Here is a 55,329-nt window from a genome sequence, read left to right as displayed (position 1 = left end):
AAGACATGTACCTTTTCCAAAAGCAGGGGAGGGACTACAAGGTCGTGGATAAAGATTGGGAAGGCGTGCGCGACCAGCTAGTCGGCATGCGCGTCAACGGCGGCTTTCCTTATATAACGGTAAACGATGGGGATTACCTGAAAAATGGCGAGCTGTACTTGAAGCACTGGTTCGAAGGAATCGAGCTGGATGTGAAATATTTGGAGAAAGTACTGCCTTATGTGAACCAGCTGTGGGGCAGACCCGTGCATATCGAGACGAAAATTGAAGAGAAGCCTGTTTTGTTTACTTATGACGGGAAGAGTGTGCATCGGAAGTATCTATAAAAAAAATGGGCTGCCAGGGAGATGGCAGTCCATTTTTGGATGGTATAAGTTTTTTAAGTTATGTAATTAAAAAATAGAGATACATCGGCTCTTTTATTTCAGGTATGCTGGGCATAGGCGGAGCGAAGGTAATTATCCGATCCTATTGTACATTCCTTCCTTGTTGGGATCATTTCTATCATCCATCGGATCAGTCATCGGAAAAATGGCGACCGGGCAGATTCTGTACCATCCGGCTGTCGTCATGCTGATCGTTAGTTTAATTGCTGCTCCGTTTGGAGTTAAGGCAGGAAAGAAAATGAATTTAAAAGTCCTGCAGTATATTATTGCAGTGCTGATCATGTAACAGCATTAAAAATATGGATCGATATTTTAATGACATGATAGAAAACCGTCTTTTATTAAAAGGGCGGTTTTTTTGTTCAATACTTTTTAATACCTACTTACTTTTTATTTGTTGGTAGTATATAATACATAAGAACATTCCTTTAATTGGGATAGTCAGTCAGTCAGCTTTGCAAAATAAGAAAACAGAATGATAAAATTTAAAGCAAACATCTGTTTCATATAAAAGGGGATTAAACATAATGAAACAATCTAAACTTGAATATAAAGCTCTTTCCATACTTGAAGATAAAATTCAGCTGATCAAAACACCTGAAGGGGGCGGCATCTATTTGGTCGGACCGATTCGAATGCCTGTGAACCTCTACGGGGAAACAGTCGTCTTTCAATGGTATTGCTGGCTTCAAAGAGATGAAATTACGGATGATTACGAAAAAATTATTGAAAAATTGTCTTCTGACAACCTGGCCGAATACCAGCAGTCAAGCGTATTGGTGTACGGAGACTTTGAATACAATGAAGATGCCTTAATTCGCATGCATTCCATCTGCCATACAGGAGATATTTTCGGAAGCAAACGCTGCGACTGCGGATTTCAATTAAAGCAATCCATGCAGATGATTAAGGAACATGGAACTGGCGCACTCTTTTACCTTGCCAATCACGAAGGAAGGGGCATCGGTTTATTCTCAAAAGCGATGGCTTACGTTCTTCAGGAAAACGGCTACGATACAGTAGAAGCCAACCTGAACTTAGGATTCGTGGATGATTCAAGGAACTATGAGGACGCTATAGATGTATTAAAAGCGCTGCGTAAAAAACCCGTCACATTAATTACAAATAACCCTAAAAAGCTGGAGGCGTTAAAAAACTCAGGCATGCATCTGTCAGGTCGGACACCATTATGGGGAGATGTTTCAGAGTTTAATGAGACTTACCTGAATACAAAGATAGCCCGCTCCGGACACTTAAAAGAGGAAGAAGGCTGCCCAAATGGCTAATCATGAATTTTATATGAGACTGGCACTTGATAACGCACGAGCGATGAAGGGCCAAACGGATCCCAATCCCATGGTCGGAGCTGTCATTGTTAATGATAACCGAATCGTTGGAATTGGGTCACATTTAAAGCCGGGTGAACCACACGCTGAAATTCATGCGATCCGGATGGCGGGTGAGAAGACAATAGGAGGAACGATTTATGTTACCCTTGAACCTTGCTCACATCACGGAAGGACAGGGCCATGTGCCAAAGCCATTGTGAAAGCCGGTCTTAAAACGGTAGTGATCGCAAGTCTCGACCCTAATCCGCTCGTTTCAGGCAGAGGCGTCGCCATTTTAAAAGAAGCGGGTATTGAGGTCATAACTGGTGTTCTTGAGCGTGAATCGCAAACCATGAATGAAGTATTCAACAAATTTATCGTCCAGAAGAGACCGTTCGTAACGACTAAATCAGCGGTTACACTTGATGGCAAAATATCTACCTACACTTCAGACAGCAAGTGGATTACGTCGGAAGAAGCACGGACAGACGTTCATCACATCCGTAACGAAAACATGGCGATTCTTGTCGGTGTCAATACGGTGATCAAGGATGATCCTGAGTTATCAACAAGGATTCCAAACGGCCGCAATCCGATCAGGGTAATCCTCGATTCAACGTTAAGAATCCCGCTTGAATCAAAGGTTGTTCAGGACGGCAAAGCAGAATCGTGGATCTTTACGACCGAGCGCGCCAGTGCAGAGAAAAGAAAAGAGCTTGAAAATGCTGGGGTCTCTGTTTTTGTAACAAAAAGCCCCGGCGATCAGGTGAACCCTGTAGAAGTCGTTGACCTGCTCGGAGAAAAGCTCGTTTCATCACTTATGATTGAAGGGGGGGGAGCCGTTATCGCGTCTTTCCTTCAACATCAGCTCGTTGATAAAATGGTGGTTTATATGGCACCCAAACTGGTGGGCGGAAGCCTTGCGCCTACTTTTCTTGAAGGAACGGGCATCGAAAAGATGAGTGATGCGGTTGAACTGCAGGATTTGAGCGTCGAAAAAACAGGCAAAGATTTTAAATTCACCGGTTACCCGGTGTATCAGGGGAAGTAAGGAGAGTCACATGAAATTCGGCTTTGATATAGATGATACATTGATTAATTTAAGAGGCTACGCGTTTTCCATTTACAATAAGAAATTAAATCAAAAGATTGCACTGGATGTTTTTGGGGAATTGAAAACGGTGGAGATTCATCATCCGTTCGGCCTCAGTGATCAGGAGGGCAAAGAGATGTGGAACAGGTCGCTCGAAGAAATATATTTTACATCCTGTCCTCCATATCCAAAGGCAGTAGAAACGCTGCAGGAGCTTCATCAGCAGGGCCATGAAATCTATTACATTACTGCCCGTCCCGGAGAACATGGCGAGCGTACAATGGAATGGATGATTCAGCAAGGCTTTCCAGTAGAGGAAGAAAAGTTTTTCTGCGGGATGAAAGACCATGAAAAGGTAAAAATCATCGAAGAGTTAGGTTTGGATTATTATTTCGATGATAAACCAAGAGTCCTGGAGACACTGTCCAGCGATACACTGAAGATCTTTGTGAAGGACCAGTCGTATAACAGGCATTACAAAGCCGAACGCGTCACAGACTGGGGAGAATTGAAAGAGATTCTAATGGAGAAGAACAGCAGATAAATCTGCTGTTCTTTTTTGATTTAAGGGCATGTTGCAGTGTGGCTAGTTTACCGTAATCAAGTATTGGCTAGTAAAAGTTGAATTTGGGACAGTATTTTTAGAGTTTGGCCAGTAAATCAGTAAGTTCGGCCAGTAAATTCCATGTTCTGGTCAGGAACGGGATTGAAGGAGAGTTTGATATGCAGTGTAGCCCGCAAAGCCAGGGTGGAAACAACAGATTCAGCTTTATAAGAAGCAGAGAAAAGGGAGGGGCTGTCCAAGAAGTCTGTAAGCTGTTGATTTCCGTTCCAGGCTGCTCGCTTTTATCGGCGCGAGCTCCTACTTTCGCGGGGCGTGCGGTGAGCCTTTTTATCGCACGAAGAAAATGTGAAGTTCATTTTCGAGGAGTCTCGCATCTTCCACTTCAATTAACTTTTCATTGAAGATTTTTCAAGCCAAAAAAGGGCTGCCTGAAGGTCAATTTTCGACTTTCTGGACAGCCCCTTTATTTTTGGGAGTCGATAGATCATATTTGATCATGTATGAGAGGGTAAAAATGGATGCCGCCCGATTATTCTGTTCAGGCGCCAAATTTTTCCCTCAAGGCGCCTGAATAGTTGCTTCAGCCGCCAAATTATATACCCCAGGCGCCCGATTGCCCTATAAACTCCAACCAAACACACTCCGAAACGCATTAAACTCCCTGAAACCCACACATTCAGGCCCAAAAAGGAAAAAGAATAACTTATTTGCGAATTTTTACTTGGCTGTCCTAAAAAAGTCGTCGTTCTATACGTCTTTTGGGACACCCTTTTTTATTTTTTTAGAAACATTGACAAAGACAATGTATATACATATGATATAAGCAAATGTTGCTCCAGGGAAACAAATGAGAGCGGAGGAAAAATAAATGGATGGGACTAAATGTGGAAATTTGTTTGATGGCAAAAAAGGCGACTTCATTCGAATCACCTCCATGGAGATCGAAGGTGTGATGAGAAGAAGGCTGCTGGATCTTGGTTTTGTGCCGGGTGCTGTTGTGGAGGTTATAAGAAAAAGCCCCCTGGGGGATCCCATTGCTTTTCGGGTGAGCCAAACGACGATTGCTTTAAGGAAAGAAGAGAGCACAAGAATACAGGGGGAGCTGATACAGCATGACTGATACATTTCGTGTAGCCTTAGCCGGCAATCCGAACACTGGTAAAAGCACCTTATTTAACGCTTTAACAGGACTGAAGCAGCATACCGGCAATTGGGCAGGCAAGACGGTTTCGCTTGCTGAAGGTACCTTCAGGCATAAAGATAAGCAGTACAGGTTTATCGATCTGCCGGGCACTTATTCCATTTTTTCAAATTCAGCTGATGAAGAAGTGGCTAGAAATTATATCATTTTTGAAAAACCTCACATTACACTTGTTGTCGTTGATGCTACTTCTCTTGAACGGAACCTGAACCTCGCTCTTCAAATCCTGGAGATGACAAAGAATGTGGTCATCTGCATTAATCTGATCGATGAGGCAGATAAGAGAGGCATCACGATCAATGAACGTTTAATGGCGAGGCGCCTTGGGGTTCCTGTTATTAAACTATCCGCAAGAAACAGGGCTGGATTTCCTTTATTGCTTGATACGATTGATCGGATTGTATCCGGAAAGATCACGTGTGAACCTGCACAAGTCAAATATGATGGTGAAATTGAAGCCGGGATTGCTTCTTTGGAGCCTTTCGTAAAAGAAGTGGTGGATGACCGTATTTCATCCCGATGGGTAGCATTGCGTTTGCTGGACGGAGATGAATCCCTGCTGAACGAGTTGAATGAAAGATTAAAAGCGAAGGAGGAAACAGTATGCAATCAGAGCTAGCTGGCCATTCAGGTGATTTAAACCAGTTGTACCAAAGAGCAAAAGAGATGTCGTCACCTAACCTTCGCGACAAGATCGTACAAAATCTGTATCAGGAGAGCAAGCAGTTATGTGAAGATAGTGTTTCCTATGGAAAGACAAAACGTGATAAGCATACGGAGAAGCTTGATGCTATCTTCACGTCGCCGATCTGGGGTTTTCCCATCATGATCGTTATGCTGGGTATCGTGTTCTATCTGACGATTGCCGGAGCCAATATTCCATCTGACATGATTGCCAGTTTTTTTGGATGGCTGGAGAATTACATCACCTCACTTTTTCAGTTCATGAATGCTCCAGACTGGCTGCACGGACTGCTGGTTTTAGGACTGTACCGGGGAACGACCTGGGTGATCAGCGTGATGCTTCCTCCGATGGCGATTTTCTTCCCGACGTTTGCACTCTTGGAGAACTACGGATATCTCCCAAGAGTAGCGTTTAACATGGACCGAGTGTTTAAAAAAGTCGGGGCGCACGGAAAGCAGTCCTTAACGATGGCGATGGGATTCGGCTGTAATGCGGCCGCCATGCTGTCTTCAAGGATTATCGAGTCGCCAAGAGAGCGGATGCTCGCGATCTTAACCAACAACTTTGTTCCGTGCAATGGAAGATGGGGAACGCTGATTGTCCTTGCTTCGCTGTTTATGGCGGCCGGCTACACAGGAGGTGCAAAATCGTTCGTGACAACAGCGGTCATTGTTGGAATCGTTCTTTTTGGAATTCTAGTGACCTTTCTGGTTTCCTGGGTTCTTTCCAAAACCGCTCTAAAAGGGGTTCCAACTCACTATACATTGGAGCTTCCGCCTTACCGTAGGCCTAAGTTCTGGGAAACAGTGATCCGTTCTTCACTTCAGCGCTCTTTATCCGTATTGATGAGAGCAGTGAAAGTGGCGGCACCGGCTGGAATTTTGACGTGGGTCCTGGCCAACGTGAATGCTGGGGATCAGAGTATTTTAATGCATGTTGTCAATTTTTTAGATCCATTCGGGCAAATGCTCGGACTTGATGGCTACATCCTAATGGCGTTTCTTGTAGGGCTACCTGCAAATGAGATTGTCTTGCCGATTTTGATTATGGGCTATCTCTCTACAGGAGCCATGACAGAAGTTGATAATCTCGGTGATTTAAAACAGATTTTTGTTAGCCATGGGTGGACGTGGCTGACAGCGTTGAATATGATGCTGTTTTCCCTGCTTCATTTCCCGTGCGGTACGACACTGGTTAACATTTATAAAGAAACAAAGAGTGCCAAATGGACCTTCCTGTCATTTATTATTCCTACAGCGATCGCTATTCTCGTTACGTTTGCAATTGCTCAAACGGCTAGATGGATAGGATAGCAATAGAGGTCTTTGAACCCCTCATAAAAGGCTAAAGACAGGCATAAGTATAAACCATGAAAAGCTTCTGTATAATCAGAAGCTTTTTTCTATATAGCGTGATTGGATGATATGGAAAACGGTGAATTAAAATATAAACGATGAACAGGGATATCGTAGAAAGGATTGTTTTATGAGTGAATACTGGGCTGAGAAGGCATTGGTCAAATTCGAATCTCAGTTTGATCAAAACAACACATACAACATAAAAAACAACAGACGGCTATCAGAAAAATCAAAGGTATGGAAGTATATGGACTTTGCTAAGTTTGTCAGTATGCTATATCAAAAATCCTTGTTCTTTCCAAAACCCTCGCTGTTCGTGGATAATCATGAAGGCAGTTATTCGGCGCTGGATGTTAATAATATTTTGAATGATCCTCTATCTTATTTGACCATACCTGTGGATGAACGACTATCGAAAGAAGAGAAGCGAAGACAGCTTCACGAATACATCAAGCAGATGCATGATTATGTCGGAGTGAACTGCTGGCACTTGAACGAAGAGGAATCTGCGGCCATGTGGAATCTGTACTTGAAGTCCGATGAAGGCATCGCCATCTGCTCTACTGTGGAGAAATTATACAGCTGCATATCGGATAAGAGGTTTCATACGTATATCGGACAGGTTCAGTACATCAACTTTAATTCTGAAATGGCGAGCCTGAATCCCTATGAAACACTCTTTTACAAACGCCGTTCCTTCAGTCATGAGAACGAAATCCGACTGCTCGCATTTGATAATCCGAATAACCGTATTTTTGACCATAAAGACGGGGCATATGTACAGAGTAATTTGAACACATTAATTGATGAAGTGTATGTATCGCCAACAAGCCCTGAATGGCTGAGGGAGGTGGTACAGTCCGTTCTGGAAAAATACAGGCTTCCGTTTAAACCTGTGATTAAATCGTCGTTATATGAAGGACCATTTTATTGAAATTTCAGCAGCAGCCGTTTAAGGCTGCTTTTTCTATATCCATCCTAAAAAGGTTGCACATAACAGGATGCATTGCCATAATATATATATGAGCATATATTCATATATGAAAGGAATTATTGCTATGGGACATTCTCATGATCACCAGCACCACCATCATCACGGCAGCGGAAATAAGGATGCATTAAAGTGGGCTTTCATTATCATTACTCTGTTTATGGTGGTTGAAGTCATCGGTGGAATAATGACCAACAGCCTGGCGCTGTTATCAGATGCAGGGCATATGCTGAGCGATTCAGCAGCACTTGGATTAAGTTTTTTAGCCATGACGTATGGTAAGAGGGCCTCTTCTCATTCTAAAACATTTGGTTACAAACGTTTTGAGATTTTAGCAGCTTTTATTAATGGAATTGCTCTGATTGCGATTGCTATCTATATCTTTTGGGAAGCGTATCATCGTATTTTACAGCCTGTCAGTATTGTCAGCTCTGGCATGCTGATCGTGTCAGTCATCGGTTTTATTGTGAATATCATAGCTGCATTTATTCTGATGAGAGGCGATAAAGACGAAAACATAAATGTAAGAAGTGCTTTTCTGCATGTGCTTGGAGATCTGCTTGGATCTGTAGGTGCGATTATCGCAGCCCTCCTTATTATGTTCTTCGGTTGGGGATGGGCGGATCCGGCAGCAAGTGTTATAGTAGCTGTCCTTGTATTGATAAGTGGCTGGCGGGTAACGAAAGAAACCATCCACATCTTAATGGAAGGGACTCCAGCCAATATCAATATAGATAAGGTTAAACAAACACTATTATCCATTCAGGAAGTAAAAGAGGTGAATGATCTGCATGTCTGGTCAATCACTTCAGATTTTCCGGCCTTCAGCTGCCACCTGGTTACGGATACCGGGATTGATCAACAAGCGTTGTTAATACAAGCAAACAGCCTGCTGCATGATGAATACCATATTGAACACACGACGATACAGATTGATGCAGGCGGCCATCCTTGTAAAAAGGGGGATCACTGTAACTAATCCGAAAGGGCTGAGCTCAGTTAACCTCATGGTTGTGAGCTCGGCTTTTTTAGAGATGCGGCAAGTTTTTGTAAAATCACTTCCTCATTCGCTATAATAAATATCGACGTATCATGTTACATACAAAATTTTCATCCTGAGGAGGAACTATGTTAGCAGATATTTGGCAGCCGATCTCTTTGTCCATCAGTATTGCGGCAACAGCCTGGCTCATCGTGATAATCATCGGGGTTATACTGGGTAAGACTATGGCAGGCAGGCGTTTTAAAGGAAAAGTGATCATTGAAACGATGCTGATGCTGCCGCTCGTACTTCCTCCAACGGTTATTGGATTTTTACTTATTGTTGTGTTTGGGAAGAGGAGTCCGGCCGGACAGCTGATCGAAGCGGTGTTTCATCAGCCGATCATTTTTACATGGTGGGCGGCTGTTCTTGCTTCAAGTGTGGTGGCATTTCCTCTTATGTATCAATCGGCAAAAACAGGTTTTGAAGGTGTCAATCATGAGATCGAGGATGCAGCCAGGGTAGATGGAGGCGGGAGATGGAAGGTTTTTCTTCTTATTTCTGTTCCTCTCTCAATGACATCCATTATTTCTGGAGCAATCTTAAGCTTTGCAAGGGCGCTTGGCGAGTTCGGAGCAACTTTAATGTTTGCCGGAAATATCCCGGGTGAGACTCAAACGATTCCGACCGCTATCTATCTTGCCATTGATTCAGGGAACATGAGGGAGGCTTGGCTTCTCGTCCTCGCAAGCATCAGTATTTCTTTTGTAATGCTGACAGCAGCCTATCGGATAAAACGTTAAGCAGCAGGTAATGGCTCAGCCGTTGCCTGCTTTTTTGTGCAAAAATGAAACCTTAGAGAGTGTTGTCCGTATATAACGGTAAACACTCATTTCAACAGGAAGGTTGATTGTGATTAAATCGATTTTTTCAAAGATTGGTAAAGGCGGGGCCGCTGTGGATCTGCAGCTTACAGGCTCAACTTATGTGCTTGGAGGGACATTAGAAGGCCAGCTTGTGGTAAGGGGAGGAGGAGTTCCTCAGATGATCCACTCGCTGTCAGTGAATCTGCTCGTTGAGTATGAAATAAAGGGCCTCCCCTCTACCAAAGTGATGGGCTCTCTTTCGGCAGCTGAACAGTTTGTCATTGATGCAGATGAAGTTATTACTCTTCCATTTATTTACCCATTGCCAGAAGATTTGCCGATCTCTTGCCAGTCTGTTTCTTATTCACTCTGTCCGCGTCTCGAGTTGGAGGATGGGACGGATGTATGGGATACAGAAACTGTTACGCTTAAGGGCACGGATGCTTTCCTGCAGATTTTCTATGGACTTGGCGCTCTCGGATTCCGTGAAAGCGCAGAATCGGGAGAGTTCAACGGGTCACTTCAGACGTTTGTTTTTTTCCCTGCTGTACTGATGAAAGAGGAAATAAAAGAAGTGCATATCCAGGCGGGGAGTGAAAATAGCGGAATCCGAATTTTACTGGAAACCTATTGCCGTCAAGGCGTGATAAATAGGAAAGAACACTTTTTTTTGAATGAAAAACTAAGAAACCGACAAGACGTTGAAGACGAGCTTAAAGCTAAACTGGCTTATATGGCTAAGGCTCGAAACATCTCTTAATATACGGAGCACAAAAAAGGAGGATTTATAAAGATATGTTTTTTCACCCGATGGATTTTTTGATCATCATTGCATTTGCTGTCTCGTTGTGGGCGCAGTTTAAAGTTAAAGGGAATTTTAAGAAATGGTCACAAGTAGAGGCTCATTCCGGGAAAACTGGGGCTGAAATCGCAAGGTCGATCCTGGATGACAACGGGTTGCACAATATCCCGGTTGAACCGGTCCGCGGGACGCTAACCGACCATTATGACCCTGTTTCGAAAGTGGTGCGCCTCTCAGAACCGGTATATTACGGGGATTCCATCGCATCTGTTTCTGTTGCTGCTCATGAAGTCGGCCACGCCGTTCAGCATAAGCAATCCTATGGTGCATTAGCGCTGCGTCATCGTATGTTTCCATTGGTGAACCTGACCTCGGGAGTGGCGCCATTTTTATTGCTTGGAGGATTTCTGCTTAACCAGTTCTCATTGATCGGTATCGGAATTGTGCTTTTCTCATTCGCTGTCTTCTTTCAGCTCGTTACGCTTCCCGTGGAGTTTAATGCCAGCTCACGGGCAAAACGTTATCTTGTGACTGAAGGATTTATCCGCAATGAGGAAGAGCGGGGAGTGAACAAGGTACTGAACGCTGCGGCTCTTACGTATGTGGCTGCTGCATTGATCTCTCTCCTGGAACTTTTGAAATTCATCATCATTTTTTTCCAGGGTGAACGGGAGGAATAACATCAATATTGAAAAAAAGATGTTTCTCTTGATGAGAAACATCTTCTTTGATTTCTACTATACTTAACGGTAAAACATGAATTAATAGACTCCGCCGTAGCCAATTCCTCCTGCACCAAAACCGCCTCCGCCAAATCCGCCTCCGAAGCCCCCAAAGCCTCCGAAGCCGATACACGCGCATCCAACGATAATCAAAAGAATGAACAATACGACAATTAAAGCAAAAGTAGCTCCGCCGCCGCCAAAAAAACTCATAGTTTACACCTCCTCAACTTAGAATATGATGGCTTGACTTAATTGGTTTAGGCAAGCTGTGAAATGTGCCGGTGTCTTTGGAATGATAGTTAACGTATAGGTGAAACAACCATTTTGGTAACCAGCCTTGTCTCAGAGAATAAACTGGCTATATACCACACAAGGAGGATCTATACTTGTACGAACACATGAGTAATATTAAGCCAGGCGATCACATGCCGAAAGACAATAAAGCGTACCAGGTAAGCCCAAGCCACAAAGAGCACTGGATGCATCTCTGCAAGCAGTATGCAGGAGCCAACTGTGAGATTGAGATGGCAGACGGTAAGATTTATCATGGAAAGATTCATAGCCATGATAATGACAACATTTATCTCATCATGCCTATGCAGCACAGAGACGAAGCATCTGAACGCTTCTTCCCTGGTTTTGGTTTCGGAGGTTTTGGTTTCAACCCGTTTTTCGTAGGACCTTTTTTCCCGGGCTTCGGTTTGTTCGGTTTTCCTTTCTTCGGTTTCAGGGGTTTTAGACGTTTCTGGTGGTAATTAAAGTGTCAGTTTGTTCGTAAGTATAAAAGAGAACCACAGACAGCATGTCTGTGGTTCTTTTTTTGTTATTTATTTTCAGACATGAACGCTTCAATGTCTTCTACTGTACGAATAATGTCCTTTGAAAGATTCTCATAACCGTCTTCGGTTACGAGAATGTCGTCCTCAATCCGGATGCCGATTCTTTCATCTTCAATATACAAACCAGGTTCAATCGTAAGGACCATTCCTGGCTCAAGAACACGGTCTTTGTATGAACCGACATCATGAGTGTCGAGGCCGAGGAAATGGCTGACGCCGTGGTAATAATAATTAGACAGCTCAGCTTTTTCTTTAAATAAGCCGATTTTTATGCATTCTTCTGCGAGAACGGCTTTGGTGTGTTCATTTAATTCTGCGAACTTTAGGCCTGGTTTAATAAGGGCTGTTGTTTCTTTCAATGCTTTAAGAACAATGTTATAGATTTCCTTCTGACGGGAAGTGAATTTTCCATCAGCAGGGAACGTGAAGCTGATATCAGCATTGTAATAGTCTTTTTGAGCACCAAGATCCAGTAATATGAGATTACCATCATTGATCTTAGAATCATTGTCTTCATAATGCAGAACAGTAGCGTTTTTTTCCGCTTGCCAAGATGGTATGGAAGGCAAAATCCTTAACGCCTGATGATTTGAGGATAGAGTCAAAGTGCGCTTCGAGCTGGTTTTCCATCATACCGGCTTTTGCATGTTTTAGTACGTTATAGATGCCTTCTTTCGTAATGTTGATGGCTTCCTTAATCTTTTGAACTTCCTCTTCGGTTTTGAACACTCTTAATTCTGTAATGAGAGGATACGCATTTTGAATCGCAAGATGAGGATAATGCTCCTGTAAATGCTTTGCGAAGGAGAAAGCCTTGGTTTGTGCTTCAGACCATTCTCTGCGCTCCAAATCTAAGTATACATTCTTTACGGATTCTGCAAAAAATGTTCTTGCCATGGACGTTTCAAAGCTTTCCAGATATGAAATGCTTTTTATCCCGGAAAGATTCTGAGCTTCTTCTTTTGTCAGTGACGCGCCAATCCATTTTTCCATCACAGGATCTGCTTTCTCGATGAAAAGCGTCTCTTCCACGGAAGACTCCGTCTTTTTCATGACGAGGATGATGTTTTGACGGTTAATCCCCGTTAAATAATAAAAGTTGCGGTTCGGAGTAAAGGGATATCGTTCATCGGCAGATTTATAAGGGGCCTGGCCGGCAAAAAGAATAGCTGTTGATTCAGCAGGGAGCTGATCTGTTAGTTTTTTTCTGTTTTCAATAAAAAATGATGCTTCCATGGGATCCTCCTCAGTAGTTTTAAAATCAAACTGACTATGTGGTTTATTTTCATTGTATTTTTAATGGAATTTTTCGTCAATCAAATACGATTGTAAATTTTAACTATTTTGTGATCCAAATCAAGAATGGAAACGTTAGCTAGATGAAAACAAAGTATTTAGGATGAAAGGATGAAAACGATTGCACGAATATTTGTTAGAACTTTGGGTATTTTTTTTATCGTATTAGGAATTGTTGGTTTCATTATACCGATGGAGGGATTCTTTCATCTTACGCCGGTCCACAATATTGTTCATTTAGCTTCAGGAATTGTGGCAACCATTATACAGAAGCGAAGGCGAAATTGTATGCGAAAGTGTTCGGATTTGTGTATCTGCTTGTTGCAATCTTAGGTTTATTCACACATGAATTTGCGGGAATCCATTTTCTTGCGGCAGACAACGTGCTGCATTTCATCATTGCTTTTGTCTCAATCTTTACGGGATTCGCAACCCCGGCATCGAAATCAGCAAACAAGACAGTTTCAAATTAAAGCTCATGGAAAAAAGGGTATGTCAGCTGACATATCCTTTTTTTACGAGGAAAAAGGGAGCGGCGTGCCGAAATGAATAGGGAGGCAAAGGGGGAAGTATATGTCATTTTCGAGTGGGATTGACCATCAGCTGTACACGATGTGCATGATACAAAACGGCGATCAATGTTTGTTGATCAATCGGCCAGACAAGAAAGGTTTTCCGGGTTATATTGCCCCTGGGGGAAAAGTGGATTTTCCGGAAAGTCTGGTTGACGGTGCGATACGTGAAGTGAAGGAGGAAACGGGGCTTACCGTACGAAATCTTACGTTTAAAGGGTTGGATGAATATGTGAATCCCTCTGAGCACTTAAGGTACATGGTATTTAATTATTTGGCGACAGAATTTGAAGGGGAACTTCTGAACAATCCTCCTGAGGGGGAGGCGATATGGATTTCACTGGATGAGTTGGAGCATTTGCCGATGCAGCCATGGTTCAGAAGGCGGCTGCCCTACTTTTTCAAGCCAGGAACCTTTGAAATTCAAAGCTGCTGTGATGGTTCAACTGATAAAGAAAGAAAAGTGACCGTAAAGAGTACATAAGGACTATAGAGATGAATACAGGACTAAAACAGCAATTACGAGAATCCTATGATAAAGAATCGATGAGCAGAAACGGACAGGAGACGCAAACATGGAAGGTTGAAGAGAGACAAATATTTGCTGACCTGCTCTTGCGTGATAACAAAAAAAGCCTTTTGGACCTTGGTGCCGGGCCGGGGCGTGACAGTCTATTTTTTCATCAAGAAGGATTGTCCACCCTGTCTCTTGATTTATCAACTGAGATGGTTGGATTATGCCGGGAAAAAGGACTGGCTGCAGAAGTAATGAGTTTTGACAGTTTAGCATTTGCAGATGAGTCGTTTGATGCTGCATGGGCATTGAATTCTCTTTTGCACGTACCAAAAAGCGAGATTATAAATGTACTCGAAGGAATAAAGCGAGTGTTAAGGGCAGGCGGACTCTTCTTTATGGGAGTGTATGGCGGCGTTGATTCTGAAGGGGTATGGGAAGGCTTCTTTACGGATGAAGACATTCAAGTGAAAGGTTCCATGTGGTTCCCCCTGATGTGATTGGCGGTTCTTTTAGCTTTCAGTCATTGATTTTACGAAAATAAATAAACAAAAGACAGCGGCCATTTACGGCCACTGTCTTTTGTTTTATACGGCGCTTTTAGCATACGTTTCAAGCTTGCGATAGCTTGCTTCTTCTTGTTTAAATTCTTCTTCTTGTTCAAATACAAATTCTTCTGGAGAGTTGAAGTCAAATTCAACCGTTCCAGAAAAGACATAGGTTGCGTTTCCTTTAAGCAGTACAGAATAGCCGCTGCTTTCTTTCCGTTCATTCACTTTGCAGCGCACCATACCGCCGTTGTTTAACACTGTAATATCTTTTTCGGGATGATTGATGCCTAGCCGGCACGTAATCAGGCTTGCTGCGGACATCGCTGTTCCGCATGAGTTAGTGATTCCCACACCGCGTTCATACGTTTGGACAAAGATTTTTGAATCACCCAAATCTTTGACGAAACTGACATTCACGCCCTTGGGAAACACACTTTTTAATTCATTCGCTTTTTTCCCGATCTCGGCTACTTGATCTTGATCAATATCATCGACAAGTGTAATGATATGCGGATTCGGCATACTTACTGCAGTGAAGGCTATTTCTGGAGACAATTCAGGAATCACCGTATTTTCAAGTGTTTCTTGGCCATGGATTAAGGGCAAGGTGTGAACATCAAACGAGACAGGTCCGATCAGAACTTCAAAGGTTTGAATATCACCGTAAATATTTTCAGTTCTTTGTACATCGAGGTTTGCTTTTAGCGTTTCGACGATGGCATGATCTCTTCCTAATAACTCAGTAATGTATCTTCCTGCACAGCGGAGCCCGTTGCCGCACATTTCCGGCTCTGTGCCATCTGAATTGAAAATCCGGTATTTAGCATCCGCTTTCTCGCTTTTTTGGATAAACAAAATGCCGTCCGCCCCAATAGAGCCTTTGCGGTCACAGAGGACTTTCGTCAAAACGGTACGCTTTTCATCATCGAGTCCGTAATCATTGCTGTATTCATCAATTAAAATAAAGTCATTGCAGGAGCCATGTGTTTTTAAAACGTCAATTTTCAATGGTCTTCGTCCTTTCGTTCCGCCGAATTTCTTATTAGTATCATAACAAGAAACATAAAAAAATGTTAACATCAAATAATAGAAATTACAGAGCATTAAGCTTCATGATCAAGATTAGGCGTGGTATATATAATAGTGTAAGCTAAATAAGGGAGGGAATAAAATGAAAGAGATTCAAACTTTAGAAGAATTTAATGAAGTCATTTCAGCGGATAAAGAAACCATTATGATTTTTACAGCGGGCTGGTGTCCGGACTGCCGCAGACTGGAAGTATTCATTGGAGATATTATCGAAGAACACAACGACAAAGCCTGGTATGAGATCGACCGGGATAAGTTTCCGGAACTTGCTGAAAAGTACGAAGTCATGGGAATCCCAAGCTTGCTTTTGTTTAAAAATGGAGAGAAACTCGCCCATCTTCACAGTGCCAATGCAAAAACACCAGAAAACGTTCGTGCTTATCTGGAGAGCCTTCCAGTATAAAGGAATAAGAAAAGCCGCCTCATAAATTGTGAGGCGGCTTTTCTCTGTACATCCGTGACATCACATTGCATACCAACTACATCAAAAAGCGTCCTGTTGTTTTTTTGCTATAGCTATATTTTACACCTGTATGTATCATGGGTAAAATGAATGTTAATAATATAATTTATAACTTTTAGTTATAAGAGGATGCGATTATGGATTTAAGGCAATTAAAATATTTTGCAGAAGTCGGAAAACAGAGAAGCTTTACGAAAGCAGCAAACACCTTGTTCCTTTCACAGCCAAGCTTAAGCAAGATGGTCAAATCTCTGGAAGAAGAGCTTGAAGTTCAGCTCATTGACCGATCGGGAAGGAATATTGAGCTAACCGATGCGGGACATGCGGTTTACAGCCATGCGCAAGAGATCCTCCATTCTATGGAAGATCTATCTTCCTCTTTATATGATGTGATGCATTTGAAGAAAGGATCCGTATCGATCGGTCTGCCCCCGGTTATTGGAATATTGTATTTTCCAAAGATTATTGGTGATTTTCAAAAATCTTATCCTGAAATTGCCATCAAGCTGGTGGAGTACGGTGCGAAAAAAATGGAGGATGAAGTGCTTCATGGCAATCTTGAACTCGGGATATCGGTGCTGCCTGTAGATGACGAGCTGTTTGATGTGGTTCCATTCATGAAAGACGTAATGACGCTGATCGTCAGCAGCCAGCATCCGCTTGCCGAAAAGGAACAGGTGGAGCTGAAAGAATTAAGCAATGAGGATTTTATCTTTTTCACAGAAGAATTTGCGTTGTATGATTACATGCTTGCAAAATGCCGACAGGCCGGTTTTGAACCGCAGATCGCTTATAAAAGTTCACAGTGGGATTTTATCACAGGTCTTGTAGGAGAGAACCTTGGCGTTTCTTTTCTCCCGCAGTCCATCTATGAGAAAGTAAATGATCAAAAAGTGAAAAAGGTGGAGATCAAAGGCAATGAAATCCCATGGCACTTGGGGATTGTGATGAAAAAACATAAATATAAGACCTTTGCCATCAAAGAATTTATAAGCCATCTTTTACGGTACCATTAATATTACGAATAGGCATGAGAGGATGAACCATGCCTAAGCCGCCACACTTCCTGTCACGATTAATCTTGTGATAGATTAGGAAACATAACTAAGTACTTTAACACGAAGGGATTGTGGAGAATGAACGAAACGATAAAAAATATTCTTTCTCACCGGTCGATCCGCCGGTTTAAAGATGAACCGATTCCGCAAGAAACCATTGAAACGCTTGTCCAATGTGCTCAGTCTGCTTCCACTTCCAGCTATCAGCAAGTATATTCCATCATAGGAGTGGAGGAGCAGAGTTTAAAGGATAAGCTTGCTGAATTGGCAGGCAATCAAAGCTATGTGGCCCAGAATGGCTACTTCTTCGTCTTTTGCCTTGATTATCACCGCCATAAGCTTATGGCTGAAATGACAGGCGGAAATGTTGATGCGACCGTACAATCCAAGGAAGGATTCATGGTAGGGATGATCGATGTTGCTCTTGCCTCACAGAACCTTGCTATGGCTGCAGAATCGCTCGGCTTAGGCATCGTCTATATCGGGGGTATTAGAAACAATCTTCCGGAAGTCTCCGAGCTGCTTCGCTGCCCTGACCATGTAGTGCCGCTGTTCGGCATGGCTGTCGGCTTTCCTGATGCCTCCCCTGGTCTAAAACCGCGTTTGCCTCAAGAAGCCGTCTTCCATAAAAATCAGTACAAGGATGATGAAAAAGCGCTGCCGGTCTTAAAGGAATTCGAGATGAAAACGGCAGAGTACTATAAAGAGCGCACAGGCGGAGCCCGGGATGAAGGGTGGGCCACTCAAATGGCGAGAGTAATGGCGCAGCCAAAGCGGACCTATATGAAAGAATTTATTGAGTCGAAAGGGCTTGATAAACAATAGCAAGAAAAAGTTCTGAGATATGATGTTTGAAATGAAAATAAAACAACGTTATACTTGAATCATGCTTTACAATTAAATATGTTTCCTTCGGGGTCGGGTGAAATTCCCAACCGGCGGTGTTGAGGATTTATCCTCTTAGTCCGTGACCCGGCTGTGCAGTGTGCATAGACGGTGGATCTGGTGAAACTCCAGAGCCGACAGTATAGTCTGGATGGGAGAAGGAATGAAGAACGCTTATTTGGCATTGTTTAAAAATACAATCCTTGAAAGCTTATTTCGTCATAACTGTTTATTGATGCTACGAGTTTATTCAGAACAATAAATAGGAACCCCTGGGAGAATTGTGTCTTCCGGGGGTTTTTTGTTTCTGATGCTTCATCATCAAGTTCAGCCCATTCCTTAAATTAAGATATTTCAATAATAAACGACAGGGGGTGAATGAATGTTTACAGGAATCATAGAAGAATTAGGAACCATTGAAGGTATAAAAAAAGGCAATGAAACAATTGTACTCACCATTTCAGCTGCAAAAGTTCTCGTTGATGTACAGCTCGGGGACAGCATTTCTGTAAACGGAGTTTGTCTCACGGTCACAACCTTTTCTGAAAAGAGCTTCACTGTTGATGTGATGCCGGAAACGTACAGAAGTACAGGGCTAAAAGGATTGTCATTCCATTCCAAAGTCAACTTGGAGCGGGCCATGGCGTCCGGCGGGAGGTTTGGAGGACACTTTGTCAGCGGACATATCGACGGAACGGGAGAGATTGTCCAGAAGCGGCCAGAAAAAAATGCCATCTATTATGACATTAAAGTACCGCAGTACCTTGCGAAATACCTTTTGCTGAAAGGTTCAGTTGCTGTAGATGGAACGAGCCTGACGATCTTTGGACTGACAGATGATACGTTTACGATCTCCTTGATCCCCCATACGGTCTCACATACCGTACTGGGTGCAAAAGCAAAGGGAGATTCGGTAAACATCGAGTGCGACATGCTTGGAAAATATGTTGAAAAATTTATGTCCGGTAAGACTCAGCCGGAGAACAAGAAAACAGCCATCACGATGGACTATTTAACGGAGCACGGATTCTAGAGGCAAAGGAGGGTTTTACATGTTTCACAGTATAGAAGAGGCCGTACAGGATTTAGTTATGGGAAAACCAGTAATTGTGGTAGATGATGAGGATAGAGAGAATGAAGGTGACTTTGTTGCCATTGCAGAAAAAGTCACACCCGAAACCGTAAACTTTATGGCCAAGCATGGAAGAGGGCTGATCTGTGCGCCTATCGATGAGCAGCTTGCTGCTAAGCTTGAGCTCTCTCCAATGGTCAGCCATAGCACAGACCCTCATGGAACAGCCTTTACGATCAGTATTGATCATAAAAGTACCACAACCGGCATTTCTGCACTTGAGCGGGCAGTTACCATTCAAAAGATGGTGGAGGAAGAGTCGAAGGGAGCTGATTTTATACGCCCGGGACATATCTTTCCCCTGATCGCAAAAAAAGGCGGCGTCCTTCAGCGTGCGGGCCATACGGAAGCTGCTGTAGACCTGGCGATTCTGGCTGGTTGCAAACCGGCGGGGATGATCTGCGAGATCATGAATGAGGATGGAAGCATGGCAAGGGTGCCTGAACTGCAGGAAATCGCCCGAGAACATGACTTGAAGTTCATCACCATCAAGGATTTAATCCAATATAGAAACCAGAAGGAAAAGCTGGTGGCTAAAGAAGTTGAGATTAAGCTTCCGACGGAATACGGAGAGTTTACGGCAATTGCTTTTACCAACCTAATCGATGATAAAGAACATGTGGCCCTCGTTAAGGGTACCATTGACCCAGATCAGCCAGTGCTTGTGAGGGTTCACTCGGAATGTTTAACAGGGGATGTATTTGGTTCCCGCCGCTGTGACTGCGGACCTCAGCTTCACGCAGCGCTCCGCCAGATCCAGGAAGCTGATTCTGGTGTGCTTTTGTACATGAGGCAGGAGGGCAGAGGGATAGGACTTCTTAATAAAATGAAGGCCTATAAGCTCCAGGAAGAGGGCTACGATACGGTAGAAGCCAATGAAAAGCTTGGATTCGCACCAGATCTCAGAAATTATGGTATCGGAGCACAAATATTGAAAGAGCTCGGTATAAAGAAGATGCGCCTGCTGACGAATAATCCGCGAAAGATTACAGGATTAAAAGGCTATGACCTTGAAGTGGTGGAGCGCATAGCGATTCAAACGCCGTCAAATAAGGATAACGAAAAATATTTAAAAACAAAACAAACAAAACTAGGGCACTTGCTGCAGTTTTAATCAGAGGAGGAATTCTAATAATGGCAACGATTTATGAAGGGAATTTAGTTGGATCAGGATTAAAGGTTGGAATTGTAGTAGGTCGGTTTAATGAATTTATTACTGGAAAACTGTTAAGCGGGGCGCAGGATGCTTTAAAACGCCACGGTGTAGAAGAAGAGAACGTCGACATCGCTTGGGTGCCTGGAGCTTTTGAAATTCCATTGATCGCCAAGAAAATGGCAGACGCGGGCAAATATGATGCCGTTATCACCCTTGGAACAGTCATCCGTGGCTCTACACCTCATTTTGACTATGTCTGCAATGAAGCGGCAAAAGGCGTTTCCGCTGCTTCTCTTCAGTCTGGTGTACCTGTCATTTTTGGTGTCCTGACAACAGATTCCATTGAGCAGGCGATAGAGCGTGCTGGTACAAAAGCCGGAAACAAAGGATGGGAAGCAGCTGCTGCAGCCATCGAAATGGCTAATTTGAACCGACAATTTAATTTTTAATGATTAACCAGGGAAAAATCCGCACACCGCGGATTTTTTTCTTTTTTGGGAAGATGGGAGTAAAGAAAATACAGTGTTTTTCATATTGACATTATAGTTAGAATAGTGTTAATATTAGCAAAGTCGAAAACAATACCAAATTTTTGAAGGGATGGTTGGTCATGAAAAAGTCAGTGAAAATCTATGATGTTCGTCATATCGCTGTTTCTCAAATTCATAGTGCGGCCGGCCACCCAGAGATGAAAGAACACTAGTCATTCTTTTTCGTTTATTCACAGGCACCGGTCACATTTTCCTTTGTGAGGTGTCTTCTGTTTTTCTAAGCATATCGCCACAGGGGCGGTATGCTTTTTCTTTTGTCTAGCTCCAGCATCCAGGGCAGAAAACGTATTTCTTGTTTTCGGCATAATGATGAAATCCATAACATAATTTCATCCCTAGTCCTCGGAGGACGAAAATTACAAGCTTTTTTCGTCCTTAGCCGTTTCACTTTTACTCCTCAACATAAAAAGCGTGTTGCTGAGTAAAAGCTCCAGCGCTTGTCGGACTTTAACAGGGCGCTTGCGCTTTTCAAGTTGGTTTCACAAATTTTTTCACATAAAGGAGCAATGCACTATGTATGTATTTTCTATGGTCAGGTTGAATTCTGAAGCCCATCACGAATCGGGGTAGCACGTTTGTTTGCACTAACATGAAGGGGAAGGGGGAGAATTTATGTTTTCGGTACTGAGCAAATTAGGCTGGTTTTTTAAACAGCATTGGAAACGATATACGATTGCTGTTCTGTTATTAATTGTTGTCGGCATCTTGGAAGTCATTCCGCCGAAGATCGTCGGCAATGCGATTGATGCGATCAATCTCGGCAAGCTGACAAAAGAGTCGCTTGTACAAACGATCTTATTTTATTTAGGTTTGTTAACAGTAACCTATATTTTAACGTATTTCATGATGTATCAGTTGTTTGGAGGGGCGTTTGTTGTTGAGCGGATTCTTCGTTCGAAATTCATGCGACACCTGTTGAAAATGACACCGGCATTTTACGAAAAGAACCGGACAGGAGATTTAATGGCAAGAGCTACCAATGACTTGAAGGCGATTTCCGTTACTGCCGGTTTCGGGATATTAACACTTGTTGATTCCAGTGTATTTATGCTGGTTATCCTTTTTACGATGGGAATTTTCATCAGCTGGAATTTGACGCTGGCTGCTGTATTGCCGCTTCCTTTAATGGCCATTGCCATGAACAGGTATGGAAAGAAAGTTCATGAGCGGTTCATGAAAGCACAGGATGCCTTCGGGGACATGAATGACCAGGTGCTTGAAAGCATTTCAGGAGTAAGGGTTATTCGCGCCTACGTGAAAGAGCGGGAAGACATCGAACGGTTCAATGACCTTACCGACGATGTGTACGGTAAAAATATCGCCGTTGCTAAAATCGATGCGCTGTTTGAACCGACTATTAAAGTACTCGTCGGTATCAGCTACTTGATCGGTCTTGGGTACGGGGCGTATCTGGTGTTTCATAACAGTATCACATTAGGGCAGTTGGTTTCTTTTAACGTTTACCTTGGTATGCTCATTTGGCCCATGTTCGCTGTTGGAGAATTGATCAACATCATGCAGCGGGGAAATGCTTCACTCGACAGGGTGAACGAGACTCTCGCTTATGAACCGGACGTTAAAAATGAAGATGACCTCATCCCTCTCAAAGAACCTGGAGAGATTGCATTTCATGATGTGACCTTCCGCTATCCTTCTTCTGAGGCAGATAATCTTGTGTCCGTGAATGCAAGGGTGAAAAAAGGACAGACGCTTGGTATTGTAGGCCGCACAGGAAGCGGAAAAACGACGTTCCTGAAACAGCTGCTCAGAGAGTATCCTTTAGGTGAAGGAGAAATCCAAATTTCCGGCATTGATCTTCATCACTTGGCCATTGAAGATATCCAGGGATGGATTGGCTATGTACCTCAGGATGCCACTCTATTTTCTAAAACAATAAGAGAGAACATCTTATTTGGCAAAAGCAGCGGAACAGAAGAAGAGCTTCAGCACGTCCTTCGGATGGCCTCCTTTGACCGTGACGTGAAATATTTGCCGGAAGGGTTGAATACGCTTGTCGGAGAAAAAGGAGTAGCGTTATCGGGCGGACAGAAACAGCGTGTTTCTATCGCCAGGGCGTTATTTATTGATCCGGAAATCCTCATGCTTGATGATGCGCTATCGGCTGTTGATGCTAAGACGGAAGCAGCAATCATCGCAAACATCAGAAAAGAACGGGCAGGAAAGACTACTTTTATTACGACCCACAGGTTATCAGCAGTAGAACATGCTGATTGGATCATCGTAATGGATGAAGGAAGGATTATCGAAGAAGGTACACACGCAGAGCTCATCTCATCCGGAGGCTGGTATGGTGAGCAGTACGAACGGCAAAAAGTCGAAGAAACCTTCGATGAAAAGGCGGTGTAAGATTTGAACGTAGGGAAGAGGTTATTTCGTTACGCACTGATTTATAAAAAAAGTTTTATTATAGGTCTGCTATTGCTGGCTTTGGCCGTATCAGCAGAGTTAACCGGTCCGTTCATCGCCAAGCGCATGATTGATGTTCACATTCTAGGCATTGAAAAGTCTTGGTATGAAACGACTGCTCAAGATAAAGACACGGTTTCTTATAAGGGGAGCCGATATCAGCGCGAAGATCGTTTTCAGTCCGGTGAACCAAAAGGAAAACAGGCCAGGATTACACAGATTGGGAGAAAGTATTACTTCATTAATCAGCCCGCAAAATTAGAAGGGGAAAAGAGTTACAAAAACAAGGAAATTATGGTCACTTCTAAAGGTGTAACCACTAAATATCCGGCAGTACAGCTGAAGAACAGTGAGCTTTTTAAATTTTATAAGCCCGAGATCAGAGGGCTGTTTAAGCTGACGGGCATTTATTTTGTTCTTTTGTTGTTTGCTGGATTGTTTCAGTATGGACAGAGGTATATGCTGCAGAGCTCCTCCAATATGGTCATCAAGAAGCTGCGGCAGGATGTATTTTCACAGATCCAGAGAGTGCCGATTACGTATTTTGATAATCAGCCGGCAGGAAAAATAGTATCACGGGTGACGAATGATACAGAAGCAATTAAAGAGCTGTTCGTTAATGTACTTTCTAATTTCTTCACAGGCATTATTTATATGGCGGGAATCTTCACAGCGCTGTTCATTCTGGATATGCGTCTCGCCCTGATCACGATGATTCTCGTGCCGATTCTGGTTATTTGGATTAAACTCTATCGAAAACTGGCTTCTAAGTATAACCATATTATCCGTTCAACACTGAGCGACATCAATGGAATGGTCAACGAATCCATCCAAGGCATGCCAATTATACGGGCGTTTAAACGGCAGAAGGAAACGACAGAAGAGTTTGAAGAGATGAATGAGAAATATTTTTCTTTTCAAAATAGGTTATTGAGTTTAAATGGCCTTACTTCTCACAACCTTGTGAGTGTACTTAGGAATTTAGCGTTTGTTGCCTTGATCTGGTACTTCGGAGGGGCCTCACTTAAGACGGACACCCTGATTTCCGTTGGTGTCCTCTATGCTTTTGTTGATTACTTGAACCGGCTGTTCCAGCCCATCACCGGGATGGTTAACCAGCTCGCCCAGCTTGAGCAGGCGCTCGTATCTGCAGAGCGTGTATTTGTCCTGCTGAATGAACCGGGTATGGATGTGAAGGTACAGGAAGTTGAGCGTTATAAAGGAAATGTAACATTCAATGGAGTTACATTTGCTTATAAAGAAGGTGAGAATGTCTTGAATGATATTACCTTTGAAGCAAGGCAGGGCGAAACGGTAGCTCTTGTCGGTCATACGGGGTCAGGAAAAAGCTCTATTATGAACCTTCTTTTCCGGTTTTATGATATTAAGCAGGGGAGAATCCTTATTGATGGCAAGGATATTATGAAAATGCCAAAGCAGGTGCTCAGGGAGCATATGGGGATTGTTCTGCAGGATCCATTTCTATTTACGGGAACCATCGCTTCGAACATCAGCCTGGATGACCCCGCGATTTCACGAGAGATGGTAGAAAAGGCCATTAATGATGTAGGAGCGATGCCGTTTGTACAAAACCTTCCAAAAGGATTGGATGAACCCGTCATCGAAAAAGGAAGCACTCTTTCTTCCGGTCAAAGGCAGCTTCTTTCTTTTGCAAGAGCCCTGGCGTTCAATCCAGCAATCTTAATTTTGGATGAGGCAACGGCTAGTATCGATACTGAAACAGAGGCCATCATTCAAGAGGCGCTTGATGTGCTGAAGAGGGGACGAACGACCTTTATCATTGCCCACAGGCTGTCCACCATTAAAAATGCGGACCAGATTCTTGTCCTGGATCGCGGAAGAATTGTTGAAAAGGGCGATCATACTTCATTGATGGAAGCCCGAGGCCGCTATTTTCAAATGTATCAAATTCAACAAGGACAGAAAGAGAGTAAAGCAGTATAACATAAAAAAGGGGGCCAGCCGGCTCCCTTTTTTATTTGGAAAATCTATTGAACTTCCTCTTGTTCCCTTTCAGCACAGTCGGTATCGAGCTTTCCGTCTGTACAATTTTCATGTCCAGAGCCATCGCTTCCCTCGGATGCGGCAACGGTCCCTGTTACATTTAATATAGCAGCCATTCCTGTAATAACGATTTTCTTTTTCCAATCAGGATGCATGAATACCCTCCTACTTAATGTTAAGAAAATCCAGTTTATGGATAATTACCCTTATTAAAACATATTAAACCCTATCTATAACTAACCGATAATAACTAGGTAGAGAAATGTAATTCAATGTATGTAAAAACGGGATAATGTATACCCAAAATGCAGATTGGGAGAAGACAAAATGAAAACTAAAATGATTCGGTATTTTAAAAAGGAAGAAATGAAATCGAGCCTTCAGGAACAAGTGCTGCATGAATTGAACCATGTTGCGATGGAACGAAGCCCTGGATCCAGTCTGGAAAAGCAGTTAGCCATGATTTCAATGACCCCGGAAGATCTGGCGGTTCTCCGAGCACTACAGCCTTTTGTTTCCCAGCATATTGATCAAGTTGTCACTGGGTTCTACAGCACAATTGCCCACGTACCTCAGCTTTCTAAGATTATAGAGAAAAACAGTTCTATTGAACGGCTGAGACTGACACTGGAGCGCCATATTCGTGAAATGTTTAACGGTGAGATTAACCATGCCTTTATTGAACAAAGGAAAATGATCGCGCACATTCATTTTAAAATTGGATTACAGCCGAAATGGTATATTTCCGCTTTTCAGGATCTTCAGTTATCTCTTTTATCCATCATGGACGAACATCTGGAGGGGAAAGAGGATTTTTATCTTGCGGCAACAGCCATTACCAAAATGCTGAACCTTGAACAGCAGCTGGTTCTTGAGGCGTTTTCTCTTGAAGAAGAGAAAGCCAGGATGAAAATTGAAGAGCAGAAAGCATTGGTAAAACAAACGGTCAACTCTTCTTCTGACGAGCTGGCTGCCATTGCCCAGGAGGCGAGTGCAGCGATCGAACAGCTTGCCGCACAATCTGGAGATGTTGTAGAACATGCACAGAGCAGTGTAGAGTATGCCTCTCTCGTATCTGAAAAATCAAAAGAAGGCAAAGAAAAGATCGAGCTGCACTTATCATCGGTACAGCAGATCAAGCAGAAAATGAATCAAATATCAAAAGAGATTCTTTTATTAAAAGAAGACTCTGGCCATATTATTGAAATTGTTGATCTCGTGAAAGGAATCGCCGAACAGACCAATTTACTTGCCCTGAATGCAGCCATTGAAGCAGCAAGAGCAGGGGAAATGGGTAAAGGTTTTGCTGTAGTAGCGGGAGAAGTCAGAAAACTGGCAGAGCAAACCAAAGATTCAGTAGGAGGAGTCGCTGAATATATCTCCAACACGAATGGGCGGATGGATTTAATTACAGCTTCTTCGGCACAAATCAATAGCTGGATCAATGAGAATACAGCTGAAGTTGAGGAAATGAACGATTTTTTCAATGAAATTCTCACAAACATGGAAGAAAGCAGAAAACAGAGCAACAGCGTTGGAGGAAAGATACTGGATATAGCAAAAATTATTAAAGAGATGGAACATGCCATTGCCCAAATTGCTCAATCTGCAGAAAGCCTTTCAGACAGTACGTATCATCTATAAAAAAAGAGCCCCTTATCGGGCTCTTTTTTATGATTTTATGATGGCATATTGCCCTCTGTTTGTTATAAATGAAATGATGCTGCCATCAATATTGATTCCGTTAATTCCATCAAGGGGAACTTCATATAAAACAGATGGAAGTTCAGTCGACTCTCCATCTTCCGTACTGTAAGCTCTACCGTGCAGGAACATGACATTATCGGATAGATAGTCATCAATGGAATCCCGCTGTTCAAAAGTCGCCTCTTCCAGCTGAATGTTGATCTGATCCAAATCTCCATTTTCTTCTTTTCGGATGGAAATCTGATGTCCAGCCCAGTTATTTATATGGTCTTTTACGTCGATAATTTTTAATTCGCTCATTATGCTCACCTCTTTAACAATGTACCCTGAAACCACCAGAATAAACCCTGTTACCAGGAGAGTACACGTTATAAATCGTATGTGAGAGGGTTAATTTAAAGGCTGAACCCTCTGAATGACGCCTTTTCCCCAAGATGCGACCTTAACGGTTACTTTATATTCACGCTGAGGCCTTTCAAGCTGTTTTCCGGTGTTATCTTTTACATAATAACGTTCAAGCCCATATTCAAGGTGCAGGAATCCTTCCATAGAAGGTGTGGCTTTTCCTTTTAAATATACTTGCTTCCCCTTAACATCAGGACGATCACCAGCTACCTTGGTTACCCTATATGAGCCGTCGTTATCCGGAGACAGAACAGCATAAACAGGGGTTGGATCCACGATGGATTTACCATTCCAAAGTGAGGAAGAGACTTCGTTGATCTCATAGTTAAGCGTTACGTAATCTCCGTAGAAAACATCGGAAGGATCAACAGGCTTTGTTTTTAAAACAATTTCCTTGCCATAGTAATCTGCTGCATAATAACTGGCTGCAATTCCCAAAAGGACAAGTACTTGAAGAACGATCAGCCCTATCCACCATTTATTTTTTTTCATGAGAATCACCGCCTTCCTCCAAAACATCCTTTTTCTTTTTCTGCAAAAAGAAATAAAGAGCAAACAGGAGAATTCCGCCAATCAGGAAGAAGAGAGATTTTGGCATAAATGACCACGCCAGATTGATGTATGCGATGAACGTTACAATCAAGAACAGGATAATTCCCCAATTGATCTGGGACCGTTCTTCTTTCTGATATCCTTCCGTCAAAAGAAGCCCGGAGAATAGGAATGCCGTGATCAAATAAATGATGCCTGTTGTGAATTCCCCAATGAGGAATGTGGAATAAAACCAGGGGAAAAATAATAATCCTGTCTTCAAAAATGAGGGGAAAGTGCCTTTTTTCCTTTTTAGGGATACAACTGCAGCAAACAACAGAACATATATGATGCCAAACCATGACGGATCAGGATAATCCAACGAACTGGCAGTATTGGTTAAGAAGAAATAAAGCAGCAAACTGGTGATAAAGGCAGCACCCGTTGTAAAAAAACGCAACGGTGAAGCGAGATTTTGGTTCAATCCTTCAGCTGCGGCATATAAGCCGATCAAGATTACAATCAGCCAAAGCCAGTTATCCTCAAGTGTTAAGGCATAAAGGACAAGGTGCAAAACTAGACCGGCAGAAAAAAACCAAGTAAGCAGCTTGTCTTTTGAAGCTGAAACGAACCAGCCTAGACCAATCGCGAACAAAATAAGTATCACATAGCTGTAGCTGGAGAATTCGGATAATGCATAAAGCTGGCCTCCGGTCAGGATCGCGAAGGAAATAAAGAACAAAAGCTTCCCGCGAAATAAATAAAGATAAAGCAAAGCTGGAACGGACCAAATGATAAAAGAGCGTGCATCATAGGATACGAAATGAAACGTTTGGCCAAGCAGGATAAGTCCAGCTCCAAAAGCCGAGATTCCGAGGGCTATAAAAGCTCTTCCCAGAACAGGATTTCCTTTTTTTAGCCGAACATGGCCAGCTGTGTAGAACACACTGAGAACAGCAATCAGAAGCACCAGACGGAAGAGAGGTGATATTCCATCCCAGTTGGAAGCGATGAAGGATAAAATCCCAAGGCCAATGAGAATGCTTGCAAAGACGGGAATGAGTCCGATTCCTTGCTTTGAATGCCCGTCTGGATATTTTGAAAGAATCTGTTTGTATTGTTCTTCCGTAATAATTCCATCCTGTACCCACGTCTTCGCTTCTTTAATTAACCACTTGTCACTCAATGTTCCACCCCGATTCTTTAAATTTATAAAAATGCAGCTTGAATAAAACGTTGTATTTCTTCACCCCCACTTTAACAGAGCGCGTTAAAATTTTCACCCTCAACCCAAAGATATGTCACACGTGGAAAGAGGATGCTGTATTTTCAGCGTTTGGGGCCATTCCACATAAATTGGAAAAAAACAGGCGCATAACCTTTTTTAATTGATGCACAATATGTTTCAAGAGGAGGTGATATCAATGGCAAACAACAATAGCTCAAACCAATTAGCAGTACCTGGTGCTCAACAAGCTCTTGATCAAATGAAGTACGAAATCGCTTCTGAGTTTGGTGTTCAATTAGGAGCTGACACAACTGCTCGTGCTAACGGATCTGTAGGTGGAGAAATCACGAAACGTCTTGTAGCAATGGCTCAACAACAAATCAGCGGATCAGCTCGATAACTCTATAATCATGGCTGTAAAAGGGTGGAGCAATCCGCCCTTTTTGATAAGGAAAAGAGGAAGGCAAAATGAGTATGTGCCCGGTTTGCAATCAATTACATAATGTTGCCTTCCGCTGTCCGGAATGCGGTAATTTGAGTGAAGATCAAGGGAAGCTGAGCGATTATTTTGATGATTACAGCCCTTATGTGGATTCCGATGGATTAAAGCTTGAAAATGGTTATCCGGCTGATTTTAAAGAAGGACAGTGCCCGCATATGTATTATTGCCGGATCTGCCGGAATGAAATAATTATGTTCATTTCTGAATGGAACTCAGAGGAACTGAAATAGGCAAAAAAAAATCACCGTTCTCTTTAAAAAGAGCGGTGATTTTTATTTTACCAGGCGCAATCGCCGTTCCAGGCGTTCGCGGCCCCATTCAAGCAGGGTGGATATACCCCAATAGATAAGTGCGGCTTCCAAGAGTACCGGCAGGACGATGAGACTTGATGCACTGCGCTGGTCTGCAATGGAAGTAAGTTCTGGAACGGTAATCACCGAAGCCAGAGAAGAGGATTTAGCAACATCGATCAATGAATTCCAGATCGATGGGATAGCAATCCGCCAAGCTTGCGGAAAAATTACTTCCCTGAACGTCTGGAAGTAGTTCATGCCAAGGGAATAAGCGGCTTCCCATTGTCCGTTTGGAATGGATTGAATGGCTCCGCGGTATGATTCTGCAATATAAGCGCTGAAATGCAGGATCAATCCTACGAGAGCTGCTTGCCATCCTTCAGGGGTAATCGCAAATGTAAAACCATTATATAAGATCAATAATTGAATAAGGAGCGGTGTTCCGCGAAAAAAAGAGATATAAATCTTTGCAAAACGGACAAGCACACTGTTGCTCGACATCCGGCAAAGTGCAATGATCAGGCCGAAAATCAGCGAGCCAATTATGGAACCAAGGCTGAGGATAACGGTGATTTTGGCTCCCTCCAGTAAAAACGGGAGGGAGTCCACCATGTATTGGAGAGAACTACTCACTTACATCTGCTCCAAAGTATTTTTTGGAAAGCTTGGAAAGAGTGCCGTCCTTCTTCATGTCAGCGAGTGCTTTATCCACTTTTTTTGCTAAATCTTTATCATTTTTCTTAAAAGCAAATGCCATTTTATTTTCTGAGAAAGGCTCTCCAACCGGTTTCACATTGTATTTTGTATTTTTAAGCTCGGTTAAAATAAAGAGCTCATCATTTAAGGCAGCATCCACACGGTTAACATCCAGATCAGTCAGTACTTGAGCAATGCCTTTGTAATATTTTACTTTTGCTCCCGCTTTTTCAGCTTCAGCTGCATAGTTGCTTCCTTGTGTGGTTCCTACCACTTTTCCTTTAAGGTCTTTAATGCTTTTAATGTCTTTGTTGTTTTTATTAACAATTACTTTACCGCCAGACACGGTGTAAGGACTGGAGAAAGCAAATTGTTTTTTGCGTTCCGGAGTAATCGTTACCTGATTCGCTACCATGTCAAATCGCTTTCCTAGTGAACTAAACATGTTCTTCCATTCGGTTGGTACAACTTTTGGCTTCATATCAAGGCGTTTTGCGACTTCTTTTGCGACTTCAACATCATAGCCAGTGACTTCATTCGTCTTTTTGTCACGATAAGAGAATGGAGGATATGTAGCTTCCGTTCCGATCGTCAATTCTTCTTTCTTTTCCCCATTGTTGCCGCAAGCGGTTAACACACCCGCAAGCATGACAGAAACCATGAGTAATGTCCACAGCTTTTTCATGTAAAAACCTCCGTTATAAATCCGAATTTGGATTATTTTTTTAGTTTAAACCGATAAAACACATCAGAATTCTTTAGTCATTTTAATCAGTAAACTAAGATGTTGTCAATGATTAAACATTATTCCCTATTTCAGAACGATTTTCACATGAAATGAAGAAAAAATAAAAAAAACCCCTTTCTAAGGAAGAAAGAGGTTTTGAACTTGAAATTATCTAATGCGCTCTTCAGTGTCGTTATCGAAGAAATGCACTTTGTTCATGTCAAAGGCAAGATGAATGTTTTGCCCGTTCTGAACATCTGTACGGGAATCAACACGCGCGATGAAATCTTGGCCAGCGATTGTAGAGTATAGGAAAGTTTCGGCTCCCATCAGCTCTGCTACATCAATGCGGGCAGTGATCTTTGTATTTGTAGAAGACTCAAGGAACACAGGCTCATCATGGATGTCTTCTGGACGAATTCCGAGGGTTACTTCTTTATTAAGGTAACCGTTGTCCTTCAGCGTTTTCATTTTGCCTCCAGGAATGGCAACACGGATATCGTTGATGACGAAGAATCCGTCCTCTACTTTTCCTTGGAGGAAGTTCATCGCCGGGCTTCCGATAAATCCGCCGACAAACACATTTTCAGGAGAATCGTATACTTCTTTCGGTGATCCTACTTGCTGGATGTGTCCGTCTTTCATAACAACGATTCGAGTTGCCATCGTCATCGCTTCTGTCTGGTCATGCGTTACATAGATCGTCGTTGTTTGAAGACGTTGATGCAGCTTGGAAATTTCAGCACGCATCTGAACACGCAATTTTGCATCAAGGTTGGATAACGGCTCATCCATCAAGAATACTTGAGCATCACGAACGATGGCACGTCCGAGCGCAACCCTCTGGCGCTGACCGCCTGAAAGAGCTTTCGGTTTACGGTCAAGGTATTGTTCAAGTCCAAGGATGCGCGCAGCATCTTTTACACGGCGATCAATTTCTTCTTTGCTGAATTTGCGAAGCTTCAGCCCGAATGCCATATTGTCATATACGTTCATGTGCGGATAAAGGGCATAGTTCTGAAAAACCATGGCGATATCACGGTCTTTGGGAGCGACATCGTTTACAACACGGTCGCCGATCACAAGATCTCCTTCAGAAATATCTTCAAGTCCTGCAATCATACGAAGAGTAGTGGACTTACCACAGCCGGACGGCCCAACGAATACAATAAATTCTTTATCTTTAATGTCAAGGTTAAAGTCATGTACTGCAGTGACTTTATTGTCATAGCGTTTCACAATATTTTGAAGTTTAATTTCTGCCATTGTTACTGCCTCCTTAAGTTCGCAAAAGAAAAGCATTTGCTGGTTGCCTTCATTGTATCGAATGTAAGGGCTTTCGTATATTGGAGGCTTGTCCGAAATGAAAGCGCTATTTTTGTGCATAGTGCACAAAGGGTTTTTTATGCAAAGCATAAAAAACAACCTTAAATATGCAAAGCCTAAAAAACAACCTTAAATATGCAAAGCCTAAAAAACCACCTTAAAACTTTACCTGTTTGCTCGTTCACGGCTGATTAACGCATGATACACTGCAACGGCTGGTTTGAATTGTTTAACGTCAATTCCAGTTCTCTCGATAAATTTATCAACCCGGTACTGAAGGCTGTTTCGGTGGATGTAAAGTTTCTTTGCCGCCATCGACAGGTTCATGTTGCATTCAAGGAACACTTTGATGCTTTGGATGAGGTCCCTGTCGTCAAATAGCTCATCAGGGATCAGTTGGGAAATATAGTGATGGGCAGGCTTGTCCGTCTGGGTGAGCAGCAGATAAGGGACAAGGTCTTCACGGCTGTACACCTCTTGTGGCGGAAGAAACGGCCGCACTGAAGAGAACAGTTCCCTTTCAAGTTTGAATTGTTCAGCTGCGGGTTCATAATCCTGAAGCCACATCCCGAGGAACAAGTCCAGATCGGTGTAAAAATCACCCGTCAGGACAGATTTTACCTGATCGTAGGGCAATTCTTTCGCTTCATCTGTTTTCGGTTCGATCAGAACGCCATAATGAGCGTTTATAAACAAAACGGTTACTTCAGAAGGGAAAATACCAGATACAGCTTCCATAAATGCTTCTGCTTCCTGATCGGAAAGGGGGCTTTTTAAAAAGAAATGAATGAACCTGAAGCTGGTACCGGCCTCTTTTTCGGATGGATTTCCTTCGAGCACGTTCTTCCATAAGATTTGCTGCTGAGAGAGAGGTACTTCAGCTTCTTGTGAGAACAGCGAGTTTAATAAGCACAGTTCATCTGAAGTAACCGCTGATTTGGCAATCCCGAATCTTTTTCCCTCTGGATCTGCAAACCAATAATAGTGTTCCGGGCGGCTGGCAGATATAGTGAAATGGTCTCCATAATAATCTTTAAGTTTGGATAGCATGCCGAAAACCCCTTTGTTTAATCTACTGTTAGTATACCAGTGGAGATCAGGATGTAACAAAAAAAGAGGGGACCTGCACTTAGGTTACGTTCAGCCCTTTGGAAACAAAGGCCTGTTTGGCGAGATGAACAGCATATTGCAAAGGAAGCATTCTCGTCGAGTAATCTTCTGCTCTAAAGGAAGAATGGGAGAAAATTCCTCTCCCTGGACGGGAATTGGCTTCAATCAGCCACACCTTTCCGTGCCGGTCCAAGCCAAGATCAAATCCAATTTCTCCGATTAGGCCTGATATGTTCTCATCAATTTTATGGCTGAGCTGTAACGCGGCTTTTGTAAGTTTCAAAGCTGATTTTGAAGGCAGGCCGGCATGCTGGATTACCTCTTCGGCCCGCTTTACTTCACCTCCGTAAGCCAGATGTGTGGTATGGGCCTGTGTACCGGCAATCTTTGAGGCCATCGCACTGGCCACCCACTTTCCGTCCCGGTTTTTATTCGTATGCACTCTAAAGTCAACCGGCCGCTGTTTCCAAGTGATCAAGTCTATCCCTTGCTGTACTAGCGTATCTTGAAGCCGGCCATAGAGTTTGCGTGTTTGCAGAAGAGAGATCAAACTTTGGAAATGCCCGATTTTAGGATGGTGATCTTCAAGGAATCTGCAGCTGTAACCTCCAGCCGGTTCTTTGTGCACGGAAAGAATTCCTCGGCCATGGCTGCCCCCGATCGGCTTGAAGAAAACAGCAGAATACGTGTTTAACATATTTTCAATTAGCTGAACTCCTGGATTGATCACCGTATAGGGCAGGTAGTCCCTCATCTCCTTATCTTTTTGCAGAAACTGAAAAATCTCCCATTTGCTGAAAAAAGAAGGGTTAAAGAATGGAATCTCCCATTCAAGGTCAAGCAGATGAACAGCTTTCTGATATTTCAAGCTGCTTTCTGTTCGCCGATTGGGAATCTGGTTGTAGATGATGGAGGGAAGGGGAACGAGGTGCTGTGACCATCCTTTCTCCGAGTAAAAGAATCCCTGAATCATCCGATTTTTCTGCTGTATTTGCTCAGGACCAAATACAAAATAATAAGCCCCGACTTGTCGGTCTGCAGAGAGAAGCTTACTGAAAAAAGAAGATCTCTCTCCTACCGGACGGGATGGAAAAAGGCCCACCCCTGATGTAAAAATACCCACAAGCGGCCCGATTAGGATGCGTGAATCTTCAATATGTACGTGGATTTTTGCTTCAAAAGGTATGGACAGCAAATCCCAAAGGGACTTCGATAATTGAATTTCCCTTTTGGCATGAGGAACAGCTTCACATAAAACGGTTCTTGAACCAAAGGACAAGGATACGCGGTGCCTGCCGTGTTGTAAGAGATATTCCGGCACATAGACTCTGCTTCCATCATCCTTGCCTTTGCAGATTGGAAGTACATGCTGCATTTCTTTCCCTCCCCACGAGAAGTGCACTTTGCGATGGCATTCTCGATTGATTAGGCTTATGCCGATATCGTATACTATGAAAGCAGTAAGAAAATCGTGTTTAACAATTAGGAGACCAATGCGAGAAAAGAACTAAAAATGATTACCTGGCTTGGCGTATTGCTGGGAGGAGCCATCGGATTCGTCCAGGCTTTAATTGTGATGTTCTTGCAAGGTCTGTTATAGTGGTAGAGATTCAGAGATTTGAGGAGGAATACAATCATGTCTAATATTTATGACTTGGCATACAGCCTTGAAAAAGCTTTGCGCGACAGCGAGGATTTCCAAACATTAAAACAATGCTATGCAGAAGTTAATGCCGATGCAGAAGCACAAAAAATGTTTGAAGAATTCCGCAACCTGCAAATGGGCCTTCAGCAAAAACAAATGACCGGCGAACAAGTAACACAAGAGGAAGTGGAAAAAGCTCAAGCCATGTTCCAAGCCGTTCAGCAAAATGAAATCATCAGCAAACTCATGGCAACTGAACAGCGCATGAGCCTAACCATTTCTGATCTCAATAAAATAATCACTAAGCCGCTCGAAGAGATCTACGGACCAATGGTAGATAACGAGCAGTAAATATATCATGTGAAAAGCCGTCCCCGGTGTGCATTTTGTGCAGGGAGACGGCTTTTTTTTGTTGCACGGGGGGCGGATTGAGCCAAACCATTGCATAATTGCGTCTAATTCAGATTAATTGCGCCGAACTCAAAATAATTGAGCGAAAATGAAGTACAATTGATCTTTTTAGAAAATTCGGATAACTTCTTCGGTGCATTCTCATAAAACGCTTTTTTGGGCGTCCCCGTTACAGGTTCTTCAGCATTTTCGATGGGCATAAGTGCAATATCAGCCTGCACAATACGGAAGCTGTGTTTTCATTATCTGTTCTACCTTCTTCGATAGGGGAATACATTTTGACAGAGAGAGTCTTTATTCGATACAGAGGGGGGATTGCCATGGTATACCGGATGCTGATTCTTGACATCGATGGGACCCTGTTGAGAAGCAATTTTCGTATGGATAAGGAAACGAGGGAAGCGATAGATTATGTGAAGAAGAAGGGTGTTTATATCACACTGGCCTCAGGGAGGAATTTTCCATCTACAAAAAAGATCGCTAAGGCATTGAAACTTGATGGTTATTTAATCAGCCAAAACGGCGGGTTTATCGCTTCTAGTGTGGATGAACCGTTTTTTGAATCACATATTTCAAAAGAAGACACGTATCGGATCGTCAATATTTTAGAGAATTACAATTGCCATATCCGGCTCGTGCATGAACGTTTCTCAGTCGGAAACCAGGTTCAGCAGAAAAACCAGCTCGTTGCGAAGGTAACATTGGGTGCGGGGGATCCGCTTTTCTATCCGGTAACGTTTCAGGAGAGCCTGAGCAGTAATGTACTGGAAAAAGATATTACCCCGTCTAAGATTGATGTTCAGTTCTTTGAAGAAAGAGAACGGCGGTCAGCGGAACAGCATTTGAGGACGCATTTTGCCAATTTTGAGTATACCTCCTCGACGAAGTGCAATTTCGAAATTACTTCCCCCAATGTCACTAAAGCCAATGCATTAAGACTGCTCGGCTTGAAGCTTGATGTGACCCCTGAGGAGATGGTGGCTGTCGGTGATTCTCATAATGACAGGGAAATGATTGAGATGGCGGGGCTTGGAGTGGCCATGGGCAATGCTCCTGAAGATGTGAAACAGGCTGCTAATTGGATCACCAGGACGAACGATCAGCTTGGAGTGCCATATATGATAAAAGAAGTTTTCCGAAAGCAGCTGAGAGTGGGACTATATTAACGAAAAAGCTCCGAAACGGGGCTTTTTTTCTTTGGGTTTCAATGTAAAATATATTTCATTTTTATTACAAATTGAAAAAACGACAAATTTTGAAAGGGTTTTCATAAAGTGCTGTCGAATCATTTTGATGTAAGGAACAAGTATATGAGGAGGATTGTAATGGAAAAAACAGTTAACCTGAATTTGAAGCCAAAGGTGGCAGAATTTCTAAACGGCACGAAGAAACTTTTTATCAATGGTGAATGGGTAACCTCTAAATCAGGAAAAACGTTTGAAACACTTAATCCTTCAACAGGAGAGGTTTTGGCGCTTGTTGCAGAAGGTGGAAAAGAAGATATCGATCTTGCGGTTGATGCGGCGCGAAAAGCTTTTGATTCTGGATATTGGACTAAAATGAGCGCAGCGAAGCGCAGTTATTTAATCTATAAGCTTGCAGACTTGATGGAACAGAACAAAGAAGAGCTTGCACAGCTTGATACGCTGGATAACGGGAAACCGATCCGCGAAACGATGAATGCAGATGTTCCCCTAGCAATTGAGCATTTCCGCTACTATGCTGGCTGGGCAACTAAAATCGTCGGACAAACCATCCCGGTTGCAGGGAGTTTCTTTAACTATACCCGCCACGAGCCAGTTGGGGTTGTAGGACAAATCATCCCTTGGAACTTCCCGCTCTTAATGGCTGCATGGAAGCTTGGTGCAGCACTTGCAACAGGCTGTACAGTTGTGCTGAAGCCAGCAGAGCAAACTCCGCTGTCTGCACTTTATCTTGCACAGCTTGCTCAAGAAGCAGGATTCCCAGAGGGCGTTCTGAATGTAGTAACAGGTGCGGGTGAAACAGGAGCAGCTCTTGTTGATCATCCGGAAGTGAACAAAATCGCCTTTACCGGATCAACTGAAGTCGGTAAGATGATCATGAGAAATGCAGCAGATTCACTAAAACGTGTAACGCTTGAGCTTGGCGGTAAATCACCGAATATCATTCTTCCGGATGCAGACATGACACGTGCTATTCCTGGTGCATTGGGCGGAATCATGTTCAACCAAGGACAAGTTTGCTGCGCAGGTTCCCGTTTGTTCATTCAAAAGAAAGCTTTTGACAATGTAATGGCGGACATGGTTTCCCATGCAAAGAACATTAAGCAGGGTCCTGGCCTTGATCCGGACACTACGATGGGGCCGCTTGTATCAGAAGAGCAGCATAACCGTGTCATGAGCTACATTGAAAAAGGGAAAGATGAAGGAGCCGAACTGTTAACGGGAGGAACGAGGCCGTTTGAGCAAGGTTACTTTGTAGAGCCTACTATTTTTGCGGATGTAGACGATAAGATGACGATCGCTAAAGAAGAGATCTTCGGACCGGTTGTAGCGGCGATGCCGTTTGAAGACCTGGACGAAGTTATCGAGCGTGCGAACCGTTCTGAGTATGGTCTTGCTGCAGGATTGTGGACTGAAAACTTAAAAACGGCTCACTATGTATCCAATAATTTAAAAGCCGGTACAGTCTGGATTAACTGCTACAATGCGTTTGATGCAGCTTCTCCATTCGGCGGATACAAGCAATCCGGAATGGGCCGTGAGATGGGCTCTTATGCGCTAAATAACTACACAGAAGTAAAAAGTGTGTGGGTTAACCTAAAATAAAGAGACAAGCAAAAGCATGTGTGATCCAGGGAATCGACTCGGCACAGGCAAATAGATATACATGATTAAGGGGTCAATAACTGAACGGTAACGAAAAGCCCGGCTGCTAGATCCAGCAGCCGGGCTCTTTTATGTTGTTTTTAAATCATAACTTTTATAAAGCGAAGTCCGGTATCGTCATAGTCAAGGTTACGGTAGAATTCATGGGTATCTGTACGGTGTTTTCCGCTGTGGAGAACGATGGATGTGCACCCTTGTTCCTCTGCCCACTCTTCCGCATGGCGCACTAACGATTTGCCGAATCCATTTCCTTGATACTCCTCACAGACCACGAGGGCAATAATCCTCAAATATGTCCCATTCTTCTCGAAATAATAGCCCTTAACGAGACCGATCATGCCAATGACAAGATCATTATAGCAAGCGACAAAGCAGATGTAGGAAGGATCCTGAAGAATATACGTTAATCGGTCTCTCATTTCTTCTTCGGTGGTAGGATAGCCGAGATCGCCCATTAAATAAGAGAGAGACAGGCTATCCTCAATCGTCCCCCTCCGAATGAAAATTTCACTCATCTTCGCACCTCTTTTTAGTAAGATAAGAAAATTAGGAAATGAACATACAGAGATGTCTGGCTTATATGCAGCCAGATCGACCTGCGGAAACTATGATCAGCGATGAAAGAGAAGCAGGGCACCAGCTGGAGAAGTGAGGCGATGAGTGCGCTCGCTGTACTCTTTCTCCTTCAATCGCTTTTCTCCAAGTGTTTTGGCTTGCTGGTCGTCTTGGGCCTGAATGGTTTCGTCGAGCAGTTTTTCGCCGCTCTTATCGTATACGGTAAGAAAATACTTATTCATGGTGTGAAAACTCCCTTCAAGATTCTTAAATTATATTTCTTGTTTTTCGCCAAATTTCCTGCTTTTTTTTATGTTTTCCTTCAGTTATCAAAACAGCTTCCACAATTATGGGTATTTTCCCAAATACGAGAACGTGCTTTCGTATATATGGTAAAATAAAGGTTAGAATGTGTAAGAAAAAGGAGAGATGGGTGTTGAAGTTTTTGCATTGTGCTGACCTTCATCTGGACAGCCCTTTCAAAGGATTGAAATATTTGCCCAAACCTATTTTTAAACGGATACAAAACAGCACCTTCCGATCCTTTACTGCAACAGTAAACCTTGCAATAAAGGAGAAGGTGGACTTTGTTGTGATTGCAGGTGATATATATGATGGGGATTCCAGAAGTATACGAGCGCAGACTTATTTTCGGAAAGAGCTTGAGAGACTGGAAAAACACGAAATTTACACCTTTATGGTTCATGGAAATCATGATCATCTCGAAGGTTCATGGATAGATATTGAATGGCCGATAACTGTTCATATTTTTCAGGGAGGGCTTCCAAGCTCGGTGCCCTTTTATAAAAACGGAAAGCTGGCAGCCATGCTGCATGGATTCAGTTATGAGAAACGGTCTGTAGCCGAGAACCGTGTGCCTCATTTTCCGGAGAAAAAGGATGAAGCTTATCATATCGGTATTCTGCACGGAAACGCAGATGGACAAAGCGAACATGAATCCTATGCGCCGTTTAAAGTGACGGAGCTTTTAGTGAAGGGATATGACTATTGGGCTCTCGGGCATATTCATAAGAGAATGGAGCTTAGCCAGGATCCTTCTGTTATCTATCCTGGAAACATTCAAGGCAGAAATCAAAAGGAAACGGGTGAGAAAGGCTGTTATATCGTCGACACTAATAAAGGAATACGGGACTTCCACGCAATTGCAGACATCATATGGAAGGAAGAATTCATTGATCTTACGGGATGTTCGGCCATGTCGGAAGTGATTGAAACGTGTATCGAAGTGAAAGAGAATGCCAGAACAGAAGGAAAGGGTATACTTCTTAAACTGATCTTAGAGGGCGATTCTTCTTTATTTCATGAGCTGAGTGATGAACTGTTCCTGGATGACTTAATGGAGACCCTTCAGGACGGTGAAGAGGAGAACTCATCTTTTGTTTACCCGTTCGCTGTTGTAAATAGTTTAAGAAGAAGCTGGAATCGTGATCAGCTATTGAACGATGGAGGGTTCGTCGGAGCCCTTTTGCACAACAGCAGTGAATACGAAGAGATGCTGAAAACCACGAGAGAGCTGTTTTTGCACAAAAGAGCCAGACGATATTTAAAGCCTCTTGAATCAGAAGAGGAAGAAGGAATCATCAAGGAGGCAGAAACATTTCTATTACGGTTTTTGCTGAAAGAATAGGAGGTATGAAGCTATGTGGATTAAACAACTGCACATCTATCATTTTGGCAAGTTTCAAAACCTCAAAATAAAGGATTTGTCCAAGGGAGCGGGCTTTATTTCTGGAGAAAATGAAGCGGGTAAATCTACCTTGATGAGTTTTATTAAATGTATGCTTTTTGGTTTTCCTTCTAAGCTTACCAGCGAAAGAAGATATGAGCCAAAAGATGGGAACCGGATGGGCGGATCTCTTACATTAATGACAGAATCACACGGAGAACTGGTCATTGAGCGCGTAGCAGGAAAAGCGGCAGGTGATGTTACAGTCTATTTGGAGAATGGTGAACAGGCCGGTGAAGATTTTCTGCAAAGCGTGCTGAAAGGGCTCGACCGTTCGCTTTTTCAAGGGATCTATTGTTTTGACATCGATGGACTCCAGGAAATTGAAAAGATCAGCCGGGATCAGCTGGGGAGCTATCTGCTCGGTGCGGGTATGACAGGCAGTAAGGAGCTGCAGGAGCTTGAAGCTCTGCTGGAAAAAAAGCAGGCGGCGCTTTTTAAACCTGGCGGCAGGAAGCCGGTGATCAACGAAATGCTTCAGGAGCTCCAAAGGGCAGAAGAAGATCTGCTGAAGTGGAAAAGGAAAAACGAAGAATTTCAGCCCGCCGCTTTGGAATTAAAAGAAGTGAAGGACTCTATACAAAGAGCGGAGAAAGAAAAGGCTCATCATCAGGAACAATGGTATCAGGCTCAAAAGTGGAAATCGGTGCTTCCGCCTCTGCAGAAGTGGAAAGAAAATAAACTGGCGCTCGATCAGCTGCAAGAGGGTGAGTTTCCTGAAAATGGACTGCAGCGGCTGGAGTATTTGCAGGAAAAGCTGTTTGATCTTGAAGGAGACTTGGCAGTTTGCAAGAATAAGAACGATGAAATTGAAAAGCAGCTTGCAATTCTGGGAATCGATGAACAAGTACTGAAAGAAGAGGCGCGTATTGAAGCCGTTGGACAGAAAATCCATTATCTTGAGAGTCTCTTGAACGACAAAGCGGGCTTGCTCCAAAAGGCTGAATTGCTAAGCAAAGAAATTCATCGTCTTATTCATGAAACAGGCTATGAAGGAGAAGACAATAACCTTTATGAATTGAACAATGGACTTGCAGCAAAAAACGGCCTTGTTCTCATGACAAAAAACTATGAATTGCTGCAGCAGAAGAAAGAATGGATGAATCAGGAGCTGACATCCTCCCGCAGCCGTCTGGAATCAGCAGAGGAGCGGCTGAAGCTTGCAAAAGGAAAGCTGCTCCATGAAGCGGATTTTCAGAAACTGAAGGAACATGCTGATCAGCATAGAACCTATCGAAGGCTCATGCTCGAAAAAGAACAGCTTCAGATGCAGATCAAAAATGCAGAGGGGAATAGTTCGTCACGCTCAGTTCCCCGGAAAAAGAACTGGATTCCGGCAGGGGCCTTATTTGTTTTTATTGCCGTCATTATCATCTATCTTGTAAGTAAAGGCGAAATGGCTGGAGCTTTGCTTTCAGCTTTGGCGCTGGGTGCCGGTTTCCTGTATTGGATGAAAAGCAGAACGAAAGAAAGAGGCAGCCATACGGGGAAGGAAAATCTTCCGGCGCTCTTGGTGCAGCTGCAAAAGCTTGAAGAACAGCTTGCGGGCATTTCAAATTTTGAAGAGCTTGACCGCCTACAGCAGCAATGGATCGAGGAGCAAGCGCAGCGCAATGAGTACAATAGGCTTCAGGAAGAAACAAAGCGGCTGGAACAGTCCTACCAGCAAACCGCAGCCGGCTATGACAAGCTTGAGCTGGAGGAGTTTAACAACGAGGCCAGCATCCAGAAGTGGAGCAGGGACAATGGATTTAATGGACCTTGGCAGCACCTGCTTCTGCCTGGCTATTTTGAAAAGATTGAAAGACTGAAGGAACTATTGATCGGAAAATATCAATTGGAAGAAAGGCTTTCGCAGCTTCAAGTTAATATTGCCGTTATTTTAGAAGATGTGAACCAGCTTTCAAAACAGCTCGGCCTTTCAGAGCATGCCTCTTATCATGAGAGAATAATGCAAGCGCGTATGCTGCTTCAGCAGGAAAAGGAAAAGCAGCGGAAGCTTGAATTGCTTCAGGAAGCAAAACGGGCAGCTGTTGAGAATGAACAGGAATTACTGACGAAGCGTTTAAGTTACACAGCAGAAAGAACCCGGCTCTTTCAACAAGCCGGTGCTGATAACGAAGAGAGTTACAGAAAAAAGGGAGAAGCGGCAGATTCAAGGAAAAAGATACAGGAGCAACTGTCACAGGCTTCGCTGCAGCTTTATGCTTTTGGATACAGCGATGAAGAAATTTTCAATCTTTCGGACAGGCTGCTCGACAAATCTTTTAATCTGGAAAAGGAGATTGCTGCGGCAGAAGCCTATCTTAAAGAAAGTGAGCAGGAGTTAGAAAGCTTCAAGGGCAAAAGTGCTGAACTGTCCCTTCGCCTGCAGCATCTGCAGGAAGAGGGCAGCTACTCGGAATGCCTGCAGCGATATGAAACGTTAAAGGATATTCTGCAGGATCAAGCAAGAAAGTGGGCCGTTTACAGGACAGCTGCGGATCTGCTGAAACGAACGAAAGAACAGTTTCATGCGGAGCGGCTGCCTGCCATTATAAAAAAGGCAGGAGTATATTTCTCCCGCATCACCGCTGGAAAATACGTGGATTTATTCCTGGCAGGGGAAAAGGAAAGTTTAATCATTGAGCGGATTGACGGTGTCCGTTTCAATCCCGTGGAGTTAAGCCGCGGGACAGCCGAACAGCTATACTTATGTGTGCGGCTTTCCCTAGCTTCTTTATACCAGAGAGAAGGAATGCCTCTGATTTTGGATGATGTGACCGTTAATTTTGATCCTGTCCGTACAAAACAGACCTTGGACCTGCTCATGGAGATCGGTGAAAAGCATCAGATCATCTTCTTTACGTGCCATGAAACGCTATTCAGTGACAGGCCTTCTGTACCGGTCATCCATTTAAAGGAACCGCAGACTGTCAGACCGGGCGACGGTGCGTTTTTATAAATTGACGTGTTTATGATATAAAAAGAGTAGCAGAAGTGCTTTCAGAGCTGAACCTGCACACAGGAGGGGAACGACCAATGAGTGACTATAATGTTTACCTGGTGGAAGATGAAGAGAATCTTTCACAGGTTTTAAAAGCGTATATGGAACAGGAAGGCTGGAACGTGACCGTTTTTGACAATGGCGAAGAGGCCGCGAAAAACGTAGAAGATACCCCTCATCTTTGGATATTAGACATTATGCTGCCTGGAATTGACGGATATGAAGTATTACGAAAGATTAAACAGCATTCCGATACTCCGGTTATTTTTATTTCAGCCAGGGATCAGGACCTCGACCGGATCGTCGGTCTGGAATTAGGCAGTGATGATTATCTTGCAAAGCCATTTATGCCAAGGGAGCTTGTCATACGTGCTAAAAAACTTCTGATTCGGGTATATGAAAGCGGAGCAATGGTTCCTAAAAAAATAGAAGTCACGGGTTATATCATTGATCCGGTCACGAGAAAGATTACCTTTGACGAGGAACTGATCAATCTGACGTCAAAAGAAATGGACGTTTTGCTGTATTTGATTGAAAATCTTGGTACCTCAAAAGCCAGGGAAGAGATCCTGGCTCACGTGTGGGGCTCTGATTACTTCGGATCTGAACGTGCGGTTGATGATGTCATCCGGCGGGTAAGAAAGAAGATGCCGCGCTTAAATCTTGAAACGGTCTATGGTAACGGGTATAGGATCGTTACCTCATGATCCGTTTAAACCTGACACAGAGAATCTGGATATCGTTCGCCCTTTTAATTCTTCTCATAGGGCTTATTCTTGCTATTATCTTTCCGCTATCTATTAAAAAAACGATGACAGATGAAACCTATAAGATTATCAAAATCGAACAGGATAAACTTATGGATCAGGATAAAGAGATTCCTCAGCCTGATACATCGATTGATTTTATTGAGCGCAGAAAATTAGGCCGTTCTGTCGGACATGTGGTCATTAAAAATGATTATCTTGGCACAAAAGGAGACTATATTCCCGATCGCGTATTGGCTGAAATGGGTTCACATGCCTATAAGCAGAAGTCTGACCAGCAGAAGTATGAACTGACGTATGGCGATGCCACGCTGTTTTACATCATTAAAAGACTGGAAACTGATTCACATGGCGACTTTTATTTAATTTCTTATATGTGGGATACGTACCGTGACCAGATGGTGGACCGGCTATGGACACGGCTTCTCTGGATCTTATTCTTCACAGGGATGATTGCCGTTATCCCGGCCCTTTGGATGGCCCGCTATCTTCGCGCTCCATTGACGATATTGGGCAGACGGTTTGAACAGATCGCCAAGCGAAACTGGAAAGAGCCCTTCATCTGGCATGAAGATGATGAATTCCAGAAGCTTTCGCAGCAGTTTGAATCCATGCGCCAGAATCTGATCCGATACGATACTGCTCAAAAGACGTTTATCCAGCATGCTTCACATGAACTGAAAACACCGGTCATGACCATTAAGAGTTATGCCCAGTCGGTCAAGGACGGCATCATGCCGAAAAATAACATTGAAGATATGATGGATGTAATCTTAAGTGAAGCCGACCGGATGGAAAACCGGGTAAAAAACATGCTGTATTATACAAAGCTTGATACACTGAAACAACAGACCCTTCAGTGGGAAATGATCTATTTTGGAGTCCTTGCGGAAGAAATTATCAGCCGTTTCCGTTTTCAGCGGGATGATATTGAGCTTTCCATCATTGGTGATGAAGTTTTATTCTGGGGTGACCGTGAGCAGATCACAATCGTTTTTGAGAACTTTATCCAAAATGCGATGAGGTATGCACGATCCGAGATCATATTATCGGCAAAAGAAGAAGGAAACAACATCACCCTTGGCGTATGGAATGATGGAGAGCAGCTTTCAGACCGGGACCGTGAAAATCTTTTCCTGCCTTTCCGTAAAGGCAATAAAGGGCAGTTCGGTCTTGGATTAGCGATCGTGAATCGAATTGCCGAGCTGCATGGCGGAATACCCAAAGTGACCAATATTGAAGATGGTATTCTATTCGAAGTCATTCTTCCAAAGGACAGGCAGACATAAGTTTAAACAATATAAATAAAATATGAGGTGGCATAATGAAAAAAGGTCTTGCTCAATATAAAGTGGGAGAAGTGGTAGACTCCTATTTAATGATAAAATCATCCACAAAATCTACAGCAAGCAACGGTAAACCCTTTTTAAACCTAATCCTGCAGGACCAGACAGGGGATATCGATGCAAAACTATGGGACTGCTCCCCGGAGGACGAACAGCAATATGTTCCACAGGCTTTGATCAAAGTTACCGGTGATATGAGCAACTACAGAGGAAAGATGCAGCTCAAGCTCAAACATATCCGTCCGGCATCTGAGATTGACGGCGTGAAGATTAGTGATTTCGTAGAAACAGCACCGCTTACACAAGATGTGATGATGGAGAAAATCACACAGTACATTTTTGAGATGCAAAATCCTAACATCCAGAGAATTACAAGGAACCTTTTAAAGAAATATCAGGATGATTTCCTAAAGTTCCCTGCAGCCGTGAAAAATCACCATGAATTCGTTTCTGGTCTTGCCTACCATGTCGTGTCCATGCTTGATCTGGCCAGGGGAATATCAACCCTGTATCCTTCGCTTAATACTGATCTGCTTTATTCCGGCATCATCCTTCATGACCTGGGCAAGGTGATTGAACTGTCCGGTCCTGTGGCTGCCAACTATACGCTGGAAGGAAAGCTCCTCGGCCACATTTCCATTATGGTGAATGAGATCGGGATTATCGCAAAAGAACTGGAAATTGAAGGAGAGGAAGTAACGGTCCTTCAGCATCTCGTGTTAAGCCATCATAGCAAACCAGAATGGGGAAGCCCGAAAGCACCGATGATCCGTGAAGCGGAGATCCTTCATATGATTGATAATTTCGATGCGAAAATCAACATGATGGACAGAGCGCTGGTCAAGGTGGAACCAGGGGAATTCACGGAAAAAATCTTCCCTCTGGAAAACCGCAGCCTCTACAAACCGCTTTTTGAAAAAGAATTAGCAAAAAAGTAATTGTCGTAACAATTTGAATATGGTAAATTTAGAGAGAGAGATAAATGAGATGGAGGCAATGACAAATGAAACCCATTGTTCAAGAAAAGGTGTCTGCTAAATAACTAACTAAATCAAATGTTGTACCGGACGGCTGAAGGAGCTCTGTTTCCTTACGTTATAGCGTACAAGTGTGATTTATTTAGTTATGACCTTTTCTCTTGAGCGATGGACCCATTTGTCATGCTATAGCCTTCAGCACGTAATAGAAGCCTATAGTTGACGTGGAATGCGCAGCTATAGGCTTTTTTATGCCCAATTTCAGCACTTTCCAATAATAAGCGCTCAAGAGATCGGTTGATTGTTATTTGATTGAAACATATGAAAAGAGAGTGATAGGGATGAAGTGGAAAGATTGGGACAGAAATATTAAAGTTCGGCTTTTGGGAGAGTTTGTAATTAATCTGCTGTTTTGGATGTTTTTCCCGTATATGGCGATTTATTTTTCCGATGAACTTGGAAAAGAACAAGCCGGTATGCTGCTGGTCGCTTCCCAGTTGGTGGGAGTCGTAACCAACCTGGTCGGCGGTTATTGTGCCGATACATTCGGAAGAAAGAAAATGATGGTGGTTGCCGGTGCAGGGCAGGCACTTTCCTTTGCTCTGTTCGCACTGGCCAATTCTCCTTGGCTGAATTCGCCTGTGCTGACTTTTTTGGCGTTTACGGCATTAGGTTTGTTCGGATCTTTGTATTGGCCGGCAAGCCATGCAATGATCGCGGATGTAGTGCCTGAGAAGAACCGCAGTGAAGTGTTTGCTGTCTTTTATACGAGCATTAACATTTCAGTTGTGTTCGGACCGGCATTGGGAAGCATCTTCTTTTTCGATTACCGGTTTGAATTGCTGCTGGCCTGTACGATTGTTGGCATTATCCTGACTTTTGTCCTGCAGAGGTTTATCAGGGAAACCGTGCCGGAGAAGAAGCCGATTGTTGAAGACAAGAACGGCGAGCCGAAAAAATGGTCCGAGGTCGTCTGGGATCAGTTGAGAGATTACCGGGTAATTGCAAAAGATAAACTTTTCCTATTGTTTATTCTGGCAGGTGTGCTCGTCGCACAGACCTTTATGCAGCTTGATTTATTGATTGCGGTGTATACGACAGAAAAGGTTCCTGTACAGACGCTGCTTCATCTCGGTGACTGGTCACTATCGCTTTCAGGTGAAAAAGCGTTCGGTTACATCGTATCAACAAATGGTTTATTGGTCGCGCTGTTTACCGTTTTTATGTCAAAGTGGATGAATAAATACAAAGAAGGAAACATCTTTGTCATTTCCTCTCTTTTATATGGAGTAGGTATGCTGCTTTATGGCAACACGACCGTCATCTGGTTCCTTTTCCTGGCTATTACCGTCTTTACAGCTGCTGAGCTGATGGTCGTCGGCATTCAGGAGAGCTTTATCTCCAAGTTGGCTCCGGAACATATGCGCGGACAATATTTTGCCGCAGCAGGACTGCGTTTCTCCATCGGGCGAAGCTTAGCACCGTTAGCAATTCCGCTTACCATGTGGATTGGTTTTCAATGGACGTTCTTTATGCTGTTCGTTCTAACCGTAATCAGTGCAGGCTTATATCACGTGATGTTCCGTCTGCATGATAGAAAAATGGCAGGGACAGAAAAACAAAAGTCAGTTGCTCCCAACGCGGCAGGTTAAAAAAACAATAATCAAATGACATATCTTTTTTCCATGCTTCATAAGATGGGAATACGAAGCTTGTCTTTAGGAGGAATAGGAATGAAAGGATATGTAGCCCTGGGACTTGGAGTCTTACTCATTGTTGCTTTTGTTTTAAAAGAATTTGTTGCTCCTCTTCAATATTTCTTTGATTTAACGCCATTTTGGGTATACTTTGTGGTCGCAGGCATCATCTTCAGCGGATACCGGAGCTACAATTTAGGTTCTGAACAAAAGCTTCTCGACCTGAAGGTGATTGAACAAGAAGGGGAAGTATTCATGAAACGAATCGCTGAAGAACGTGAACGCAGAAGTAAATAGGGTAAATGTTTAACAAGCCGGCCGGCAAGGTACTGTGTATGAAACCTTGTTGGGCGGTTTTTTGTTATTGCGGGCGGTAAAGGTTGGTAAACAGTAGTGGAGATGTGGAAAAGCACTTAACCAGGCTGAAAAACGAGTAAATCGGTGTATAAAGCGTTAAAAATCTGCCAGTTCTATGTGTTTTTTCTCTTCTTAGTTGAAATATAGCTGGTCAGAGCAGACATTTAGAGATTATTCAACTTGGAAATTATCATTTATCATTTATTTAGGAGTGCTAAAAGAATATATTATCGATATTAGAAGTTTATTATCGAAACAGGTAATTTTATTATCGAACAATTTATATTAACACAATTCGACCATTCAATTATTCCAACCAATATAAAAAAAGAGGGGCTGTCCTGAAAGTCGAAAATTGACCTTCAGCAGCTCCTTTTTGGCGTGAAAAATCTTCAATGAAAAGTTGATTGGAGTGCAAGGTGCGAGACTCCTCGAAAATGAATTTCACATTTTCTTCGTGCGATATAACGCTGCCGAAGCCTTCCTTGTCCTGCGGGACTAGCGTGACAGATGAGACTCCCGCCGGTGCTTGCACCAAAAAGTAGGCATTCACGCCGGTAAGGCTCATCGCACGCCCCGCGAAAGTAGGAGCTCGCGCCGGTAAAAGCGAGCAGCCTGGAGCGGAAATCAACAGCTTCCAGACTTCTTGACAAGCCCTCTTTGTGTTGCTGTGTAAAAGTTCCACCGTCTATCGGCTTTGAACGGGTACTTCAGCTTTTCATCGATCCAACTTCAACGCTTAGAGCCCCGCCAACTTCACTCCCTCAACCCAACACAAAAATCGTGTTGAATTTCAGGAGCTCCAGTTCAACGGGGCTCTGAGCAAAGCGTTTCAGCCATTCATTATTGCTGTGGCTGTGCCGGCATTTGAGTGTCTTGTTTTTTAAGTGCGTCTTTTAGGTCTTTATCTTTGATCTTGATGTCAGCTTTTTTCTGAAGCTTAGTGATGACCTGGTCTGTTGGTTTCGCTTTTTGCTGTTTCAGTTCTTCGCTGATTTGTTTCTTCTTGTCTTCAAACTTGTTGGTTTTCTTGTCTACGACTTTAATGATGTGGTAGCCGAATTGAGATTTTACAGGGTCGCTGACTTGTCCAGGTTTAAGCTTGAATGCCACTTTATCAAATTCAGGAACCATTTGGCCTTTACCGAAGTAGCCGAGGTCTCCGCCTTTTGATTTAGAACCAGGGTCTTTGGAATACTTTTCAGCAAGTTTGGCAAAGTCTTCACCTTTATCAAGTTTCGCTTTTACTTCTTTTGCTGTTTTAGCATCATCCACCAGGATGTGGCTTGCTTTTACTTCTTCTTTATATTTTTCGTTAAATACTTTTTTCATTTCGGCATCGGTAACTTTGACACCATCAGTTGCTGCCTTTTTATTTAGAAGCTGTGTCTTAACGAGTTTTCGTAAATCTTTTTCGTTTTTAATGCCGTTTTGTTGAAGGGCTTGCTTGAACTGGTCTTCACTGCCAAGCTGTTTTTTGATTTTAGCGATCTCGTTGTCAATCTCTTTATCGGTAACCTTGTACTCTTTTTCGAGAAGTTTATTATCTACCATTTGCTTAAGAACTTGATCTCCGTACTGTGCCTTAAGCTCATTGTAGAATTCATCCTTGGTGATGTCTCCAGCTTTGGATTCCACAACCTTCTCTGATCCTGCACCGGAGTTGCACGCTGACAGCGACAACACTCCCGCAGCAAGTCCAAGGGATAATAACCATTTTTTCATCTGACACACTCCCACTGTTCGAGTAATATTTTCACAGTATCTACTATAGCATAAACATTGGATAAAATCCTATTCATACTCGGAATTATGAGAAAAATTACACGAATTTACTGTTTCATTGAGCAAGGAAATTTTTATAAACCGGGACATTCGTCTAATCAAACCAAGACATATCACTATATGATGTGGAGAAGAAAAAAGGAGGAGATAGATGATGGGATGCGGTGCTGGATTCGGACATAGCTTTTTAATTCTGATCATTCTTTTCATTTTATTAATAATAATTGGCTGTACTTGCTTCACGTGGTAAGGACAAGGACGTAGGCAAAAGTTTAAAATTTATTTCGATTTACAGGCATTCGCCTATGCGAGCAATAGGTGGGCTGCATAGGATAGCGTAAGAAATAAAGGAGGTGGCATCATGGGTTCTACACATGGAAGAGGCTTTGCGTTAATCGTTGTGTTGTTTATTCTGTTGATCATCGTCGGATGTGTATGTTGGGGAGGATGGTGTTAATCACTCCTTATAATCGGTAGTAAACCGGCTTTTTCTGCCGGAGGAGGTATTTCAATGAACGGTTTTTCTGGCGGCTTTGAGCTGATTGTTGTATTGATAATCCTACTCATTATTATCGGATGCATTTGTTTTTGTTGACGAAAACTAGAGAGGGGTGGCATCTGCCATCCCTTTTGTTTTCGTAGAAGCATAGGGGATGCCTTATTAGTATGTAAAGATGTTTTCTACATAAGCACTGATTAAAAGAATGGTAATCAGAACATTTATGGTACGGAACACATTGGGCTGTGTTTCAGCAGGAATGGATTTACGTGAACAGAGTTCATTGGTGAGGGTATTAAAAACAAATAAAAAAACAGGGGCAAGAATTACAAATATCACATCTGGCATGTTACAATACCTCCATAAAAAGCTACCATTCTTACTTTAACAAAAGTTGGGGAATAAGAATAGAAAAATGCAACTATTGGAGGACGAAAATGAAAAACAAATGGAAATGGAGCTTCTTTGCTCTGGCTGCCGTTATCGTCATCGTTATCATTGTCATTGCTTCGTTGATTTTTTCAGGAGGAGAAAAGGACTTTGATAAAGCTGAACAAACCGGTGGATCACTGGCGGGGAAGAAACTATTCACTATACATACGGGGAAAGAACAGGCTGCGTTTCTAATGAACAAACAAATTGAGGAACAAAAAAACCTGGACCTAAAGGTAAAGCTTACGAATCAGATGAAACTGTTCGGGCGGGTAGACGTTTTTGGAAGAGAAGTAATATACCAGATGTCGCTGGCGCCAGAAGTTCTTCCGAATGGAGATCTGGCTCTGCATGAAAAAAATGTACAGGTCGGACGTTTGAACCTGCCGGGCGAGCAAGTGCTTAATCTTGTTTCAAACAGTGTAGACCTCCCCAAATGGGTGAAGGTTTACCCGCAGGAAGAAATGATTCACGTGCAGCTGACCAAGATGAACATAAAGAAGCACATTAAGGTAAAGGCCAAAGAGGTCGATCTGCCGCATAATAATATTTCGATAGACGTGTTTGGAAAATAAACAGATGGAGAATTTTAGAAGATAAGAAGAAAGCCGCCTTACAAAAAAGGCGGCTTTACTATACAATAGAAACTAAAGATCGACTATAAGAAAGCAGGATGAAGATGGAAACGATTGAAGAACGTGTTGAACGGCTGGAATATTATAACCGGCTTACTGTACAATCGATTAATTTAAGGACATATCCCTTCTATACGCTGGTGATGGAAAAACACCTGAGCGAAGACGAGGTGGGAGATGTCCTTTCATTGTGCGATGAACTCCAAAGACGTTTTGAGGTCCAGACGGAGAGTGGTTATGTGCAATACCTTCCTCTTCTTCTCCATTTTGCAGGAATGCTGAATCCAAAGCTGAAGCCAAGAGAAACCGTTCAAGCTCTTCGTACCCAAGGCGTCTATCCTGAACTTATGGATAAGCTGTATGATTTGGCACGGCGTTACGAGTGAATGCCTGCCAGCTCAGGAGTCATTGGTATGACATTGCTTGGGGGCTTTTCCTCCAAGCTTTCTTCAACTTTCAACTCAAGTTTGTTAAAGATCGTCATGAAGTCCTCACCGTAGAGGTTTCGGATCATGCACATGATCTCAGGGAAGTCAGGGAACTTTCCGAAGAGTTCCTTGATCGGTAAAGCGGATGAAAAGACACCGAAGCTTGACGGATCATAGGTTTCCATTGTTTTTAGGAGAAGCTCTTCACCCTTATCCGTCAATTGAATGTATGTATTGCGCTTGTCATTTTCTTTTTTGGAAAATGAAAGGTAGCCTTGTTCCTCCAGCTTTTTCGAAAAGTTAAAAGCAGTCGACACATGCATGACTCCGAATTTTGCAATATCGGAAATGCTGGCTCCTTCCAATTGATGTGCAATCCATAAAATGTGATGTTCGTTGATGTTTAATCCGTAATCCTTAATCCAATTCTGCCAGTCTTTTTCCACACTCTTCCATAATGCTTTGCTGATCTGCGCGAATTTATGACTGAAAATCATCGCTTCCTTTACACTGTACAAATTGTCCTTTTCCATACTAAATGCCCTCCATTACTACATATAAGAACATCAATCTATCCCTCATTATGCCAGTATTTTCTATAATAAGAAAGTAAAATTTTTCAAAACTAAAAGAAAAATTGGTAATAAAGGCATGAAACTTAAGTATGATAAGATATGGAAGATCATAATAGTTAAATAATAAAAGAAATCTCCCAGTTCTAGGGAGATCCCCAATTGTACAGTGATTATTTAGCCAGGGTAGCTTTGCTTTCCTCAAGCGTGTCCTGGATCTCTTTTACGTTCTCCTGGATACTTTCCATGTTGGGCTGAACATCTTCCTTCCAATGATCAATATCCTTCTTTAAGTCAGCAGAAGCCTGTTTGAACGCGTCCTTTCCTTCTTTGGAAACAAACATAATTTTTTCTTTAAGAGTAATACTCTCACGTTTCATTTGGGAGACAGAGTTCTTTAACTTATTCGCACTGTCTTTAATGTCCTGTCTGACATCCTTGCCTGACTTAGGCGTAGACAGCAGGGTAGTTGCACCTGTAACGATTGTTCCGATGGCGAAGCCGTAAAGTAAAGATTTTGCTTTAGACATAAATAATTCCTCCTCTTTTATAGTTAGTATTACATTCTTGGTGGATCAGAAGAATTCCTATTGAGAAATTTCACGAAAACATAAATATTTAACGATGATTTTCGGCATGATTGGACAGGCACCTGCATATTTATAAAATGGGGGGGATGGACAATGAATTGGAAAACCATAATATTGCTGATTGCAGGACTGCTTTTAATTATGCGCATGATGTACTCCTTAAACACTACCCGCCAGTATTCCTTTCGTAACACTTCCATCAAAAAAAAGAGAAAAACCGCTGTCGTTTTCGGCTTGATCGGGATTACGGGGCTAGTTGTCTGTTTGCTCACTTTTGTCACAAAATAACGAAAAATAGGGAAAGCTGATTCTTTTTGAATCTGCTTTTTTATGTTAGAAATATAATAGATAAAGGTATAATAACAACAAGTCAGGAGGAGGGTATTATGGAGCGTCACACCATCGGTAATTATTTTAACAGAATGAAAAGCAAGGCCTCTGTTATTCTGGATGATGATCATCAAACAGGTGAACTGATCACCAATGCCGAGAAAAAAACAGAATCTGCACAAAACAACAGCAGCTTGCGGGAACTGACTTCTCAGGTGAAAGCGTTAATCAGGCTGGTGAAGCATTATCGCGATGGCTCATACCGGCATGTATCAAAAAAATCGATGATGCTTATTGTTGCGGCCCTGCTTTATTTTGTCAGTCCAATCGATGCTGTTCCAGACTTTTTGGTAGGCATTGGCCTATTGGATGATGCTGCTGTTTTGGCTTTTTTATATAAAACGATTAAAAAAGAAATCGATCATTACATGGAATGGGAAGAAGAAGAGCAAACCATAAAGCCGGCACCTTAAATCAGGTACCGGCTTTTTTTATGGCTTATTAAAATGAATTATACTTGTGCCTCTTTCGATTGCGGAGGCATTGAACGCTTTCTGATGCTGTGTGCTACCGGATACAAGACGAACATGACGACACAGTTTACGGCAGCTGTTGGCAATACGACCGCCAGGAAG

General features: G+C 42.9%; 66 protein-coding genes, 1 pseudogene and 1 riboswitch (2 of these 68 running past the window's edge). Of the genes and pseudogenes, 47 read left to right on the top strand and 20 right to left on the bottom strand.

From position 1 onward, the window contains the following. The 14 genes from OKX00_RS19225 to OKX00_RS19160 all read left to right on the top strand — a co-directional run. Window positions 1–326 carry the final stretch of a SpoVR family protein gene (locus tag OKX00_RS19225; RefSeq protein WP_265410588.1) on the top strand. The gene continues 1,060 nt to the left of window position 1, outside the view, so 326 of the gene's 1,386 nt are visible here — the last part of the coding sequence; its start codon lies off the left edge, out of view; its stop codon occupies window positions 324–326. 145 nt (window positions 327–471) lie between these two features. After that, window positions 472–672 carry a hypothetical protein gene (locus OKX00_RS19220; RefSeq protein ID WP_265408477.1) on the top strand — a complete coding sequence of 67 codons (201 nt, stop codon included), beginning with the start codon at window positions 472–474 and terminating at the stop codon, window positions 670–672. Between the two features lie 241 nt (window positions 673–913). After that, a complete protein-coding gene (locus OKX00_RS19215) occupies window positions 914–1,672 on the top strand; it encodes a GTP cyclohydrolase II (RefSeq protein WP_265408476.1) in 759 nt (252 codons plus the stop codon). Continuing rightward, window positions 1,665–2,765, top strand: coding sequence for a bifunctional diaminohydroxyphosphoribosylaminopyrimidine deaminase/5-amino-6-(5-phosphoribosylamino)uracil reductase RibD (gene ribD, locus OKX00_RS19210; RefSeq protein WP_265408475.1), 1,101 nt, complete (start codon window positions 1,665–1,667; stop codon window positions 2,763–2,765). Before OKX00_RS19215 ends, ribD begins: the two co-directional genes overlap by 8 nt. A 10-nt stretch (window positions 2,766–2,775) precedes the next feature. Next, on the top strand, window positions 2,776–3,351 hold the full coding sequence (locus tag OKX00_RS19205; protein ID WP_265408474.1) for a 5' nucleotidase, NT5C type: 576 nt from the start codon (window positions 2,776–2,778) through the stop codon (window positions 3,349–3,351). 275 nt (window positions 3,352–3,626) lie between these two features. Then, on the top strand, window positions 3,627–3,773 hold the full coding sequence (locus OKX00_RS19200; protein ID WP_265408473.1) for a hypothetical protein: 147 nt from the start codon (window positions 3,627–3,629) through the stop codon (window positions 3,771–3,773). Between the two features lie 467 nt (window positions 3,774–4,240). Next, complete coding sequence (locus OKX00_RS19195) at window positions 4,241–4,492, top strand: FeoA family protein (protein ID WP_053355601.1); 252 nt, start codon at window positions 4,241–4,243, stop codon at window positions 4,490–4,492. Beyond that, entirely contained in the window at window positions 4,485–5,192 is a 708-nt protein-coding gene (locus OKX00_RS19190; protein ID WP_062236771.1) for a FeoB small GTPase domain-containing protein, read from the top strand. The genes OKX00_RS19195 and OKX00_RS19190 overlap by 8 nt, the downstream gene beginning before the upstream one ends. Continuing rightward, window positions 5,177–6,571: a nucleoside recognition domain-containing protein gene (locus OKX00_RS19185; protein WP_265408472.1), complete on the top strand. Its 1,395-nt coding sequence runs from the start codon at window positions 5,177–5,179 to the stop codon at window positions 6,569–6,571. Before OKX00_RS19190 ends, OKX00_RS19185 begins: the two co-directional genes overlap by 16 nt. A gap of 172 nt (window positions 6,572–6,743) precedes the next feature. After that, window positions 6,744–7,550 carry a DUF2971 domain-containing protein gene (locus tag OKX00_RS19180; protein ID WP_265408471.1) on the top strand — a complete coding sequence of 269 codons (807 nt, stop codon included), beginning with the start codon at window positions 6,744–6,746 and terminating at the stop codon, window positions 7,548–7,550. 124 nt (window positions 7,551–7,674) lie between these two features. Continuing rightward, window positions 7,675–8,586 carry a cation diffusion facilitator family transporter gene (locus tag OKX00_RS19175; RefSeq protein WP_265408470.1) on the top strand — a complete coding sequence of 304 codons (912 nt, stop codon included), beginning with the start codon at window positions 7,675–7,677 and terminating at the stop codon, window positions 8,584–8,586. Window positions 8,587–8,735: 149 nt separating this feature from the next. Next, window positions 8,736–9,392, top strand: a complete 657-nt coding sequence (gene modB, locus OKX00_RS19170) for a molybdate ABC transporter permease subunit (protein ID WP_265408469.1) — start codon at window positions 8,736–8,738, stop codon at window positions 9,390–9,392. A 109-nt stretch (window positions 9,393–9,501) separates the two neighbouring features. Further along, the gene (locus OKX00_RS19165; RefSeq protein ID WP_265408468.1) at window positions 9,502–10,215 is read left to right on the top strand and encodes a sporulation protein; all 714 of its coding nucleotides are present in this window, start codon (window positions 9,502–9,504) and stop codon (window positions 10,213–10,215) included. A 35-nt stretch (window positions 10,216–10,250) separates the two neighbouring features. Then, window positions 10,251–10,937 carry a zinc metallopeptidase gene (locus OKX00_RS19160; protein WP_265408467.1) on the top strand — a complete coding sequence of 229 codons (687 nt, stop codon included), beginning with the start codon at window positions 10,251–10,253 and terminating at the stop codon, window positions 10,935–10,937. A gap of 81 nt (window positions 10,938–11,018) precedes the next feature. On the opposite strand, the gene OKX00_RS19155 is transcribed toward OKX00_RS19160, so the two are convergent. Continuing rightward, on the bottom strand, window positions 11,019–11,192 hold the full coding sequence (locus OKX00_RS19155) for a YjcZ family sporulation protein (protein ID WP_082683501.1): 174 nt from the start codon (window positions 11,190–11,192) through the stop codon (window positions 11,019–11,021). Window positions 11,193–11,368: 176 nt separating this feature from the next. Here OKX00_RS19155 and OKX00_RS19150 point away from each other — a divergent pair, with 176 nt between their 5' ends. Further along, window positions 11,369–11,737 (top strand): hypothetical protein, encoded by a 369-nt coding sequence (locus tag OKX00_RS19150; RefSeq protein ID WP_265408466.1) that lies wholly within the window; start codon window positions 11,369–11,371, stop codon window positions 11,735–11,737. Window positions 11,738–11,805: 68 nt separating this feature from the next. Here OKX00_RS19150 and OKX00_RS19145 read toward each other — a convergent pair. Continuing rightward, window positions 11,806–13,057: pseudogene (locus OKX00_RS19145) on the bottom strand (aminopeptidase P family protein). Window positions 13,058–13,401: 344 nt separating this feature from the next. Between OKX00_RS19145 and OKX00_RS19140 the strand changes: the two are divergent. From OKX00_RS19140 to OKX00_RS19130, 3 genes are all read left to right on the top strand, one after another. After that, the gene (locus OKX00_RS19140) at window positions 13,402–13,590 is read left to right on the top strand and encodes a hypothetical protein (protein ID WP_265408465.1); all 189 of its coding nucleotides are present in this window, start codon (window positions 13,402–13,404) and stop codon (window positions 13,588–13,590) included. Between the two features lie 100 nt (window positions 13,591–13,690). Next, window positions 13,691–14,173 carry an 8-oxo-dGTP diphosphatase gene (locus OKX00_RS19135; protein ID WP_265408464.1) on the top strand — a complete coding sequence of 161 codons (483 nt, stop codon included), beginning with the start codon at window positions 13,691–13,693 and terminating at the stop codon, window positions 14,171–14,173. A gap of 11 nt (window positions 14,174–14,184) precedes the next feature. Next, window positions 14,185–14,703 (top strand): class I SAM-dependent methyltransferase, encoded by a 519-nt coding sequence (locus OKX00_RS19130; protein ID WP_265408463.1) that lies wholly within the window; start codon window positions 14,185–14,187, stop codon window positions 14,701–14,703. An 87-nt stretch (window positions 14,704–14,790) separates the two neighbouring features. Here the strand turns inward: OKX00_RS19130 and dapF are convergent, their stop codons facing one another. After that, window positions 14,791–15,762, bottom strand: coding sequence for a diaminopimelate epimerase (gene dapF / locus OKX00_RS19125; RefSeq protein ID WP_265408462.1), 972 nt, complete (start codon window positions 15,760–15,762; stop codon window positions 14,791–14,793). 163 nt (window positions 15,763–15,925) lie between these two features. Here dapF and OKX00_RS19120 point away from each other — a divergent pair, with 163 nt between their 5' ends. The 8 genes from OKX00_RS19120 to OKX00_RS19085 all read left to right on the top strand — a co-directional run bounded on the left by OKX00_RS19120 (window position 15,926) and on the right by OKX00_RS19085 (window position 25,480). Continuing rightward, window positions 15,926–16,246 carry a thioredoxin family protein gene (locus OKX00_RS19120; protein ID WP_062236743.1) on the top strand — a complete coding sequence of 107 codons (321 nt, stop codon included), beginning with the start codon at window positions 15,926–15,928 and terminating at the stop codon, window positions 16,244–16,246. A 197-nt stretch (window positions 16,247–16,443) separates the two neighbouring features. After that, window positions 16,444–17,322: a LysR family transcriptional regulator gene (locus tag OKX00_RS19115; protein ID WP_091006978.1), complete on the top strand. Its 879-nt coding sequence runs from the start codon at window positions 16,444–16,446 to the stop codon at window positions 17,320–17,322. A gap of 120 nt (window positions 17,323–17,442) precedes the next feature. Further along, complete coding sequence (nfsA, locus tag OKX00_RS19110) at window positions 17,443–18,189, top strand: oxygen-insensitive NADPH nitroreductase (protein WP_053355586.1); 747 nt, start codon at window positions 17,443–17,445, stop codon at window positions 18,187–18,189. 79 nt (window positions 18,190–18,268) lie between these two features. Then, window positions 18,269–18,416, top strand: a riboswitch (FMN riboswitch). Window positions 18,417–18,631: 215 nt separating this feature from the next. Further along, window positions 18,632–19,282, top strand: a complete 651-nt coding sequence (gene ribE / locus OKX00_RS19105; protein WP_265408461.1) for a riboflavin synthase — start codon at window positions 18,632–18,634, stop codon at window positions 19,280–19,282. A gap of 19 nt (window positions 19,283–19,301) precedes the next feature. Next, window positions 19,302–20,495 (top strand): bifunctional 3,4-dihydroxy-2-butanone-4-phosphate synthase/GTP cyclohydrolase II, encoded by a 1,194-nt coding sequence (locus OKX00_RS19100; RefSeq protein WP_265408460.1) that lies wholly within the window; start codon window positions 19,302–19,304, stop codon window positions 20,493–20,495. Between the two features lie 20 nt (window positions 20,496–20,515). Continuing rightward, entirely contained in the window at window positions 20,516–20,986 is a 471-nt protein-coding gene (gene ribE, locus OKX00_RS19095) for a 6,7-dimethyl-8-ribityllumazine synthase (protein WP_053355583.1), read from the top strand. Between the two features lie 714 nt (window positions 20,987–21,700). Then, entirely contained in the window at window positions 21,701–23,455 is a 1,755-nt protein-coding gene (locus OKX00_RS19090) for an ABC transporter ATP-binding protein (RefSeq protein ID WP_265408459.1), read from the top strand. A 3-nt stretch (window positions 23,456–23,458) separates the two neighbouring features. Beyond that, window positions 23,459–25,480, top strand: coding sequence for an ABC transporter ATP-binding protein (locus OKX00_RS19085; protein WP_265408458.1), 2,022 nt, complete (start codon window positions 23,459–23,461; stop codon window positions 25,478–25,480). 44 nt (window positions 25,481–25,524) lie between these two features. Here OKX00_RS19085 and OKX00_RS19080 read toward each other — a convergent pair whose 3' ends face one another. After that, window positions 25,525–25,695: a hypothetical protein gene (locus tag OKX00_RS19080; protein ID WP_265408457.1), complete on the bottom strand. Its 171-nt coding sequence runs from the start codon at window positions 25,693–25,695 to the stop codon at window positions 25,525–25,527. 172 nt (window positions 25,696–25,867) lie between these two features. Here OKX00_RS19080 and OKX00_RS19075 point away from each other — a divergent pair, with 172 nt between their 5' ends. After that, on the top strand, window positions 25,868–27,184 hold the full coding sequence (locus tag OKX00_RS19075) for a globin-coupled sensor protein (RefSeq protein ID WP_265408456.1): 1,317 nt from the start codon (window positions 25,868–25,870) through the stop codon (window positions 27,182–27,184). 27 nt (window positions 27,185–27,211) lie between these two features. On the opposite strand, the gene OKX00_RS19070 is transcribed toward OKX00_RS19075, so the two are convergent. From OKX00_RS19070 to OKX00_RS19060, 3 genes are all read right to left on the bottom strand, one after another. Then, on the bottom strand, window positions 27,212–27,547 hold the full coding sequence (locus OKX00_RS19070; protein WP_053355579.1) for a protein YmzB: 336 nt from the start codon (window positions 27,545–27,547) through the stop codon (window positions 27,212–27,214). A gap of 90 nt (window positions 27,548–27,637) precedes the next feature. Then, entirely contained in the window at window positions 27,638–28,144 is a 507-nt protein-coding gene (locus OKX00_RS19065; RefSeq protein WP_265408455.1) for a GDYXXLXY domain-containing protein, read from the bottom strand. Further along, entirely contained in the window at window positions 28,131–29,369 is a 1,239-nt protein-coding gene (locus OKX00_RS19060; RefSeq protein ID WP_265408454.1) for a DUF2157 domain-containing protein, read from the bottom strand. Before OKX00_RS19060 ends, OKX00_RS19065 begins: the two co-directional genes overlap by 14 nt. Window positions 29,370–29,607: 238 nt before the next feature. Between OKX00_RS19060 and OKX00_RS19055 the strand changes: the two genes are divergently transcribed. Both OKX00_RS19055 and OKX00_RS19050 read left to right on the top strand, forming a co-directional pair. Next, window positions 29,608–29,811, top strand: a complete 204-nt coding sequence (locus OKX00_RS19055) for an alpha/beta-type small acid-soluble spore protein (RefSeq protein WP_053355577.1) — start codon at window positions 29,608–29,610, stop codon at window positions 29,809–29,811. A 68-nt stretch (window positions 29,812–29,879) separates the two neighbouring features. Next, a complete protein-coding gene (locus OKX00_RS19050) occupies window positions 29,880–30,143 on the top strand; it encodes a hypothetical protein (protein ID WP_053355576.1) in 264 nt (87 codons plus the stop codon). Between the two features lie 42 nt (window positions 30,144–30,185). Here OKX00_RS19050 and OKX00_RS19045 read toward each other — a convergent pair whose 3' ends face one another. From OKX00_RS19045 to OKX00_RS19025, 5 genes are all read right to left on the bottom strand, one after another. After that, the gene (locus tag OKX00_RS19045) at window positions 30,186–30,839 is read right to left on the bottom strand and encodes an amino acid ABC transporter permease (RefSeq protein ID WP_082316029.1); all 654 of its coding nucleotides are present in this window, start codon (window positions 30,837–30,839) and stop codon (window positions 30,186–30,188) included. Continuing rightward, the gene (locus OKX00_RS19040) at window positions 30,832–31,587 is read right to left on the bottom strand and encodes a transporter substrate-binding domain-containing protein (protein ID WP_062236720.1); all 756 of its coding nucleotides are present in this window, start codon (window positions 31,585–31,587) and stop codon (window positions 30,832–30,834) included. The genes OKX00_RS19045 and OKX00_RS19040 overlap by 8 nt, the downstream gene beginning before the upstream one ends. Before the next feature lie 210 nt (window positions 31,588–31,797). Then, on the bottom strand, window positions 31,798–32,895 hold the full coding sequence (locus tag OKX00_RS19035) for an ABC transporter ATP-binding protein (RefSeq protein WP_265408453.1): 1,098 nt from the start codon (window positions 32,893–32,895) through the stop codon (window positions 31,798–31,800). A gap of 225 nt (window positions 32,896–33,120) precedes the next feature. Beyond that, window positions 33,121–34,005: a PucR family transcriptional regulator gene (locus OKX00_RS19030; protein ID WP_265408452.1), complete on the bottom strand. Its 885-nt coding sequence runs from the start codon at window positions 34,003–34,005 to the stop codon at window positions 33,121–33,123. A gap of 79 nt (window positions 34,006–34,084) precedes the next feature. Continuing rightward, window positions 34,085–35,440: a YheC/YheD family endospore coat-associated protein gene (locus OKX00_RS19025; RefSeq protein ID WP_265408451.1), complete on the bottom strand. Its 1,356-nt coding sequence runs from the start codon at window positions 35,438–35,440 to the stop codon at window positions 34,085–34,087. A 138-nt stretch (window positions 35,441–35,578) separates the two neighbouring features. On the opposite strand from OKX00_RS19025, the gene OKX00_RS23410 reads away from it, so the two are divergent. The 4 genes from OKX00_RS23410 to OKX00_RS19010 all read left to right on the top strand — a co-directional run bounded on the left by OKX00_RS23410 (window position 35,579) and on the right by OKX00_RS19010 (window position 38,931). Further along, window positions 35,579–35,665: a hypothetical protein gene (locus OKX00_RS23410; protein WP_416054356.1), complete on the top strand. Its 87-nt coding sequence runs from the start codon at window positions 35,579–35,581 to the stop codon at window positions 35,663–35,665. A gap of 33 nt (window positions 35,666–35,698) precedes the next feature. Further along, window positions 35,699–36,061 (top strand): YlbF/YmcA family competence regulator, encoded by a 363-nt coding sequence (locus OKX00_RS19020; protein WP_156316400.1) that lies wholly within the window; start codon window positions 35,699–35,701, stop codon window positions 36,059–36,061. Window positions 36,062–36,399: 338 nt separating this feature from the next. Further along, on the top strand, window positions 36,400–37,287 hold the full coding sequence (locus OKX00_RS19015; RefSeq protein WP_231689156.1) for a Cof-type HAD-IIB family hydrolase: 888 nt from the start codon (window positions 36,400–36,402) through the stop codon (window positions 37,285–37,287). A 159-nt stretch (window positions 37,288–37,446) separates the two neighbouring features. Continuing rightward, the gene (locus OKX00_RS19010; protein ID WP_053355567.1) at window positions 37,447–38,931 is read left to right on the top strand and encodes an aldehyde dehydrogenase family protein; all 1,485 of its coding nucleotides are present in this window, start codon (window positions 37,447–37,449) and stop codon (window positions 38,929–38,931) included. 140 nt (window positions 38,932–39,071) lie between these two features. Here the strand turns inward: OKX00_RS19010 and OKX00_RS19005 are convergent, their stop codons facing one another. Together OKX00_RS19005 and OKX00_RS19000 are read right to left on the bottom strand one after the other, a co-directional pair. Then, a complete protein-coding gene (locus OKX00_RS19005; RefSeq protein ID WP_062236706.1) occupies window positions 39,072–39,506 on the bottom strand; it encodes a GNAT family N-acetyltransferase in 435 nt (144 codons plus the stop codon). Window positions 39,507–39,602: 96 nt separating this feature from the next. Further along, on the bottom strand, window positions 39,603–39,788 hold the full coding sequence (locus OKX00_RS19000) for a YhzD family protein (RefSeq protein WP_265408450.1): 186 nt from the start codon (window positions 39,786–39,788) through the stop codon (window positions 39,603–39,605). Between the two features lie 194 nt (window positions 39,789–39,982). Between OKX00_RS19000 and OKX00_RS18995 the strand changes: the two genes are divergently transcribed. From OKX00_RS18995 to OKX00_RS18965, 7 genes are all read left to right on the top strand, one after another. Then, window positions 39,983–41,194 carry a metallophosphoesterase family protein gene (locus OKX00_RS18995; protein WP_265408449.1) on the top strand — a complete coding sequence of 404 codons (1,212 nt, stop codon included), beginning with the start codon at window positions 39,983–39,985 and terminating at the stop codon, window positions 41,192–41,194. Between the two features lie 13 nt (window positions 41,195–41,207). Then, window positions 41,208–44,237 carry an AAA family ATPase gene (locus tag OKX00_RS18990; RefSeq protein ID WP_265408448.1) on the top strand — a complete coding sequence of 1,010 codons (3,030 nt, stop codon included), beginning with the start codon at window positions 41,208–41,210 and terminating at the stop codon, window positions 44,235–44,237. A gap of 77 nt (window positions 44,238–44,314) precedes the next feature. After that, the gene (locus OKX00_RS18985) at window positions 44,315–44,986 is read left to right on the top strand and encodes a response regulator transcription factor (protein WP_265408447.1); all 672 of its coding nucleotides are present in this window, start codon (window positions 44,315–44,317) and stop codon (window positions 44,984–44,986) included. After that, window positions 44,983–46,335 (top strand): sensor histidine kinase, encoded by a 1,353-nt coding sequence (locus OKX00_RS18980; RefSeq protein WP_265408446.1) that lies wholly within the window; start codon window positions 44,983–44,985, stop codon window positions 46,333–46,335. Before OKX00_RS18985 ends, OKX00_RS18980 begins: the two co-directional genes overlap by 4 nt. Before the next feature lie 35 nt (window positions 46,336–46,370). Beyond that, on the top strand, window positions 46,371–47,330 hold the full coding sequence (yhaM, locus tag OKX00_RS18975; protein ID WP_062236691.1) for a 3'-5' exoribonuclease YhaM: 960 nt from the start codon (window positions 46,371–46,373) through the stop codon (window positions 47,328–47,330). 380 nt (window positions 47,331–47,710) lie between these two features. After that, window positions 47,711–49,021: an MDR family MFS transporter gene (locus OKX00_RS18970; protein ID WP_265408445.1), complete on the top strand. Its 1,311-nt coding sequence runs from the start codon at window positions 47,711–47,713 to the stop codon at window positions 49,019–49,021. An 81-nt stretch (window positions 49,022–49,102) separates the two neighbouring features. Further along, on the top strand, window positions 49,103–49,363 hold the full coding sequence (locus tag OKX00_RS18965; protein WP_082316026.1) for a sporulation YhaL family protein: 261 nt from the start codon (window positions 49,103–49,105) through the stop codon (window positions 49,361–49,363). A 367-nt stretch (window positions 49,364–49,730) separates the two neighbouring features. Here the strand turns inward: OKX00_RS18965 and OKX00_RS18960 are convergent, their stop codons facing one another. After that, window positions 49,731–50,054, bottom strand: a complete 324-nt coding sequence (locus OKX00_RS18960; RefSeq protein ID WP_265408444.1) for a hypothetical protein — start codon at window positions 50,052–50,054, stop codon at window positions 49,731–49,733. A 212-nt stretch (window positions 50,055–50,266) separates the two neighbouring features. Next, entirely contained in the window at window positions 50,267–51,148 is an 882-nt protein-coding gene (locus OKX00_RS18955; RefSeq protein WP_265408443.1) for a peptidylprolyl isomerase, read from the bottom strand. A 211-nt stretch (window positions 51,149–51,359) separates the two neighbouring features. On the opposite strand from OKX00_RS18955, the gene OKX00_RS18950 reads away from it, so the two are divergent. The 3 genes from OKX00_RS18950 (at window position 51,360) to OKX00_RS18940 (ending at window position 51,803) form a co-directional block, all read left to right on the top strand. Beyond that, a complete protein-coding gene (locus tag OKX00_RS18950) occupies window positions 51,360–51,458 on the top strand; it encodes a YjcZ family sporulation protein (protein WP_082316025.1) in 99 nt (32 codons plus the stop codon). 111 nt (window positions 51,459–51,569) lie between these two features. After that, on the top strand, window positions 51,570–51,665 hold the full coding sequence (locus tag OKX00_RS18945) for a YjcZ family sporulation protein (RefSeq protein ID WP_082316024.1): 96 nt from the start codon (window positions 51,570–51,572) through the stop codon (window positions 51,663–51,665). A gap of 54 nt (window positions 51,666–51,719) precedes the next feature. Continuing rightward, window positions 51,720–51,803 (top strand): YjcZ family sporulation protein, encoded by an 84-nt coding sequence (locus OKX00_RS18940; protein ID WP_082316023.1) that lies wholly within the window; start codon window positions 51,720–51,722, stop codon window positions 51,801–51,803. Window positions 51,804–51,869: 66 nt separating this feature from the next. Here the strand turns inward: OKX00_RS18940 and OKX00_RS18935 are convergent, their stop codons facing one another. After that, window positions 51,870–52,055: a hypothetical protein gene (locus tag OKX00_RS18935; protein ID WP_053355556.1), complete on the bottom strand. Its 186-nt coding sequence runs from the start codon at window positions 52,053–52,055 to the stop codon at window positions 51,870–51,872. Between the two features lie 89 nt (window positions 52,056–52,144). Between OKX00_RS18935 and OKX00_RS18930 the strand changes: the two genes are divergently transcribed. Together OKX00_RS18930 and OKX00_RS18925 are read left to right on the top strand one after the other, a co-directional pair. Beyond that, window positions 52,145–52,714 carry a YpmS family protein gene (locus OKX00_RS18930; RefSeq protein WP_265408442.1) on the top strand — a complete coding sequence of 190 codons (570 nt, stop codon included), beginning with the start codon at window positions 52,145–52,147 and terminating at the stop codon, window positions 52,712–52,714. Window positions 52,715–52,818: 104 nt separating this feature from the next. After that, window positions 52,819–53,160 (top strand): DUF1878 family protein, encoded by a 342-nt coding sequence (locus tag OKX00_RS18925; protein ID WP_175501899.1) that lies wholly within the window; start codon window positions 52,819–52,821, stop codon window positions 53,158–53,160. On the opposite strand, the gene OKX00_RS18920 is transcribed toward OKX00_RS18925, so the two are convergent. Together OKX00_RS18920 and OKX00_RS18915 are read right to left on the bottom strand one after the other, a co-directional pair. Then, window positions 53,151–53,735 (bottom strand): HTH-type transcriptional regulator Hpr, encoded by a 585-nt coding sequence (locus tag OKX00_RS18920; RefSeq protein WP_053355553.1) that lies wholly within the window; start codon window positions 53,733–53,735, stop codon window positions 53,151–53,153. The two genes, OKX00_RS18925 and OKX00_RS18920, sit on opposite strands and share 10 nt — an antisense overlap. Window positions 53,736–53,947: 212 nt before the next feature. Continuing rightward, window positions 53,948–54,304, bottom strand: a complete 357-nt coding sequence (locus tag OKX00_RS18915) for a YtxH domain-containing protein (RefSeq protein WP_265408441.1) — start codon at window positions 54,302–54,304, stop codon at window positions 53,948–53,950. A gap of 153 nt (window positions 54,305–54,457) precedes the next feature. On the opposite strand from OKX00_RS18915, the gene OKX00_RS18910 reads away from it, so the two are divergent. Together OKX00_RS18910 and OKX00_RS18905 are read left to right on the top strand one after the other, a co-directional pair. Beyond that, the gene (locus OKX00_RS18910) at window positions 54,458–54,652 is read left to right on the top strand and encodes a hypothetical protein (RefSeq protein ID WP_053355551.1); all 195 of its coding nucleotides are present in this window, start codon (window positions 54,458–54,460) and stop codon (window positions 54,650–54,652) included. A gap of 98 nt (window positions 54,653–54,750) precedes the next feature. Beyond that, window positions 54,751–55,167 carry a YkvA family protein gene (locus tag OKX00_RS18905; protein ID WP_062236658.1) on the top strand — a complete coding sequence of 139 codons (417 nt, stop codon included), beginning with the start codon at window positions 54,751–54,753 and terminating at the stop codon, window positions 55,165–55,167. A 38-nt stretch (window positions 55,168–55,205) separates the two neighbouring features. Here OKX00_RS18905 and OKX00_RS18900 read toward each other — a convergent pair whose 3' ends face one another. Then, window positions 55,206–55,329, bottom strand: the 3' end of a protein-coding gene (locus tag OKX00_RS18900) for a tryptophan transporter (protein WP_053355549.1). Its footprint extends 407 nt past the window's final position; 124 of the gene's 531 nt are visible here — the last part of the coding sequence; the start codon falls outside the window, past its right edge; it ends in the stop codon at window positions 55,206–55,208.

It is taken from the genome of Fictibacillus sp. KU28468 (assembly GCF_026153615.1).
Classification (GTDB): Bacteria; Bacillota; Bacilli; order Bacillales; family Fictibacillaceae; genus Fictibacillus_C; species Fictibacillus_C marinisediminis.
Note: the sequence above shows the minus strand (reverse complement) of the source record. Positions and strands in the feature narration are given on the sequence as shown.

Excerpts from the sequence above, each read along its gene's own strand:
- OKX00_RS19160 (WP_265408467.1), top strand. The coding sequence starts at position 10,251 with ATGTTTTTTCACCCGATGGATTTTTTGATCATCATTGCATTTGCTGTC.
- OKX00_RS19190 (WP_062236771.1), top strand. The coding sequence starts at position 4,485 with ATGACTGATACATTTCGTGTAGCCTTAGCCGGCAATCCGAACACTGGT.
- OKX00_RS18940 (WP_082316023.1), top strand. The coding sequence starts at position 51,720 with ATGAACGGTTTTTCTGGCGGCTTTGAGCTGATTGTTGTATTGATAATC.
- yhaM (WP_062236691.1), top strand. The coding sequence starts at position 46,371 with ATGAAAAAAGGTCTTGCTCAATATAAAGTGGGAGAAGTGGTAGACTCC.
- OKX00_RS23410 (WP_416054356.1), top strand. The coding sequence starts at position 35,579 with ATGATTACCTGGCTTGGCGTATTGCTGGGAGGAGCCATCGGATTCGTC.
- OKX00_RS19010 (WP_053355567.1), top strand. The coding sequence starts at position 37,447 with ATGGAAAAAACAGTTAACCTGAATTTGAAGCCAAAGGTGGCAGAATTT.
- OKX00_RS19135 (WP_265408464.1), top strand. The coding sequence starts at position 13,691 with ATGTCATTTTCGAGTGGGATTGACCATCAGCTGTACACGATGTGCATG.
- OKX00_RS19195 (WP_053355601.1), top strand. The coding sequence starts at position 4,241 with ATGGATGGGACTAAATGTGGAAATTTGTTTGATGGCAAAAAAGGCGAC.
- OKX00_RS18920 (WP_053355553.1), bottom strand. The coding sequence starts at position 53,735 with ATGGAAAAGGACAATTTGTACAGTGTAAAGGAAGCGATGATTTTCAGT.
- OKX00_RS19215 (WP_265408476.1), top strand. The coding sequence starts at position 914 with ATGAAACAATCTAAACTTGAATATAAAGCTCTTTCCATACTTGAAGAT.
- OKX00_RS19185 (WP_265408472.1), top strand. The coding sequence starts at position 5,177 with ATGCAATCAGAGCTAGCTGGCCATTCAGGTGATTTAAACCAGTTGTAC.
- OKX00_RS18955 (WP_265408443.1), bottom strand. The coding sequence starts at position 51,148 with ATGAAAAAATGGTTATTATCCCTTGGACTTGCTGCGGGAGTGTTGTCG.
- OKX00_RS19075 (WP_265408456.1), top strand. The coding sequence starts at position 25,868 with ATGAAAACTAAAATGATTCGGTATTTTAAAAAGGAAGAAATGAAATCG.
- OKX00_RS19025 (WP_265408451.1), bottom strand. The coding sequence starts at position 35,440 with ATGCAGCATGTACTTCCAATCTGCAAAGGCAAGGATGATGGAAGCAGA.
- OKX00_RS19050 (WP_053355576.1), top strand. The coding sequence starts at position 29,880 with ATGAGTATGTGCCCGGTTTGCAATCAATTACATAATGTTGCCTTCCGC.
- ribE (WP_265408461.1), top strand. The coding sequence starts at position 18,632 with ATGTTTACAGGAATCATAGAAGAATTAGGAACCATTGAAGGTATAAAA.
- OKX00_RS19005 (WP_062236706.1), bottom strand. The coding sequence starts at position 39,506 with ATGAGTGAAATTTTCATTCGGAGGGGGACGATTGAGGATAGCCTGTCT.
- OKX00_RS19070 (WP_053355579.1), bottom strand. The coding sequence starts at position 27,547 with ATGAGCGAATTAAAAATTATCGACGTAAAAGACCATATAAATAACTGG.
- OKX00_RS18925 (WP_175501899.1), top strand. The coding sequence starts at position 52,819 with ATGGAAACGATTGAAGAACGTGTTGAACGGCTGGAATATTATAACCGG.
- OKX00_RS19155 (WP_082683501.1), bottom strand. The coding sequence starts at position 11,192 with ATGAGTTTTTTTGGCGGCGGCGGAGCTACTTTTGCTTTAATTGTCGTA.
- OKX00_RS19035 (WP_265408453.1), bottom strand. The coding sequence starts at position 32,895 with ATGGCAGAAATTAAACTTCAAAATATTGTGAAACGCTATGACAATAAA.
- OKX00_RS18970 (WP_265408445.1), top strand. The coding sequence starts at position 47,711 with ATGAAGTGGAAAGATTGGGACAGAAATATTAAAGTTCGGCTTTTGGGA.
- OKX00_RS19090 (WP_265408459.1), top strand. The coding sequence starts at position 21,701 with ATGTTTTCGGTACTGAGCAAATTAGGCTGGTTTTTTAAACAGCATTGG.
- OKX00_RS19115 (WP_091006978.1), top strand. The coding sequence starts at position 16,444 with ATGGATTTAAGGCAATTAAAATATTTTGCAGAAGTCGGAAAACAGAGA.
- OKX00_RS19205 (WP_265408474.1), top strand. The coding sequence starts at position 2,776 with ATGAAATTCGGCTTTGATATAGATGATACATTGATTAATTTAAGAGGC.
- nfsA (WP_053355586.1), top strand. The coding sequence starts at position 17,443 with ATGAACGAAACGATAAAAAATATTCTTTCTCACCGGTCGATCCGCCGG.
- OKX00_RS18980 (WP_265408446.1), top strand. The coding sequence starts at position 44,983 with ATGATCCGTTTAAACCTGACACAGAGAATCTGGATATCGTTCGCCCTT.
- OKX00_RS19120 (WP_062236743.1), top strand. The coding sequence starts at position 15,926 with ATGAAAGAGATTCAAACTTTAGAAGAATTTAATGAAGTCATTTCAGCG.
- ribE (WP_053355583.1), top strand. The coding sequence starts at position 20,516 with ATGGCAACGATTTATGAAGGGAATTTAGTTGGATCAGGATTAAAGGTT.
- OKX00_RS18915 (WP_265408441.1), bottom strand. The coding sequence starts at position 54,304 with ATGTCTAAAGCAAAATCTTTACTTTACGGCTTCGCCATCGGAACAATC.
- OKX00_RS18965 (WP_082316026.1), top strand. The coding sequence starts at position 49,103 with ATGAAAGGATATGTAGCCCTGGGACTTGGAGTCTTACTCATTGTTGCT.
- OKX00_RS18945 (WP_082316024.1), top strand. The coding sequence starts at position 51,570 with ATGGGTTCTACACATGGAAGAGGCTTTGCGTTAATCGTTGTGTTGTTT.
- modB (WP_265408469.1), top strand. The coding sequence starts at position 8,736 with ATGTTAGCAGATATTTGGCAGCCGATCTCTTTGTCCATCAGTATTGCG.
- OKX00_RS18935 (WP_053355556.1), bottom strand. The coding sequence starts at position 52,055 with ATGCCAGATGTGATATTTGTAATTCTTGCCCCTGTTTTTTTATTTGTT.
- OKX00_RS19130 (WP_265408463.1), top strand. The coding sequence starts at position 14,185 with ATGAATACAGGACTAAAACAGCAATTACGAGAATCCTATGATAAAGAA.
- OKX00_RS19040 (WP_062236720.1), bottom strand. The coding sequence starts at position 31,587 with ATGAAAAAGCTGTGGACATTACTCATGGTTTCTGTCATGCTTGCGGGT.
- OKX00_RS18950 (WP_082316025.1), top strand. The coding sequence starts at position 51,360 with ATGATGGGATGCGGTGCTGGATTCGGACATAGCTTTTTAATTCTGATC.
- OKX00_RS19030 (WP_265408452.1), bottom strand. The coding sequence starts at position 34,005 with ATGCTATCCAAACTTAAAGATTATTATGGAGACCATTTCACTATATCT.
- OKX00_RS19000 (WP_265408450.1), bottom strand. The coding sequence starts at position 39,788 with ATGAATAAGTATTTTCTTACCGTATACGATAAGAGCGGCGAAAAACTG.
- OKX00_RS19100 (WP_265408460.1), top strand. The coding sequence starts at position 19,302 with ATGTTTCACAGTATAGAAGAGGCCGTACAGGATTTAGTTATGGGAAAA.
- OKX00_RS18930 (WP_265408442.1), top strand. The coding sequence starts at position 52,145 with ATGAAAAACAAATGGAAATGGAGCTTCTTTGCTCTGGCTGCCGTTATC.
- OKX00_RS19080 (WP_265408457.1), bottom strand. The coding sequence starts at position 25,695 with ATGCATCCTGATTGGAAAAAGAAAATCGTTATTACAGGAATGGCTGCT.
- OKX00_RS18910 (WP_053355551.1), top strand. The coding sequence starts at position 54,458 with ATGAATTGGAAAACCATAATATTGCTGATTGCAGGACTGCTTTTAATT.
- OKX00_RS18905 (WP_062236658.1), top strand. The coding sequence starts at position 54,751 with ATGGAGCGTCACACCATCGGTAATTATTTTAACAGAATGAAAAGCAAG.
- ribD (WP_265408475.1), top strand. The coding sequence starts at position 1,665 with ATGGCTAATCATGAATTTTATATGAGACTGGCACTTGATAACGCACGA.
- OKX00_RS19180 (WP_265408471.1), top strand. The coding sequence starts at position 6,744 with ATGAGTGAATACTGGGCTGAGAAGGCATTGGTCAAATTCGAATCTCAG.
- OKX00_RS18985 (WP_265408447.1), top strand. The coding sequence starts at position 44,315 with ATGAGTGACTATAATGTTTACCTGGTGGAAGATGAAGAGAATCTTTCA.
- OKX00_RS19055 (WP_053355577.1), top strand. The coding sequence starts at position 29,608 with ATGGCAAACAACAATAGCTCAAACCAATTAGCAGTACCTGGTGCTCAA.
- OKX00_RS18990 (WP_265408448.1), top strand. The coding sequence starts at position 41,208 with ATGTGGATTAAACAACTGCACATCTATCATTTTGGCAAGTTTCAAAAC.
- OKX00_RS19175 (WP_265408470.1), top strand. The coding sequence starts at position 7,675 with ATGGGACATTCTCATGATCACCAGCACCACCATCATCACGGCAGCGGA.
- OKX00_RS19065 (WP_265408455.1), bottom strand. The coding sequence starts at position 28,144 with ATGAAAAAAAATAAATGGTGGATAGGGCTGATCGTTCTTCAAGTACTT.